The organism is Acinetobacter sp. ANC_7682, assembly GCF_056779795.1.
Map to the genome: position 1 here is coordinate 1 of NZ_JBWYIQ010000025.1, position 46,735 is coordinate 46,735.

Below are 46,735 nucleotides of genomic sequence, written 5' to 3' on the forward strand. Positions count from 1 at the left end.
TAGATTTTTTCTTCCCTTGCAACCCCTTATTTCACTTATTTTCAACGGGTGTTGCTTTTTTCGTCTAAAAAGATGAAAAACATGAATTTTCACTCGTTTTTTAATCATTATTCATATTTATTTTCATCATTCATTTAAATTTTACGAATAATTTTCATTTTTATACACACTGGAGCTCATATATTTTGATGTTTTATTTTCTAAAATGTTTTTTTAGGCTACATTGAATAAAAATTAAGTTGAATTGCTCGCATGATGCGCTCCATTATTCTGATCTTTTCCTTTTTATGCGTTGCATATTTTGCTGTACAACGTTTTATTCATCCTCAATTAAATCACAATTCAACTTTAGATCGGCTTCAACACCCCATTGATCAACGCCTAAGATATCGTATTGGGTTTATTGACCCAAGATTTCAACTTGATACAGAGGCATTACGCCAAATAACTCAAGAGGCAGCGAATATCTGGGAAAATCAAACTCAACAAAAGTATTTCGTTTACGACCCCAATGCTCGTCTTACAATTAATCTCATTTTTGATGAACGTCAAAATGAATCCAATTATAGAAAGCATACGCTAAAGCAATTTGAAAATAGCAAATCATTAGCCGACCAAATGAGATTACAGCTAGAGCAAGAATCACAACAACTTGAATTTTTAAAACAGCAAATTGAACAGCAGCAACACAACTATAGTAATGATCTAGATCAACATAATAATTTCGTCCACCACATTAATGGCTTAAACACATCTATTACAGATTCACAACTTCAGCAGATCAATAACTCTAAGACACGGCTCACACAGCAGAAGCTTGGGATTGAAAGCAATATTGAACGATTTAACATCTTACGAACAGAACTCAACGATAAAGTTGAAAAATTCAACCAATCCCAACACCAACAACGTAAAGCTATTAATGAGTTTAACCAAGTTTTTCAAGCCAAAATGTTCCACAAAGGCGAGTTTAATGGTCGTGAAATCAATATTTATGAATTTCAATCTATAGATGAGCTTCGAATCACATTAGCTCACGAATTTGGCCATGCATTAGGTCTTCAGCATACTAATGACCCCAATGCCTTAATGTATCCAATTCTAGAAAAGCAGAATTTCTCCAATTTTAAATTGACTACTGCCGACCTCGAACTGCTAAAAAGTCGATAAAATCAGCGCCACAGCTCAATCCCATAATTAAATTACGGATTTAATTGAATAGTTTTGAATTCGTGTTAAGGTATTTTAAAATTAATCAGAGGAGAGAGACGTGAGTTATTATCATATTATTCTTGAGGTAAATGATCATATCAGCACGATCGAGGAAACTCGTGATATTGAAATATTTGATATTGTCGAGCTTCAACCTTATCTCTACTCAATTTTACTGCCATATTTCAATAAACAACTCATCGAACTCGATGATGAGAACATTAAATTCGAAGACGTCTTACATATTCAAATTAAGCAAACATTATTACCTATTCAAGATTTAATTGAAGAGGAACAACGCCAGCTTCCAAGCGATACAGATGTCACCATTACAGCTTATGAAATTTTTAACGATCGAGAATTAAGTCAAGATGTAACCTTAGTCATTTTTGACTTACTCGATGCTGTTAAAATCGATCGCTCTATTATTTAGAAACATCATCACAAAAAAAGGTCAACCTATGTTGACCTTTTTTAATCCGAGAACCTATTTATTGCATCATCAGCTGAGCCTGCTCATTTCTAAATGCACTCAATATCTGCTGTCCCGCTCGACCTGTAGGATTTAAGCCCAATCGGGTTTGCTCTTGACGAATTGCCTGTCGAGTTTTATCCCCAATTAAACCATCAATCGCACCAATATCGTAACCGCGCCGGATTAAATAGCGTTGAATTTCTCGGCGTTCTGCTCTTGATGTACCAGGATCATCAGTCGGCCAAGCTTTTGCAATTTTAGCTTTTCCTTGCAATCGATCTGATAAATGTGCGATTGCCAACGCATAACTTTCTGCTGCGTTATAACTATATATAGCATCAAAATTTTTAAATACTAGAAAGACCGGCCCAGCACTGCCAGCAGGCGCAAGCAACCCAGCTTGAGAAGATGCAGAAAGATTACCCTGAATTAAAGGGGAGCCATCCACTCTATTCAATCCTTGATTGACCCAATAAGACAATGCTTTCTTATTACGTCGCCCCTCACCTACAACTAACATTCCTGCAGGAATCTGCACTTCAAATCCCCAAGGTTGACCAGTTTGCCATCCTCTTTTCTTCAAAAAATTTGCTGTTGAAGCCAAAGCGTCTGGAATACTCGAGACTAGATCACGTCGTCCATCACCATCAAAATCTACAGCAAGCTCATCATAGGTTGAAGGCATAAACTGAGTATGACCAAAAGCCCCTGCCCACGATCCTCTCAATTGTTCTTCCCGAACATCACCACGCTGTAAAAGTTTCATGGTGGTAAAAAATTCACCTCTAAAATACGATTGACGGCGCCCCTCACAGCTTAAAGTTCCCAAAGCTTGAAGCAATGGATAGCGTCCAGAAATATCACCATAGTTACTCTCAACTCCCCAAACTGCAACCACCATTTCAGCTGGAATGCCATAAGCCACACTTACACGGTCAAGTGTTTCTCGATGCTGTCGAAGTTTCTGTTGCCCCAATTGAACACGTTCATCATCAACTAAACCTGACAAATAATCCCAAATTGGCGTCGAAAATTCAGGCTGATAATTTAAACGTTCAATCACAGAATAGTCAGGAGTTAAATTCTGCGTGTAACGATCATACGTCGCCGAGCTAACCCCTCTAGTGATCGCTTGTGATTTTAAATTCGAGATGCATTGCTGAAAATTAGGAGCGGATGACACAGTTGGCGTCATGGATGGCGAGGCTGTCACAGACTGACCATTAATAATCAACTCAGCATGAGTTTGAGACATCGCTAAAAAAAATGAACCTATCGTGAGTGCAAGCCGTTGCATAAGACCCTGTAATTCTAAAATGTTGGAATTATGTCTTTACCTTAACAGCTCACTCTAAAAATTAAAGCATCGAATCGTAAATTTAAATTCATACTTTCTACTTTTTTAAATTTATTTTGAAAATTTAAATTTAAAAACTTATCCACAACCTAGTTTTAAATTCATTTGTTATTGAATTTAAATTTAAACCGCCACACAACATTTAAATTCAAAAAACTTATCCACAGTCATCCAACACCACAAATCAACATAAATCATTGAAAATTATAAATATTAAAATAATTTAATTTACTCAATAGATAAGAATTTAGATACAAATCTTTAAATACATTTTTGAATTCAAACCTCAATAGTAACTTTGAATTCAAAATATCCTGCAAGCCTATTATTTTGAATTTAAACCCACTTTGAATTCAAAGTTAAGATGGCTCACATAAGCCATAATCAAACTTATACACAGTTCAAAATATGTATTCTAATCAGAACTAATAGTTTAATTATTATGCAATTTTTTTAAAATTTCATCCGACCAATGGCAAGTGATTTTTAAAGAGGCGCAATCATGCCTTAAACAAGATAAATAAAAAAGCGACCACTCGTGTGATCGCTTTTTTTATCAGCAACTTAAAATCTAGATGGTCATATCTTCACTTAATGCTAATGGGTTTGGTAAAATTTTCGACAATTGGCGACAGAGTGTAGTCAATTCTGAGCTATCGATTGGCATTAAGGTAATATGACCAATTTTACGACCTTCACGTTCTGACTTGTTATAAAGGTGCAAATGTGCACCCTCTAAAGCCAACACATCTTCAGTCTTTGGATGCTGACCAATAATGTTCACCAATACCGTTGGACGAATCATCTCAGTTGAACCCAAAGGTAAGCCTGCAACAGCACGGATATGGTTTTCAAACTGAGAGCACACAGCACCCTCAATCGACCAATGACCTGAGTTGTGTACACGTGGCGCCATCTCATTAGCATATAAGCCTTTGTCCGTCACAAATAGCTCAAGCGTCAGCACACCAACATAGTTCAAATGGTTAAGCAAGCGAGTGATGTAATCTTGTGCTACAGGTTGTAGATCTACACTGTTCGGTGCAGGGACAATCGAGTGCGATAAGATACCATTGTGATGGTGGTTCTCAGCCAATGGCCATGTTTTCACATCACCATTCTGACCACGTACTGCAATGATTGACACTTCACGCGAGAAAGTCACAAAACTTTCAGCAATCAATTCACCCGCAGGACCAAGTTCTGCCCATGCTTGATCAATTTGATCCGCTGTGCGTAAGACAAACTGACCTTTACCATCATAACCACCACGTGAAGTTTTTAGTACGATTGGAAGACCAAGTTCAGCAACTGCGTTTTGTAAACTCTCTAGTGATGTCACCGCTTTGTAAGGTGCTACTGGAATGTCCAACTCATCAAATAACGCTTTTTCAGACAAGCGATGCTGAGCAATCGCTAAAGCCTGACGCGGGGGATGCAGTTGCTTGGTTTCAGTTAATATGTCTACATCTGACAATGGCGTATTTTCAAATTCTAAAGAAAAGACTTCTGCACTATTAATGAAATCCTGTAAGCCATTTTTAGCTTGAGTTGAGATCACTGGACCCAAAGCAGCAGAAGGGCAGTCTGTACTTGCTTCAAAAAAAGTACATTGAATATTTAATGGAAGTGCCGCCTGCGCCATCATTCGACCCAATTGACCGCCACCAAAAATACCGATGGTTTTATCCATAAGATTTCTCTCGAATTAAGCTTGACCAGGAATATTTTTACTCGCAACTTTCTCAGTTTGCGCTAAACGAAAATCGGCTACATTCTTTGCAATATCTGGGCGAGTTAAACCTAAAATTTGTGCCGCCATAATCGCAGCATTGGTCGCACCTGCAGGACCAATTGCCAATGTACCGACAGCAATACCTGCTGGCATTTGTACAATGGAAAGCAATGAATCAACACCATTCAAGATCGAAGATTTAACCGGCACACCTAGAACAGGAAGATCAGTCTTCGCTGCGCACATACCCGGTAAATGCGCTGCACCACCAGCACCCGCAATAATCACTTGGATACCACGATCACGAGCTTGCTCAGCATATTCAAACAAACGATCTGGCGTACGGTGTGCTGACACAACTTCCGCTTCAAAAGGTACACCAAGCTGATTCAACATATTGGCAGTGTGTTCGAGTGTCGCCCAGTCTGACTGAGAGCCCATGATAATTCCAACGAGAGGAGTGTCTTGTGAAGCGGCCGCATTCATTGCAATGTTTCCAGAGATTAAAGTAAGAGAGATAAATCTCGACGAGAGCCAAGCTTTAATAAGAACTCACTATTATAGACTGAAAATGAATAGGTCTAAAGTTAAGCTGATAAAATAAGGATTAAAAATATATACTTGTTAATAGACATAAAAAAAGATTTTTATGATTGGTCATTGTTCTGCCTCATCCACCTTAAACATCTGGCTCATTCAAGATAAATTGAAATTGAATTTGGATTAAACTGAACTAAGCCATTCAAATTAAAAAATAAAAAGGAGAATATAGAATGTGGTTTAAACTGAAATTATGGTGGAATAACCCTGCAGAAAATTTATGGTTTACACCAGCACTTGGAGCTTTATTAGCGATTTTTTTCTCTTTATTTGCAACTGCAAGTCGTTATTTTATTCCATCACACGCGGTTCCAAATATCAGTATTGAAACACTAAGTAGCCTACTGGATATCATTGCTTCGAGTATGCTGGCGGTCACTACATTTTCACTTTCGATTATGGTCGCCGCATTTGCTTCAGCTTCATCGAGTGGTACGCCACGTGCTTATAAGCTGATGATGAATGATGATAATACTCGTCTCGCAATTACCAGTTTTATTTCCGCATTTATCTATGCCGTCATCGCAAAAATCGCTTTGGGTTTACAATATTATGGCGTTTCGGGTCGTTTTGTCTTATTTGTAAGTACCATTTTGGTTCTCATTTATTTGATTGTGACACTGATTCGTTGGGTACAAACATTGTCTCAGCTTGGCACATTAACCAATGCTATTTCTAAAATTGAAACAGCAGCATCTCAAGCTTTAAGTACATTCCGTACACACCCCAACTTTGGCGCTTCTGGACAAAAACCATTGGGCGAAAGCCAACTCAAAATACACCCAAAACAGACAGGTTATTTTACTCATTTTGATATTGAGTCCTTAAATCTTCTTGCTCAAACTCACAATGCACATATTCATCTTGCTTTTCTTCCTGGGAAATTTGTAGACCCATCACTGGTTCTGATTGAAGTCTTTGCAGAAAATCTAATAGATGATGAAGAATTAAAAAATTTAGAACAACAAATTCATGAATACGTAATTATCGAAACGAACCGTAGCTTTTTACAAGACCCAAGATTTGGTTTATTGGTCATGAGCGAGGTTGGACAAAAAGCGATGTCAGCTGCAATTAATGATGTGGGTTCAGCAATTAGTGCGATCAATGCCTTAACGCGGATTATTATTGATAGTCAGCCAGATCCAGAACAGAAAACTTTTAATTTCTCGAATATCAGTGTCGATATGTTTGATATTCGTGAGTTTATTAGCAGTAGCTTTGCACCGATGGCACGGGACTGTGTAAGTAATATCGAATTAAATCAAAGAATAATTAAATGCTTATCCATGATTGAAAAAAATGTATCTGAACCGGAACTACGGGAAGCTGCTCATGAAATGGCACATGAAATCTTGGCACGCTGCTTAAAACATTTTGATTTTGAACCTGATCGTCAAAGATTAGTTCGGGAATATGAAAATAACTTTAGTTAATCTTCATCCTTTTGAATCATGGTGTTCTAAATACAAAATAGACACAACCACATAAGCAAAGTGCAGCCCATACATAATCTAATTTGAAAGGCTGTTTAAACATGAAAATCATGAAAGGAACAAATACCAATAGCGTAACGACTTCCTGAGTGATTTTCATTTGTCCCACAGCCCAGCCATTTTGAGCCAGCATCTTGGTTGCAGGAATCATTAAGCTGTATTCGAATAATGCAATGATCCAACTAAATAGAATGGCTTGCCATAAAGGGGCATCATGCGGCAAAAATTTTAAATGACCATACCACGCCAAAGTCATAAAGCAATTTGCTAAAATCAGAAGCAATAAAGGTAAATAAATCATTTAAATCTCAAGTTAAATCGTCCGCGTTATTCTACGATTAAATCATTTCGTTTCATCATACTAGATTAAAAATATTCATATATTTTAGCTCATAAGTTTAAAAATTTATTTCTGCAAAATTTTACGGAATGCCTTCTAATAATCACTATCTTTTCACCAAGACCCTTGTTATCGTTGACAACAAATCAAATAACACATGACAACAGCACCAAAAAGATGTTTGTGTCGAAAAGAGTAGTGGAGTAAATCATCATGCATCTGCATATTTTGGGAATCTGTGGCACCTTTATGGGATCTTTAGCACTGTTAGCTCGAGACCTAGGGCACACAGTGACAGGCTCGGACCAAAATGTGTATCCACCTATGTCGACACAACTCGAAAATGCGGGTATTACCTTAATGCAAGGTTATGACCGTAGTCATTTGCAACCACACCCAGATTTAGTGATCGTTGGTAATGCCATGAAACGTGGAATTGATGCCGTTGAATACATGCTAAATCAGGGGTTACCCTATATCTCTGGACCACAGTTCCTTGCCGACCATGTGTTACAAGGTAAACATGTATTAGGGGTTGCTGGTACGCACGGAAAAACAACCACTACCACGATGTTAGCTTGGGTATTAGATCAAGCGGGCTTGGAACCGGGCTTTTTAATTGGTGGTGTACCACTTGGATTTAAAGAAAGTGCTCGTCTCGGCGGAGGTCAATATTTCTGTGTAGAAGCAGATGAATACGACTCTGCATTCTTTGATAAACGATCTAAATTTGTTCATTACCATCCAAAGACAGCTATTCTAAATAATCTTGAATTTGATCATGCAGATATCTTTGATGATCTCGCTGCCATTCAAAAACAATTTCATCATTTGGTTCGTACTATTCCAAGTGAAGGCTGTATCATCGCACCAATCACTGAATCAAATATTGATGAAGTTTTGGCACAAGGCTGTTGGACACCGATCGTCCGTACATCGCTTGAATCTAATGATCAAGCAACTATCTCTGCAAACCAACTTTCTGTAGATGGTACTCATTTCCAAGTCTTAAAAGACGGTGAAATAAAAGGTACAGTCCAATGGTCAATGACAGGTCAACACTCCGTTGCAAATGCTTTAGCAACCATTGCAGCTGCAGAGCATGTAGGTGTTTCCATTGAAACCGCATGCGAAGCATTATCCAATTTTGGTGGTGTAAAACGCCGTATGGAGCTCCTCGATACAATTCGAGGCATTGAAGTTTTTGATGATTTTGCTCATCATCCAACAGCAATTGACACAACACTGGATGGTGCTCGTAAGCGACTAGGCGAACGTAAACTGTGGGCGATTATTGAGCCTCGCTCAAATACGATGCGAATGGGAAGCCACAAAGATGGTTTAGCATATTCTGCTCGATTGGCAGATGAAGTGATTTGGTATCAACCGGAGGGTTTAGATTGGGATCTACAACCTGTTGTTGAAGCTGCTCCGAATAAAGCTGTGGTAGCGCGTACTTTAGAAGAGATCATTCGAAATGTCGTGAATGAAGCAGGCGAGGGGGATGCCGTTGTGATCATGTCAAATGGTGGATTTGGTGGTTTGCATCAAAAACTCATTCAAGCACTCAAAGCAAAAGAATAAATAAAAAAGCCCGCTCTGCGGGCTTTTTTATATTTAAGCGATAACGTCATGATATTCATTATGAAAACGCTTAAACATGACAACCACATAAGAGCAAGTTGGAACAATTTTTAATTTTTCTGTACGAGCAAATTCTACAAGTCGATCTAACAATAACTTTGCAGTTCCTTGTCCACGTAAACGATCATCGACCCAAGTATGATCAGCTATAATGATCTGTGGAGTTTGGTAACGATAGCTGATTTCTGCAATTCTTGATTGATCTGCGTCCGTGAGATAAAACTCACCGCCTTTCACACTATCGATATGTTCAAACTGCATATGACCGCTCACTGTATGATTTTATTTAAACAGAACATCATGGATTGCTTCATCTTTGTTGAAAACAGATTTAGCAAATGGACAAAGCGGTAGGATTTTAACATTCTTTTGACGAGCTAATTCCACCGCACGGTCAACAAGTTGACGTCCCACGTTTTGCCCTCTTAATGAATCATCAACCCAAGTATGATCAATAATAAATTTATCTTCACCTGCCCATGAATAAGTCATTTCAGCTAAATGATGGCCATCTTCACCAATAAAAAACTCACCTTTTGATCCATTTTCTTGATGTTTAATTTCTAACATTATCATTATCCTATCATTCGTTATTAAATATAGATTAGAACGACATATTTACATAACACTATGAAAAAATGGGACAAACTTGTCTATCAATTACAAATTCAAAACTTTAATTTATTTTAAAAAAAGAAATATTATAAAAAACAAAAATATATATTGTCAGTCATAATCATTAAATGTTATTTTTTTAATATATAAATGTATTATTATTGTTAAAACATTAATGAGTAAATGAAATGGATATCTATTTAATATCAATTGTAGTATTGATCATCATTGCAATAATCTTATTAATTTCAATTTTTAAAGACAAATTTAATAACCCATTTAAATAATTTGCACACAACTTATAAGTGTGTCATCCTTTGTGCACTCGAAATCAAATGAAACGATTTCAACGTAATTTATTATCAAATTTGAACAAGGGGAGTAGCCTCCTCCAACAGTACTTAAATACTGTGTCAGAATATCGTCATTACACTTTGAAAGAAGTCGGTATCTGAGCATCATTTCGATTATCTAAAATGCATAATCAAAATGGTGTAGGCAAGACCTTGATCATGTTGTTTCAGAATTATTATCTGGCAACTGGTCGAGGTTTTTTTATGCCAAAATCAATTGCCAGTATTGGAGATCACTATGGAAACCATAGGCAATATTTGGCTTTATGTCATTTTTTTTGGCATCGTCACGATTATGCTCTTAATTGACTTTCTAGGTTTTAAACAAAAAGAAGGTCAAGAAGTTAAAGTTAGAACTGCTGCTTATTGGAGTATTGCTTGGGTCACTGTCGCAACACTTTTTGGTGGTGGACTATGGCTATATCTAGAAAATACCGCTGGTGTAAACGTAGCCAATACAAAAGTTATGGAATATTTTGCTGGCTACTTACTGGAAAAGTCGCTTGCAATTGATAACGTCTTTGTGTGGCTAATGATTTTTGCTGCATTCGCTATACCTCCTGCACTTCAACGTCAATTACTCCTTTATGGTGTATTAGGCGCTATTATTCTCAGAACAATTTTTATTTTTATCGGTGCGTGGTTCGTTCAGGAATTTTCGTGGATCCTCTATATCTTCGGTGCTTTCCTTGTATACACTGGATTTAAATTCCTTAAAGGACAAGAGGATGATCCAAATATTGAAGATATGGCCATTCTGAAATGGCTACGTAAACACATGCGAATTACTCCACAGTTGGAAGGAAATAAGTTTTTCGTAAGGCAAAATGGCGCTCTATGGGCAACCCCATTATTTTTAGTGCTGATTTTAGTCGAGGCATCTGATGTTATTTTTGCAGTCGATTCTATTCCAGCGATTTTTGCGGTGACCACTGATCCTTTTATCGTCCTTACAGCTAACTTGATGGCTATCCTTGGTCTACGGGCTATGTTTTTCTTACTGTCTGGAGCTGCTTCAAAAATGCATTATTTGCCTTATGGACTTGGGGCTATTTTAATTTTTATCGGTTTCAAAATGCTTATGCTTGACGTATTCCATATGCCAATTTGGATTTCATTAAGTTTTATCGTTATTGTCCTTTCAATTACAGCATGGCTTTCAATCCGTTATAGTAAAAAACATCATCAAACGACCTTATAAGGTCAAACTTTGTTGGATTCAATAAAGCCTTCATCTGAAGGCTTTATTTATATCATTAGATGAGCAATCTAATTCACAATGCTTAACTCAGGCCATCGTTCCAAAAAACATTTTGACTTAACCCTATGTTCAAAGACTCCACGTGAAACCAAACGATTATTCCACCTTAATTTTAAAGTAAATAAATCTTCAAGCCCCAAAGGGGCGAGGATTTCAATATGATTATTCTCCATTAATTTGATAGCGATTGCGGTTGCCGTTTCTGGCCAAAAACTCATAGCATGATGTACTGAAGTATATGGATCAATTTGAGCACCTTCATCAGTTCTGTACCAATGATGTACCAGAGCTTGATTTGTAATGTCCCAATGAATATTAGGATATCTATGTTGAAGTGCACCCTTTAAATAATTTCGTCTCTCATCCATTTTTTCTGAAGGATCAAAATAAATGACATCAATTTCAGTTTCAAAAATAGAATAATTTTGATTATGTAAATAAGACCAGATCCAATTTCGAATCAAGCCCGCACTAAAATAGGCCGCACTATCAATCTGCCGTAAACAATGTAAAAGTTCATAAATATCTGCATTAGATCGTATTAAATGGCTTAACTTCTCATATAAGTCCATGGGTAAATTCACTTTATATATTTTGATTAGAATTTAATATTTCCACTCAGCTCTCCAATTTTAAATGTTAAGAGACGGTTGGCAAAGATCTTGCATCATCTCCAAAGAAAAAAGCTCAGTAAATTTAGCGCAGCTCTTCGGAGCTCTTTTTTTAGGAAATGACGATGAATATGATTCCCGCATTAAATCCACTCAGTGCACCTTGCCAATGTAGTTTCGACTTACAAGATTGGGAAATTCTCGCGCAATATTGGTATCCAGTGGCTCGTATTCAAGATATTTCAACCACACCACATCAGGTCACTTTACTTGATGTAAAAATGGCGATTTACCAAACTGACAATGGGGAAATTCGATTAGTGCGTGATATCTGCCCTCATCGTGGTGTACCTCTAAGTAAAGGATGGGTAGAGGGTGAAGAAATTATTTGCCGATATCACGGTCTAAGATTCGACCTTGCTGGGAAGTGTACGAAAATTCCTGCTCAACCTGATTTAACTAAGATATCTGACCGTTTTAGCTTAACCCAATTTCCAGTAATTTTGAGATATGGACTGGTCTGGACTAGCTTGCATGGACGTGATTTTCAACACAATAATATTCCTCAACTTGACACTTGGGATCATCCTGATCATCAGTCTATTTTGCCTCCGTACGTTGATATTGCAGGTTCAGCAGGTCGTCAACTTGAAGGATTCATTGATGTAGCTCACTTTGCATGGGTGCATCACGAAGCTTTTGCAGATCGAAACAACCCAGTTGTACCGAAATACCATACTGAGAGAACAAACTATGGTTTAAAAACAATTTATATTAGTGGTGTCAGTAATTACCCGCATGCTTTGAAACACTTAGAGCCAGAAGGTTTTGAGTGGAAAAGGACTTTTGATATTTACCCACCATTTTCAGCGATATTAACTGTAGATTTTCCAGACAATGGGATTTTAAAAATCTTGAATGCGTGTTGTCCTGTATCGGTCAATCAAACCAGATTATTTGTTCCTTTGACGCGTAATTTTGATCAGACTGGAGATTTACAAGCAGTCTATGATTTTAATGCCCAAATTTTTGCCGAAGACCAAGACATCGTAGAATCGCAAAAACCTGAAGAATTACCACTTGATTTAATGATGGAAGCGCATTTTGAGGCTGATCGATCTTCGACTACTTATCGTCGTATTCTCGCAGAGTGGGGGCTCAGCAAACGATATACAGTTTAATTAAGATAGATCAGTTACAATCAACCGAAAAAATTAAAAGTGTAGGTTTTAAATGTCTTCTGTAGTTGCATCGACGGCGATTCGCGGTCGCTTCCTAGATATTCAGAATACGGTTGCCCAAGCGCGTGAAATTCACGACCAAGTGCGTTACGTAGAAGATGGTTTATTGATTACTCAAGCGGGTAAAATTCAATGGTTTGGTCGTTGGGAAGATGGGCAACAACAGCTCCATCAGCTTGAATCCTCTATTCAAGTTGAGCATTACCCAGATCAACTGATTGTTCCTGGTTTTATCGATACGCATATTCACTTTCCTCAAACTGAAATGGTAGGTGCGTATGGCGAACAATTACTCGAATGGCTGAATACTTATACCTTTCCTACAGAAATCCAATTTCAAGACAAAGCTTATGCAGACCAAATTGCACACTTTTTTGTCAATGAGCTGCTGAAAAATGGCACAACGACTGCATTGGTTTTTTGTACAGTTCACAAAGAATCTGTTGATGCACTATTTGAAGCGGCAGAACAATACCAGATGCGCTTGATTGCAGGCAAAGTATTAATGGATCGTCATGCACCTGAAGCACTGACAGACACCGCTGAAACCGCTTATACAGATAGCAAAGAATTGATTGAGAAATGGCATGGTAAAGGTCGAAGCCTTTATGCCATTACGCCTCGCTTTGCGCCTACCTCTACACCAGAACAATTAAAAAGAGCAGGGCAGTTAAAAACTGAATATCCTGATGTATATATTCATACTCATTTGAGTGAAAACACCAATGAAATCGCTTGGGTGAAAGAGCTTTTTCCTGAGCAAAATGGCTATTTAGATGTGTATCACCACTATGGATTAACAGGCAATAAATCTGTTTTCGCTCACTGTGTTCATTTAGAAGAGCATGAATGGGATTGTATGCATCAAACAAACTCTGCAATCGCCTTCTGCCCGACTTCAAACCTCTTTCTAGGAAGTGGATTGTTTCCATTGAAAAAAACCTGGGATAAACAAGTCAAAGTCGGTCTTGGCACAGATATCGGTGCGGGGACTTCATTTAATCAGCTTCAGACGTTGAATGAAGCCTATAAAGTTCAACAACTCCAAGGCGACAAATTATCTGCATTTGAATCGCTTTATCATGCGACCCTAGGTGGAGCAAAAGCATTAGCGCTCGAGGATAAACTTGGTAACTTTAATATTGGAAAAGAAGCGGATTTTGTTGTATTAAATTTGAATGCCACTGCATTACAAACATTAAGACAACAACGCGCTAAAAATATTGAAGATGCACTTTTCGCATTGTTTACCATGGGTGATGATCGAAATATTGAGGCGACTTATATTTATGGACAAAAAGCATATCAACAATCAGCATCCTAATGCTCAGACTCAACCACAACACCCAATTAAAAAATATGTGTTGATTGGTGCTGTATTCTTAGTTTGTGCTGTCGTACTAAAACGCGATGCGCATTAATAAACCATTAGTTTACATTTCGTTTTTTTAAAAAGGGTGCAACATTCTGGGATATGTTTTAAAATCGAAGCATATTTCAGGTGTTGCAGGTCAACACCTTTTTTAATTTTAGAATTGTTGTTTTAGGTATCTACCCATGACCATTGACATGAAAGTGTTGATTTCCGCTGAAGAAATTCAAGCGAAAGTTAATGAACTTGGTAATCAAATTAATGCTCACTATGCAAATAGTGATCGAGAATTGGTTCTTGTAGGCTTACTTCGCGGTTCAGTGATTTTCATGGCAGACCTATGCCGCACAATTGAAAAACCACACGAACTCGACTTTATGACAGTTTCAAGTTACGGCAGTGGAACGACTTCTAGTCGTGATGTTAAAATTCTAAAAGACCTTGATGGTGAAATTCGTGGTAAAGATGTTCTTGTCGTAGAGGACATCATCGATTCAGGCAATACGCTGAGTAAAGTGGTAGAAATCCTTGAAACTCGTGAGCCAAACTCTATCAAACTTTGCACGCTGATCAGTAAGCCTTCTCGAAGAGAAATCGATTTGGAAGTAGAGTTTCTAGGATTTGAAGTTGAAGATAAATTTATCGTAGGTTATGGACTAGATTACGATCAAAAATACCGTCACATTCCATTCATTGGTGAAATCGGTCTGTAATTTTTTTTTAAGAAAGTGGCATATGCCACTTTTTTTATAAACAACAAAATAACAACAACATGTAGCGTGATTCTTCTTTTCAAACATCGATACATAATCAACTATATTTGAGCGACACAATAAAAATTCATGATAAAAAGGAGAACAAATATGTTTTCACTTATTGGAGCTATTCTTATCGGTTTTATAGCAGGTTTAATTGCTCGCGCAATTCATCCTGGTGACGATAAAGCAGGTTTCATTGTCACGACGTTATTAGGTATTGCTGGTTCATTACTTGCTACATATGGTGGACGCCTTCTTAATATTTATCCCGAAGGTTCATCGGCAGGTTTTATTGCTTCAGTCATAGGCGCAATTATCGTTCTGTTTATTTATAACCTCGTTACCAAAAAATCTTAATCAAAAAAAGCACCTTGTTAAGGTGCTTTTTCATTCCTATGACCTAGATTTTACAAGTTCAGCTCTTTCCAAATTTTTTCAATTTCTGAAGCTGGATAAGCGCCTGTTACCTTAAATCCATTTTCAAAAATAATTGCTGGCGTTCCTTGAACACCTAGACGACGTCCAAGTTCCAAATTTCGTTCAATAGGGTTTGAACAATCAGCTTGGGCTGTTGGTTGTTGATTCTTTTGTAAAAGGGCATTCCATGCAAACTCACGGTTTGCGGAGCACCAAACTTGTTTAGAGGGCTGGATCGATTGAGATTTAATTGGATACATAAACGTATAAATTGTCACATCTTTTAACTGGCTTAAATTATTTTCAAGCGTCTTACAATATGGGCAATTTGGGTCAGAAAAGATCGCGAGCTGACGCTTACCATTCCCCCTTACAGTCTTAATGGCATCTTGAAGTGGAAGTTGTTTAAAGTCGACTGAGTTATGTTTCAGCACCAAATCACGTGTTAAATTTTTTTGATCTTCGATACGAATCATTGATCCAAAGAATAAATGCTTAGCTTCTTCATCAATATAAATAATCTGATTGTCTAAAGATCCGCTATAGAGACCTTTCATATCAGTTTTTTGTAAATTTTGAATATTCAATTTTGGGTGCTGTGTTTTAATTTTCTGATGAAGCAATTCAATATTCGCAAAGCTTGTACTTGTAGACAGTGCAAGTAAAACACTGATTAAAATTTTTTTATACATAAGTTGAACATATGTTTGATGGATATTGTTGCTTATTCTAATCTTCTACTTTCTACAAAGATCAGTTTTTATGTAATTTTAAACTTCATAAATTGTTTCACGTGAAACCAAATATGACAGTTGAATTTTAACTGATTGAAGATAATTGACTCGTGCTTAACAGTCGACATAGACTAATGAATCATCGTATCCGCACTGCTGTTCTATAAGACAAATAATGAATGAAAATCAATCGTGGCGAGATTTTATTCTCGTAAGTATCGCACTCTGTATCGGCACTATTGGAACAGCGCTTGCTAGCCCACTTTATCCAATTTACCAAGAATTATGGCGGTTAAACCCAAGCGATATCACCTTTATTTTCGTTTCCTACATGATAGGATGCCTGACCACCTTACTGTTTTTGGGCAGAACCAGTAATACCATTGGTTATGTAAAAACTATGCAACTTGGGCTCATTTTTATCACCATTGGCTTGTTAATGTCTATCTTTGCGAGCGATGTCATGTCTCTCTCATGGGGAAGATTTATCATTGGTATCGCATCTGGATTGATGACAACATCTGCTCTTATTGGGCTTATTCAAACTGTTCCAACTTCCCATAAACAAATTGCACCACAATTAAGCTCAATCATTACTGCTGTTGGATTTGGTTTAGGTCCCTTATTTGGGGGATTTTTTGCTGAATTTTTTGCATATCCTTTGGTAATACCTTATGTACCCATTGTGATAGGTTCAATATTTTGCTTCTTTAGTCTATTTACACTTAAACCTATACCTTTTGATGTGCAAAAATTTAATTTTGCTCCCAAATTATTAACGCCACAATCACATGATCGCACTCAATTTTTTATTCTTAGTTTGACTGCATTTTCTGTTTTTGCAGGATTTAGTTTATACGCCTCATTATCTCCTTCTTTTGTAAAAGACATCTTGCCTTGGCACGGTCCACTGATTAGTGGCTCTGCCATTACTGTCATTTTACTGATTTCAGCTGCGACACAATTTTTTTTAAGATCAATCAAACCGCAATCTAGCCTATTACTCGGTATCATGACTTGCTTCATGAGTGTGATCGCTTTATTCCTCTGTATGGAGTTTAAAATCAGCTGGTTATTCTTCCTAAGCGATGGTCTATTTGGGATTGGGCATGGTTTAGCTTTACTTGGGGCTTTCGGTCTTATTCATCACATGACCACACCTCACAATCGAGCCGCCGTCATGTCTACTTATCTCTTTATCGGCTATCTCGGAACGATTCTACCCATCCTAGCAGTAGGATATTTAGCTGACCATTTTGGGCTTACAAATGCAGTGATTTGGTTCTGTATTGCGATTTCAATCTTACTGATTGTTTTATTCATAAAGCAGATGAGGGTTAAGTCAAGCAAGTTACCTTTAGCCAATTAACAAAAAAGCCCATTACTGGGCTTTTTAAACCACAGATAAAAACTCGTTTACTTCCCGATACAGAAAGAGCCAAAGATTTTTCCGAGTAAATCATCCGCACTAAAATCACCAGTAATTTCACCTAATGCATTCTGTGCGAGACGTAACGATTCTGCGACGAGCTCTCCAGCATGGTAAACAACAAGTTGTTCACGAGCTTCCGCAAGATAAGATTGAGTGCGCTTCATTGCGTCTAGGTGGCGTGTTCTTGCAATAAAGGTATCTTCTTCAGGCTGAAAGCCTGCATGTGCTGTAATCGCATCTACAAGCGATTGAACACCCATTTCTTGCTTGGCTGAGACCGTAATGTGTCTAAAGCCTTGGAGATCAGCAACTTTAGCTTCACGATCTACTAAATCACATTTGTTAGCGATTAAAATTAAGCGTTTAGGATCGATATAATTAGCAAAGTAGGTATCTGCCAAATGCATCGGATCTTCACCTTGACTCAAATCGTAAACCAAGAGTAGGAGATCAGCATTTTCTATTTCTTTAATTGCTCGACGAATGCCTTCTTTCTCAACAATATCTCCCGTTTCACGCAGACCTGCGGTATCCGTCAGGGTAATTGGCAAACCATTTAGGCTTATTTTCTCATGTAGTACATCACGCGTTGTACCTGCTATGTCCGTTACAATCGCGCGTTCAACACCAGCCAATGCATTCAATAAACTCGATTTACCTGCATTGGGTTTCCCTGCAATCACCACTTGTAAACCTTCACGCAGAAGTTGACCTTGGCGTGCTGATTGTTGTACTGCACCCACTGATGCTTGCACATCTTCCAATAACGCTAAAATTTTTCCATCTGCAAGAAAATCAATTTCCTCTTCAGGAAAATCAATCGCCGCCTCAACATGTAATCGTAAGTGAATGAGTTTTTCTAATACTGTATTTACTTTGGCCGAAAATGCGCCTTGCAATGAACGTACTGCAGAACGAGCAGCTGCTTGTGAAGTAGCATCAATTAAATCAGCAATTGCTTCGGCTTGGACTAAATCCATTTTTCCATTTTCAAAAGCGCGCATTGAAAACTCACCCGCTTTTGCTGCAATTGCACCTAGCTCTAACAGTCGGCCCAATAATGTATTTTGAATCACTGGTCCACCATGACCTTGTAACTCAACTACATCTTCACCCGTAAAAGAATTCGGATTTGGAAAACAAATGACCAACCCTTCATCCATGACTTGCCCATTCGCATCAAGGAATTGACGAAATGCAGCATAACGAGCAGGTCCGAGTGCCTTACCAGTTAAAGCCTCTGCTATGGCATATGCCTTAGGACCAGACAGTCGAATTATACCTACACCTCCACGACCTGGCGGTGTTGCAATCGCAGCAATAGTGGTTTGATGTTGTAGGTTCGTCATTGAATTGATCTCAAAGCTAGGCAAAAAAAATCCGCCTAAGGATATCACCTTAAGCGGATCGATTCAGCTACTAACAAAACTTAGTTCGTAGATGCTGTATCTTCTTTTGCTAAGCGAGCTTTCTCAACACTCTTATTAATCAGACCTTGCTGAAGAATCGTGATCAAGTTGTTGACAATCCAGTAAAGCACAAGTCCAGCAGGGAAGAACAATAAGAATACCGTGAAAATAATCGGCATAAACTTAAAGACTTTTGCTTGCATTGGATCTGTCGGCTGTGGGTTCAACATTTGTTGAACATACATCGTCACACCCATCAACAATGGTAGGATAAACCATGGGTCCATTGCAGATAAATCTTGAATCCAACCTAACCAAGGAGCGTGGCGTAACTCAACAGACTCCATGAGCACCCAATACAAAGCCAAGAAAATTGGCATTTGAAGAAGTAAAGGTAAACAACCAGATAATGGATTGACTTGTTCACGCTTATAAAGTGCCATCATTTCTTGTGAGAAACGCATACGGTCTTCGCCGAACTCTTCTTTCATGCGTTGCATTTCTGGTGCAATCACACGCATTTTTGCCATAGAGCGATAGCTCTTAGATGAAAGAGGCCAAAGAATAAGTTTCACAAGAATTGTCAATAGAATAATTGACCAACCCCAGTTTCCAACAATGCCATGGAAGAATTGCAAACCTAAGAATAGCAATTTCGCAATTGGCCATAACCAACCATAATCAACCGTTTGATTTAAACCAGTTGCCAAGTCTTTTAATTCAGATTGAATTTTTGGACCTGAGTAGAATGTTGCATCAACAGTCATTGTTTTGCCAGCTGGTACATTAATGGTAGGCGAAGTAAAGCCAATGATATTCATACCATCAGCAGATTTACGTGACTCCATTTTTGCAGAATACGGCTGGTTACCGAAGTTACCAGGCACCCAAGCACTTACAAAGTAATGCTGAACCATTGCAACCCAACCACCTTGAGCCTCAACACTTAACTTTTCTTCATTAAAATTATCAAATTTTAATTTGTTATAGTGCTCATCAGGTGTACCCCAAGCACCACCTAAATAAGTGCCCAGCGTAAAGATTCCTTGATCAGTTTTACCTGGATCTTCAGAGTTGTCACGTTTGATCTGACCAAACATTTGACCTTGCCAGTTTTGCTGACTACGGTTAATCACTTGATAACTTACGTTAACTGGATATGCACCTTCTTGGAAAGTGAACGTTTTGATGATTTCAACACCATCAGCCGTTTTTAATACCATTGGTACTTTTAACACTTTCTCAGCTTCACCATCTTTATTGGTGGTTGCTTGAGCATCAGCTAAAGTATAAGTCGACTTTTCAAACTCAAATGTTGGACGTCCACTACGGCTACTGTCAGGTCCATTTAAACCAATTAAACCTGATTGAGCGACATAAGTACGTTTCTCATCATTTTCAAGCATAACGAACGGTTGTTCACTATTTTTACTTTTATCATGATTGAGTAGTTCAACACGGACAATGTCCCCACCTTTAGGGTTAATCCAAAGATGATATAAATCAGTTTGAACAGCAACTAATTGTTGATTTGCTGTTGCAGGTGTAGTTGTGTCTTGTTGTTCAGCTGCAATATTTGCTTGCGGTATATCAGTTAAACCCGCTGTCGTTTGGCTCGTTGGCAGATCAGCAGAAACATCTTGGGCAACGACGGCAGCAGGTGCTGTCGCAGCAGTTGTTTCAGTTTGACCATAGTCTTTTTGCCAAGCAAGAATAAGCAAATATGCGGTGACAAACATGGCCCCGAGAATTGCAAACCTGGCCCATTGTTGCATATCGATTACCCCAATTGGTTAGAGTGATTTTTGGTTCAATAAACGCTCACGCAAGGGTACAGTAACGTGAGTCATTTGAGAATCTATTTGCTGAAATGAAATAAAACGAATTGCTTTTTTGGGAACAGGATCATATCCACTTCCACCCCACGGATGGCAACGACAAATCCGTCGCGTTGCATACCAGACACCTTTAATCGGGCCATGTATATGAATAGCTTCTAACGAGTATTGAGAACAAGTTGGGAAATAACGGCAACGAGGTCCAAGGAGCGGACTAATCGCAATTTGATAGAAACGAATCAACCAATGCAATATACGGACCATTGGCCACCTCTAACTTTGAGGAGAGGGAACTGATATTTTATGATGTTTTTTTACAAGACGCTGTAGCTTCTGCCATGCAAATTGTAATTGCTTATGCAATTCAGCATTCGGAATTGACTCAATACCTACCTTAGGCATGACCACAATATCCAATAAATCTATATCTTGCTGATTTAAGCGAAAACTTTCGCGAGCAATACGTTTTATTCGATTTCTTTCATGTGCACGGCGCACTTTCTTTTTAGCAACAACAATACCTAAACGGCTTTTAGGCTGTTTAGTCGGTGTAGCTAAAAATAAGAAATGGGGTTGATGCACTTTAAAAAGCGCACCATCAAATACACCTTTGTAATCTGCAGCACAGCGGATTCTCACCTCTGGACTGAAACTATAAAGTGTCATAACACCCAAATCGTCGATAAACTAAACTGGTATTAAACAGTTAAGCTGTGACGACCTTTTGCACGACGACGAGCTAATACTTGACGGCCAGCTTTAGTCGCCATACGAGCACGGAAACCATGAACGCGTTTACGCTTTAATTCAGATGGTTGGAAAGTACGTTTCATATCGAAACTCCAAAGTTGGTGTTCTATAAAGGTTCGCGATTGTATTGTGCATTGTTTGTTCTGTCAATATTAAACAGTATTGTGTAACACTTTTGATGAAAGTTGCTTGACTCTGAGAAAGATACAAATTTGTTAAACAATCTATTTATACACAAAATAAATATATGTTTTTATTATAGTATTTAAGTTAACCACAGAAATATCCATAAACTTATACACAAGATGAAATTCAATTATGGCTGATTTTTAAATTTGAATTTAAATTTAAACACAAGGAATGATTATCCACAGAAAACAGAATCTTATTAAATAAATTCAAATTTATAAATTTAAATTTATTACTATTAGGGTTGTAATTTTCTATGGATAAGGCATTATTTTTTTTAAAATATATATACTTAGGTTGTTGATAACTATGTTTCCATATTTTTTATAGATTGTGGATAAGTTATTGTTTTTATTTATCCACAGTTTGTGGAAAACCTTATCCACACCCTGTTTTAAATTTAAATTTAGACTTTTAAATTTGATTATTTGTGGTTAAAGTTCAAAATTACTCATGACATATGTGGATAACTTGGGTATGATTGCCTCCCCAATCTCATGGGGTTGTTTTTAAATTTAAATGGAATGAGGGGTTTCACATGCTGTGGACAGACTGCTTAAATCGCTTGCGACAAGAGCTCTCAGATAATGTCTTTGCAATGTGGATACGTCCATTGGTTGCCGAAGAGGTAGATGGTGTTTTAAAGCTTTATGCACCTAATCCTTACTGGACACGCTATATTCAAGAACATCATTTAGAATTAATTAGCATTCTTGCAGAACAAATGTCTGAAGGACGTGTTTGTAAAGTTGAAATTTTAGTCGACTCACGACCAGGCGCGATTTTATCTGCTTCAGAGCAACCAGCGACAACAACTGCAGCGCTTGAGTCTTCAGCAGCAGCACCTGTAGTCAGAGCAAAAAAAGAAAGCAATGAGCAGCAAAATGCAAAAACATCAAAAAAACGATTATTAAATCCTCTGTTTAATTTTGCATTGTTCGTCGAAGGGCGTTCAAATCAGATGGCGGCAGAAACCTGCCGTAAAGTGTTAACTCAGTTAGGCGAACCTCAACATAACCCGTTATTTTTATACGGTCCGACCGGTTTAGGTAAAACACATTTGATGCAAGCAGTGGGTAATGCTTTATTACAAGCTAAACCAAATGCTCGTGTGATGTACATGACTGCTGAAAGTTTTGTTCAGGATTTTGTGAGCTCACTTAAACAAGGTAAAGTCGAAGAATTTAAAAAGAATTGCCGTTCACTAGATCTACTTTTAGTTGATGATATCCATTTACTTGCAGGTAAAGAAGCCAGCTTGGTTGAGTTTTTTTACACGTTTAATGCCTTATTAGATGAATCTAAACAAATTATTTTAACCTCAGATCGCTATCCTAAAGAGTTGACCGAGTTAGATCCTCGTTTGGTATCTCGCTTTTCATGGGGATTATCGGTAGGGGTAGAACCGCCTGATATTGAAACTCGAATTGAGATTTTACTTAAAAAAGCAGAAAGTAATGGTATCGATTTGCCTCGTAACTGTGCGCTCTTTATTGCGCAGCAGGTTGTGGCAAACGTACGTGAACTTGAAGGTGCATTAAATAAAGTCGTCGCGATTTCTCGTTTTAAAGGGACACCAATCGACTTAGATGTGGTGCGTGAATCACTGAAAGATGTTCTTGCGATTCGTGCTCGTACCATTAGCACCGAAAATATTCAGCGTGTAGTCAGTGAATATTTTCGTATTCCATTGAAAGAGCTGGTTGGACCTAAACGAACTCGTATTTATGCTCGACCACGTCAGTTAGCAATGGGGCTTGCGCGTGAATTAACGGGCGACAGTTTTCCTGAAATTGGCATGGCATTTGGTGGTCGTGATCACAGTACAGTCATGCATGCCTGTGAAAAAGTGCAGAGTTTGTGTGCTGAAGATCCTATCTTTAATGAAGATTACAAAAATTTAATGCGCTTATTACAAAGCTAAATCTGTTTAAATTCTATTCTTGCAATGCGGCATATTCTGCCGCATAGTACATGATTAAAGTGTTTTAGTCTGTCGTCGATATACTGTTTTAGAGGAAATCCATCGTGCGTTTGAAGATCGCGAAAGAAAGCTTACTCAATGTTTTGTCTCATGTTGTAGGTGCTGTAGAACGTCGCCATACGTTAAATATTCTTTCAAACGTCAAAGTTCAGGTTACTCAAGATGCACTGACGATTACAGGTTCCGATCTTGAAGTTGAACTTGTTGCGAGTACAACGCTTGTAGAGGGAGCATGTTTACAAGCAGGTCAAACCACAGTACCCGCACGTAAATTGATGGATATCTGTAAATCTTTGCCGACAGCAGCACTTATTGATTTACAAATCACAGAAGACCAGCGTTGTATTTTGAAATCTGGTAATAGCCGCTTTGTATTAGGAACATTATCTGCTGAGGATTACCCTTTATTAACGACTGAAAATAGCCAAGGGACTCAAGTTCAGGTGACTGAACGTGAACTAAAACGATTATTTGAAAAAACCTCTTTTGCGATGGCTGTTCAGGATGTCCGTTTTTATCTTACAGGCACTTTACTGGAAATTGATGAAAATCAGCTTCGTGCAGTGACGACAGATGGACATCGTCTTGCTCTTTGTGAAACATTGGCCAGTTCGAATGCTTCGCAGTTAGTGCAAGCAATTGTGCCTCGTAAAGCGGTCGGTGAATTACAGCGTCTATTGAGTATCGAAGATAATCAACTCTCGTTGTTAATTGGTCGTGAACTGCTGAATGTTACTTTGACAATTCCAAGCCGTGATAAAGAGCAGGGTGATATTACTGTTCGTATTACTACAAAATTAATTGATGGTAAATTCCCTGATTATCGACGTGTTATTCCTCGTGGCGGTGATAAAACAGTTACGATTGCACATGATATTTTCAAACAATCATTACAGCGAGTTGCTATTCTGAGTAATGAAAAATTACGTGGTGTATTTTTAAACTTTAATCCAGATTCACTGCAACTTCGTGCCAATAACCCTGAGCAAGATGAGGCAGTTGAAGATCTTGCGATTCAATACAATAATGCACCTATGGAAATGTCATTCAACGCACAATACATTTTGGATGTATTGAATGTGTTGGATGGTGATGATGTATTAATGACAATGACTGAGGCAAACCAATCTGTATTGGTTCAAGATCCTGCTCATCAAGATCAAACTTATGTCGTCATGCCGATGCGTGTTTAATGTTGTTTTTGATTTAGTTTAATCTGGTCATGTTTATTACGCGTTTAAATATCCAGCGTGTGAGAAATTTAAAAGCGGTTGCACTCCAAGAGTTGCAACCGTTTAATGTTTTTTATGGACAAAATGGTTCAGGAAAAACGTCTATATTAGAAGCAATTCACTTATTGGCCACTGGTCGATCTTTTCGTACACATATTCCTAAACATTACATTCAAAATCAAATGCAAGATGCGATTGTATTTGCACAGTCTGCTACTGAAAAGATAGGTATGCAAAAGCTCATTACGGGTGAGCAAAACATCAAAGTGAATGGGGATAGTATTGCTACACAGGGACAGCTAGCCAAAATTTTACCATTACAGCTTATTGACCCTCTGAGTACAGATATTATTGATCACGGAGCTAAACCAAGACGACAATTGCTTGATTGGTTAATGTTTCACGTGGAACCAGATTTTTATTATGCATGGCAATTTTATTCTAGAGCTTTAAAACAACGAAACAGCTTATTAAAATCAAAACGTAATCTGACGCTGCAAGATTTAGAAGCATGGAACAAAATGCTTAGTGAGTACGGTGAAATATTACATTTACAACGTCAGGCTATTGTTGAACAGTGGCAGATATTTTTTCAGCAAGATCTTAAAACGCTATTACCAGATATCGAGATCCATATGGAGTATGCAGCAGGCTTTCATGTGGAACATGGCTTGGCTGAAGACTTGATTTTGTATCATCAAAAAGACTGCGAAAGACGCTATACAGAATATGGTCCACACCGTGCAGATTTAAAGTTAAAAACCCCAACAGGAGATGCAGATGCCGTACTGTCACGGGGGCAAAAAAAATTATTAATCATGGCTTTAAAATTGTCACAGATCGCAATGTTGCATGCGTCTAATAAGGAAACTGTGGTATTATTAGATGATGTGACAGCAGAATTAGATATAACCGCACAACAACGTTTAATTGAGCGATTGAGCCAACTTGGTAGTCAAGTTTTCATTACCACTTTAGACCATGAATCTGTACAAAAGCATTTGCATGATTTGTCTATTTCTTATCAATTATTCAATGTTGAAAACGGTACTGTTCAAGTTGTTGTGCAATAATTTTTTGAAGTTTTCTCCATCTTTGGATAGACCTTTTTTTCACTAGGGAGTAACCATGAGTTCAGAAGATCAAGCTGCTTCTCAAACAGAACAAACCATTGAAAAGGCTTATGATTCCTCTAGCATCAAGGTATTACGTGGTTTAGACGCAGTACGTAAGCGTCCAGGCATGTATATTGGTGATACGGATGATGGTACTGGTTTACACCATATGGTGTTTGAAGTGGTGGACAACTCGATTGATGAAGCCCTTGCTGGTCACTGTGATGAAATTCTGGTTACCATTCACGAAGACGAATCTGTTTCTGTCGCAGATAACGGTCGTGGTATTCCCACAGATATTCACCCTGAAGAAGGTGTATCTGCTGCTGAAGTCATCTTAACGATTCTTCATGCGGGTGGTAAGTTTGATGACAACAGCTATAAGGTTTCTGGTGGCTTACACGGTGTAGGTGTTTCAGTTGTAAACGCTTTGTCTAGTAAACTGGAACTCACTATTCATCGTGCTGGTAAAATTCATGAACAAGAATACCGCCATGGTGACCCTCAATACCCTTTAAAGGTGGTGGGCGATACAGATCGTTCGGGTACACGTGTACGTTTTTATCCAAGTGCTGAAACATTCAGTCAGACCATTTTCAATGTCGATATTTTAGCTCGTCGTTTACGTGAACTGTCATTTTTAAATGCGGGCGTTCGAATTGTTCTACGTGACGAACGTGTTGGTTTAGAACATGTATTTGATTATGAGGGTGGTTTATCAGAATTCGTTAAATACATTAACGAAGGAAAAACGCATCTTAACGATATTTTTCACTTTACCACGCAAGCTGATAATGGCATTGGTGTTGAAGTTGCATTGCAATGGAATGATACGTACCAAGAAAACGTACGTTGCTTTACCAATAACATTCCTCAAAAAGATGGTGGTACTCACTTAGCTGGTTTCCGAGCTGCTTTAACTCGTGGCCTAAATAACTACATGGAAAACGAAAACTTACTCAAAAAAGAGAAGGTTGCGGTTTCTGGTGATGATGCACGTGAAGGTTTAACAGCAATTGTTTCAGTGAAAGTTCCTGATCCAAAATTCTCTTCTCAAACCAAAGAAAAATTGGTATCGAGCGAGGTTAAACCTGCTGTTGAACAAGCAATGAATAAAGCTTTTTCAGAATATCTTCTTGAAAATCCAGCTGCAGCTAAATCAATTGCGGGTAAAATTATTGATGCAGCACGTGCACGCGATGCGGCGCGTAAAGCACGTGAAATGACTCGTCGTAAGAGTGCGCTTGATATAGCAGGTCTTCCTGGTAAATTGGCGGACTGCCAAGAAAAAGATCCAGCTTTATCTGAACTATATCTTGTCGAGGGTGATTCAGCAGGTGGTTCAGCGAAACAAGGTCGTAACCGTAAAATGCAAGCGATTTTACCGCTCAAAGGTAAAATCTTAAACGTGGAACGTGCTCGTTTTGACAAGATGATTTCTTCTGCTGAAGTCGGAACACTGATTACAGCATTAGGTTGTGGTATCGGTCGTGAAGAATATAATCCAGACAAATTACGTTACCACAAAATTATTATTATGACCGATGCGGACGTGGATGGTTCACATATTCGTACGTTGTTATTAACGTTCTTCTTCCGTCAAATGCCGGAATTAGTGGAACGTGGTCATATTTATATTGCTCAGCCACCACTTTATAAATTAAAGAAAGGTAAGCAAGAGCAGTATATTAAAGATAATGATGCGCTTGAAACATATTTAATTTCGAATGCAATTGATGAGTTGGCATTACATATCAGTGCTGACGCACCTGCGATTCGTGGTGAAGCGCTTGCAAAAGTCATTGCTGATTATCAGACATCACAAAAAAGCTTACAGCGATTAACGATTCGTTATCCTGCAACTTTGTTAGATGCTTTACTTGGTTTAGATGCTTTTAAATTAGATCAAAATCAAGATGAAGCTTATGTGACGTCTTGGGCAGAGCAATTGCGTCAAGCAATTGAAACACAACAGCCAAGCTTAAGACCTGAATTCACGCTCGAAGCATTCGAAAAAGAACTCGCAGATGGTTCACGTGAAACACATTACTGGCCACGTTTAACAGTGTATGTACACAACCTTCCTCATCACTATTTATTAGATGCTGGTTTATTAGGTTCAGGTGAATATAAACGTTTACTTCAAAACTCAAAGAGTTGGTTTACGTTACTTGAAGACGGGGCTTATTTGCAAAAAGGTGAGCGTAAAGTCAATGTTGCTAACTTCCATCAAGTATGGCAACAAGTATTGGCAGATTCACGCCGTGGCATGATGATCCAACGCTATAAAGGCTTGGGCGAGATGAATGCAGAGCAGCTTTGGGAGACCACGATGGATCCTGAAAATCGTAATATGCTTCAAGTGACGATTGATGATGCAATTGAAGCAGATCGCATGTTCTCTTGTCTCATGGGTGATGATGTTGAACCACGTCGTGCATTTATTGAAGAGAATGCATTGAATGCAGATATTGATGCTTAATGCTATAAGTTAAAAAAAGCACTCTTAGGAGTGCTTTTTTTGTATTAATCTAAAATCTTAAGTCATTTTTTTGGAATTAATTTCAATAAAATGATGTGCTTTAAGTCACATATTCTATTTATTATATGAAATATAAAGATAATTAAATAAGCGTTTACGAAATTAATAAATAATTAAAATTATAAAATTCAATAGTTTATAATTGAATAATAAATAATAGAGCAATAGCTCTATTTTTTTAAATAGAGAGTGATTAAAATTTTTGTCATGGAAAAGAATCCATTTAAATGCTTAAAAGGAACTAAGAATGAAAAAAACAACTCTGGCTTTATTGGCGGCTTCAACCATGGGTATGGTTTCAACTGCTCAAGCAAAGGTTGATGTGTGTGTATTTGATTTACTCGGTAAGTCTGGTGAATCGTTCCAAATGGCTCAAGAATGGGCATTGGCAGCAAAGGGCTGGGGTGCAGATATCAATCTGATTCCACGTCAAGATGAGGCTGTAGCCGATAATGATTTTAAAGCAGGTAAGTGTGATGCTGTTTTCTTAACAGCGATGCGTTCTCGTCAATATAACAAGTTTGTGGGTTCGATTGACTCTTTAGGTGGCGCACCATCAAATGCAATTGCACAACGGGCGATTACTTTTGCTTTAGACAAACGTAATGCTGCAAAGATGGTCACAAATCTCGGCGGGAAAAAATATGAAGTTGCTGGTATTGCACCACTAGGCGCGGCATATATTTTCGTGCGTGATAAAAAAATTGATTCTATTGAAAAAGCCGCTGGTAAGAAATTCGCAGTATTAAGCTATGATCCAGCACAAAAAATTATGGTGCAACGTGTCGGTGCTCAAGCAGTAGGATCTGATGTTTCGAACTTTGTTGCGAAGTTCAATAATGGTCAGGTGGATATGGTGGGTGCACCAGCATATGCCTATAAGCCTCTTGAAATTTATAAAGGTTTAGGCAATACAGGGGCAATGTTTGATTTCCCTGTAGTACACATTACAGCAAACTTTGTGATGAAGCCTGAAAAATTCCCTGAAGGGTTTGGTCAAAAATCACGTGATTGGTTTGTTAAAAACTTGCCGAAAAGCTACGCAATGATCAAGCGTTTAGAGGGTGAAATTCCTGCTAAGTACAAAATGCAATTCTCAGCTGAAGAAAAGCTGAAATATCAAAAACTACTTCGTGATGGTCGTATGGATCTCACTAAACAAGGTATTTATGACAAAGAGATGATGTCTGTTCTTAAGAAAGCACGTTGCTCTGTCGATAAATCCAACTTCGAATGTTCACTTGGTGGTGAATAATTCTGATTTCTAAAGAAAAAATCCTAGACCTGGTCTAGGATTTTTTTTTATTCATTTTATGTCATTTTCGCCAATGCACATTTATAAGAAAAAAGTATGCTTTAATCACAATAAGTACTATTTAAATGATCTGTATCTAAAAACCATATACATACAGCATCTCAGGATCAGTATCTACACAATTGGATCGTGTAATCTCATTTTAGTTCAACACACTGACACTGAAGTTTAAGGTGTTTGATATGGGATATTCGAGACTATAAGAAAGAAGGAATAGGAAACAATAAAATGAATTTAACCAAAACATTATTGCTATCAGCAGGTTTAATGACTGCTGCAACGGCTTCACAAGCAAAGCAAGTCGTCTGCGTGTTTGATCTCGTCGGGAAAAACGGTGATGTCTATGCGTTAATGAAAGATTATCAACTTGCTGCTAAGCAGTGGGGAGCTGATATTGAGCTTAAAGTCGGACAAAATGAAGGCGTAATTGCTGAAGATTTCAAAGCAGGTAAATGTGACGGTGTCAGTATCACAGGGATGCGCGGTCGTCAGTTTAATAATTTCACTGGCTCTTTAGATGCTATTGGTGCGATTACTAATCTCAATTTAGCTGTCAAAGTTATGCAAGGTTTAGCAAGTCCAACCTTTGCAAAGCATATGAAAAATGGCAACTATGAAGTTGCAGGTGTGATTCCTGTCGGCGATGCTTATTTAATGGTGCGTGATCGTAGTATTAATACGGTTGCTAAAGCTGCGGGTAAAAAGATCGCCGTACTTGATTATGATCAGGCACAAAAAATTATGGTACAGCAAATTGGTGCGCAAGCAGAGAGTTCTGATGTCACTAATTTTGGTAGTAAATTCAATAATGGCCAAGTTGATATTATTGGTGCACCAGCAGCGGTATTCCGTCCTTTAGAACTTCATAAAGGGCTAGGAACGAAAGGTGCAATTGTGAATTATCCAATTCTTCAAGTGACCGGTAATATCATCATTCGTCATGATAAATTCCCTGAAGGTTTCGGACAGAAATCGCGTGATTGGGTGAAAACACAATTACCACGTGCGAATCAAATTTTAGGCAAAATGAAAGCGGATATTCCGGCTAAATATTGGATGAATGTTCCAGCTGGAGATAAACCTGGTTATCAAAAATTGATGCGTGAATCTCGTATTGCACTTACTAAACAAGGTGTTTACAACAAACAAATGATGAAACTACTTTGGCAGTTCCGTTGTAAGAATGAACCGACAAACTTCGAATGTAGCTTGCAGGATGAGAACTACAAATAAGTTCATAGGACGTTACATTTAAATCCGATAAATTTACTCTGAATAAACTTTAAAGTTCGAGTTATGACCATATATTGAGTATGTTATACTTGATATATGGTCTTTTAATTTCAAAGCCTATTTAATTTTTTGAGGAATCCATCATGACTGCCCAAGCACTTGAGCTGACTGACAATGCTGCGAATAAAGTTCGTCAACTTCGTGAGAGCGAAGGAAATCAAGATTTGATGTTACGTGTATATGTGACAGGTGGTGGTTGCTCTGGTTTTTCTTATGGATTCAATTTTGCTGAATCTCAAAATGAAGACGATGCTGAATTTGTGAATGGTGATGTGAAGATGCTTGTTGACTCACTGAGTTATCAATATCTCGTTGGTTCAGTTGTTGATTATGTCGAAGGTTTGGAAGGATCACGCTTTATCGTGCAAAATCCTAATGCGACAACGACATGTGGTTGTGGATCTTCATTCTCAATTTAATATGCAGCAAAAAAAAGCCCGCTAAGCGGGCTTTTTTTATGATAATTTTTGCTGTTCTTTCAGAATTAAATCAGTCAGCTCATGATAATTTTGAACTGGAATCCAATGATTCGCATCTAAATGAATTTCCGTATATGGACCTTCAACATAATTTTGATTGAACTGAACACCTTTAGCATCAATTGCAACGTCATCTTTGCCCCAAATAAATAAAGTGGGAACTTTGACTTTATTGAATAGCGTTTTATTAGAGCTAAAAGGTAAACCTCGATACCAATTGAGTGATGGGCTGAGCCGTTTTTCTATGATCATTTTTTGTTTAAAGTCATTTAATTGTTCAACTGTCATCCCAGAATTTTTTAATAAAGCCTCGCCAATTTGAGGTGTTTTATTAAAGAGCAACTCAGGTATCCATGGAAGCTGAAATAGTCCCATATAATAGGATTTAAAAAGTTGTGTACTGCTGTAAAAAGCCCGCATAAATGCTGCTTTGTGAGGGACGGAGATCGCGGTCAAATGTTTAATTTTATTAGGATAACGTAGAGCAACTTCCCAAGCAACGACTGCGCCCCAGTCGTGTCCTACGATATATGAAGGCTCTCCAATTAAGTCGAGTAAAACATTTACATCATCTGCTAAATGTTGAATGGCATAATCTGCGCGTTTTTTCGGTTGAGCCCTTAAGCTATATCCACGTTGGTTTAACGCATAGGTGCGAAAACCATGTTGGTTTAGTATTTCGGCACTATGCTTCCAAATTTTTGATGTTTCAGGAAAACCATGTAATAGCACAATTGGAGTGCCATCGATTGGACCGCTGTCTATTACATCAAAAATAAGATTACCTTTTTGAAACTCAGTGATTCGTTGTTGTTTTTCCATAATCAATACCCTCTTTCCTTTACATATCTTTATCAAATTTGGATGATAGGACTAGGGCTGAACGGGTCAGTTCTAGGTGAAAGAAGGTCGTTCATTGTCTGACAATATTATGGGTTGATTAAACGGTGTATTTGTATTGGGATTTGTTTTTTTAAGAACGTTAAGCAAAGTCTCAAAGCTAAGGTACGATAGCTTAAGCTCGGAGTAACCAAGTGGACATCTTCAGGGATTAGAGACCATTCAGGTAAAATATGAATCAACGTTGAGTTGACTAATTGATGGGCCACTTGGATTTCTGCAACGGCGGCAATACCTAAATGTGCTTCTACAGCAGCAAGTGCATGTTCGGATGGTGTCACCATCAAATGGGTATAAATTTTAAATTTTTTTATCGTACCGTTTTTGAAAAGTTTGATTTTGGACAGCTCGCGGTTATGTGAGATAAAATGATGATCACACAGTTGCTCTGGGTGTTCAGGAATGCCACAACGCATTTGATAGGTTGGACTGGCGCATAAAATTCTTCGAACTTGTCCAACCTTTTGAGCATGGAGTGTAGAGTCTGCTAAATCACCAAGTCTGATGGCTAAGTCATATCCTCCAGAAATCAAATCAACTTTAGTGTCATTCAAATCAATTTCAATATCAATGTGTGGATATTCAATTAAAAATTGAGAGATTAAAGGCAATACCACCAATTTTCCAAAAGTTCCCGAAGCAGCTATTCGAATTCGACCTTTGGGTTGTATTTCTAATTGTGTGAGATCATTCGTCAGAGATTCAATCTGATGAAATAGGGGGGAGATTTCTTTTAAGAAAATCTTCCCAGCATCAGTCAGTGAGCTTGAATTAGTATTTCGATTTAATAATCTAATATTTAAGGATTCTTCAAGTCTTGAAAGTCGATTGGATAACGTGGATTTAGCAATATCATAACGTCTTGCTGCCGCAGATAAACTTCCAGCATCTGCAATCAGTACGAACCAATATAGGTCATCGATTGAGTAGGGTAAGCTGTTCATAAAATCGAACACCACCTTTCATTTTTATTGTCTATTCACATCATTATAGAACCGCTAAGTTAAGTCAATCGATCAGATGTAGCAAATTGAGAACATAGCAATGACAATGAATTGTGATTTAGAAACCGGTACTTGTTCAGTAGCCGAATTGGAAAAAGGCCAAAATGCAGTGGTCAATGTAGCATCTGACCTCAGCCTGATTTATGTGGGTGACCCAATGTGCTCATGGTGTTGGGGAAGTTCAAATATCATTAAACAAGCGCGTGAATATGCAATTCAGCATGGTGTTGGCTTTCAAGTGATTAGCGGTGGTTTAAGACCTGGCGGAGGTGATGTTTGGACCGATACTTTCAAGAATTTTTTACGCACCGAATGGAAAAATATTCAGAGACTGACTCAACAACCTTTCACTGAAAAATTGTTAGAAAGAGTACATTTTAATTATGATACCGAGCCTTCAGCACGTGCTGTTTACGTTGCTCGACAACTTTGGCAAGACCATGATCATCACGATGAAAAACTTTTGGCATTTTTTTCAGCAATCCAATATAAATTTTATGTGGATGGTGAAGATCCGAACGAGCTTGAATATTATCGAAGTATATGTGAAACGTTTGAGCTGGATTTCGACGTATTCTCAACTTTGTTTGAATTACCTGAGACCCAAACAGCGACCTATGAAGAGTTCAAGCTTAACCGAAGTTGGGGCATAAAAGGGTTCCCAAGTTTTGTGATACGTCATGGAGACAATGTCAAAATCATAGGCTCTGGTCATGTGGCATTGGAAAAATTAACACAAGCTATTGATGACTTAATCAAAGATGCGCGTATATAAGGAAAAGTTGAGTGGCAATTATTCTACAAATTGATTTTCCCTATGATGGACCTTGGGGTCATGAAATGTTTGAAAGTTTCAAAACACTCGCGGATTCAATAGCAAATGAGAAAGGCTTGATTTGGAAAATTTGGACTGAAAATGAAGTATCCAAAGAAGCAGGTGGAATTTACTTATTTAAAAGCCAAGCAGATGCAGAGGACTATCTAAATATGCATCTTCAGCGTTTAAGGGAAAATGGCTTTACTGAATGTAGACATCGGATCTTTGCTGTTAACTCGGCACTTTCAAAATTGAATTTTGCACCTATTTAAGTTAATCGATGTATCAACTCAGGATAGTGGATACATCGATTCTTCATTTAAACCGCAGTGATCGTTCCTAAAACTCGATCTCCTTGAGCTCCTGTCACTTCAGGTAAATTACCAGCAAGTTGGTTTACAAATCGCATAGCCAACCACGCAAAAGCGGTCGCCTCCACCCAAGTCGGTGCTAATCCCAAATCTGCTGTGGTTTGAACACTCCACTCATGTTTACGTAAACGCCAACGTAATTGTTCTAATAATTGTGAGTTGTATGCACCACCTCCACAGACATAAACTTCACCTGTGTCCATAGGGGAACGATAAATGGCTTTTTTAATGGCACGTGTCGTGAGTTTCATCAGCGTTGCTTGAACATTTTCAGGCGTATCTTCAAGTTCATCGTATTCAACATCGCTACGCCAATCGGCAATTTGTTCATCTAACCATTCCAAGTTAAAGTCTTCACGACCGGTACTTTTTGGCGGCTCTTTCGAGAAAAAGTCATGTGATTGCAAACGATCAAGCAAAGCACGAATAGGCGTACCATAAGCAGCCCAATTGCCATTTTCATCATAAGGCTGCCCTGTGTAACGTTCACACCAAGTATCCATCAAAATATTGGCTGGTCCAGTATCAAAACCATATACGCCTTTAGGATCACCCGCAGGTAACATACTGACATTGGCAATTCCACCGAGATTTAAGATCACACGGTGTATCGTCGGATGCTGAAATAAGGCTTGATGGAATGCTGGCACTAGAGGTGCACCTTGACCACCAGCAGCCATATCACGGCGTCTAAAATCTGATACCACAGGAATTTGAGTGATTTCAGTAATAATGTTGGGATCACCAATTTGAAGGGTAAATCCATGTTCGGGACGATGACGAATCGTTTGACCATGAGATCCAATAGCTTTTATTTGAGTTCTATCGAGATTATTTTCTTGTATAAGTTGATTGATTCCATGACCGATCATCTGTGCTAAAGCGACATCAGCTTTACCTATGCGGTCAATTTCATTATCGTCTGGCAAAGTAAGTGCCATCAGTTCATCACGTAAATCTGGATCAAAGGCTAATGTCAGCGTTGCATGGATCTGTAATGGATCAAAAGAAGCGGCTACAAAATCGACGCCGTCCATACTCGTGCCAGTCATTACACCAATGTAGATTGTGGTCATGATTATTCTTAAGCCTGCATTGTGCTGAAAAAGTGTTAGTATATCGCACAAATTGAACAACAGATGTATTTGGGTTTAGTGATGTCAAATTTCCTGCCTGCTGAAGAACAACTTGCCCTCATTCAACGAGGCACACATGAAATTATTTCAGAAGAAGATCTTCTGAAGAAATTAAAATTGAATCGTCCTTTGAAAATTAAGGCGGGTTTTGATCCTACAGCACCAGACTTACACTTAGGTCATACGGTATTAATTAACAAGCTTAAAGTGTTCCAAGACTTAGGTCATGAAGTATTCTTCTTGATTGGTGATTACACTGCGATGATTGGTGACCCAACAGGTAAAAGTGCAACTCGTCCACCATTGTCACGTGAGCAAGTCTTAGAAAACGCGAAAACCTATCAGGAACAAGTGTTCAAAATTCTTGATCCAAATAAAACTAAGGTAGTGTTTAACTCAGAATGGTTTGCTCAAAAAACTGCTGCTGATCTGATCCAATTGGCTTCACAGCAAACGGTTGCACGTATGCTTGAACGTGATGACTTTACTAAACGCTATAACAACCAACAGCCGATTGCGATTCACGAGTTTTTGTATCCATTGGTGCAAGGCTATGACTCTATCGCGCTTGAGGCAGATGTTGAGTTAGGTGGTACAGATCAAACCTTTAACTTGCTGATGGGGCGTACTTTACAAGGTCGTTATAATCAAGAGCCACAAGTGTGTATCACTGTACCAATTCTTGAAGGTTTAGATGGCGTCAACAAAATGTCTAAATCTTTAGGTAACTACATTGGTGTATTTGATGCACCTGGTGCGATGTACCAAAAAGTACTTTCAATGCCAGACAGCTTAATTGAGCGATATTTCGAACTGCTGAGCTTCAAGTCAATGGAAGAGATCGAAGGCTTATTGAAAGAAATGGCTGAAGGTCGTAACCCTCAAGAAATTAAACGTATCTTAGCGCTCGAGTTAGTGGAGCGTTTCCATGGAAGCGAAGCTGCTGCGAATGCACATAAAGGTGCAGGGAATATCATCACAGAGGGTGAGCTTCCTGAAGGAACGCCAGAAGTGACGATTTCACGTGGTGAATTCGGTGGTGAAATGTTTATTGCTTCTATTGTTCGTGCAGCAGGTTTAACCAAAAATGCAGCGCAAGCAAAAGATGCTGTTTCACGTGGAGCCGTAAAAGTTGATTGGGAAGTGGTGGATGCATCATTCTCAATTAACGAAAACAAAACAGTGATTGTTCAAGCAGGTAAAAAGGCCATTGCTAAAGTAACTTTTACTGACTAAATCGTTAAGTTTTGAATGATTCAAAAGCCATCCTGAGTGATGGCTTTTTTATGTCAAGAATGAAATGAAGATGAAAGATGGATTAATTTTTGGTTGTTCTGGTTGAAATCCATTAAAATGCGCTATCCAATACTTATTTTTTTGAATATCTATGATTCAGTTAGACCAACTTACCATTCGCCGCGGCGGTCGCATTTTATTTGAAAAAGCGTCTATGCAACTTCACCCTGGTTGGAAGATTGGTTTAACAGGTGTCAATGGTGCAGGAAAATCGACGTTGTTTTCAGCATTACTTGGGGGCATGGAATCAGATGGTGGCTCATTGACACGACCATCGGTTTGGACAGTGGCGCATATGGCGCAAGAGATTAAAGCGCTGGATATGAAAGCGATTGATTTCGTTCTATCCGGTGATGAAGAGTATTGGGATATCCAACACAAACTTGAGCATCCTGACGGATTGTCTGATCAAGATTTGGCAAATTTATATGGTCGTTTTGATGAAATTAGTGGCTATTCAGCGCCGTCTAAAGCATCACAACTGATGGCTGGCCTAGGCTTCTTTGAACATCAGTCAGAACTTAGTGTAAAAAGTTTCTCTGGTGGATGGCGTATGCGTTTAAATCTTGCGCGTACTTTGATGAGTCGTTCAGATTTACTCTTACTTGATGAACCGACGAACCATTTAGATTTAGATGCTATTTTATGGTTAGAAGACTGGTTGAAAGCATATGAAGGCACATTGGTACTGATTTCGCATGACCGTGATTTCTTGGATGCCATTACCGACCATATTTTACATATCGAAAACCAAGAACTAACGCTTTATACCGGTAACTATTCAACCTTTGAACGTACCCGAAGTGAACGTTTAGCTCAGCAACAACAAGCCTATGAGAAACAGCTTGAGCTACGTGCACATCTGCAAAAATATATTGATCGTTTTAAAGCTAAGGCAACCAAAGCAAAACAGGCACAAAGCCGTATTAAACAGCTCGAACGAATGCAAGAGCTTTCTGCTGCGCATGTCGATACGCCTTTTACCTTTAGCTTCCGTGAACCCACCAAAATGAGTTCTCCGTTGTTGCAACTGGATAGTGCTGATATTGGTTATGGTGACAAACTGATTGTGACCAATGTGAAACTACAAATCACGCCAACCAGCCGTATTGGTTTATTGGGGATGAATGGAGCGGGTAAGTCCACATTAATTAAATCATTGGTGGGTGATTTACCTTTAATCCAAGGTCAACGTAAAGCATCTGAACTACTTAATATTGGTTATTTTGCCCAACATCAAATGGATGCATTAGATGGTAATGCGAGTCCAATGTTGCAGTTATCTCGTATTGCAGATAAAAAGATTAGTGAAGCCACTTTACGGGCATTCTTAGGGAGTTTTGGCTTCTCTGGTGAGCGTATGGATACGCCGTGTGAAAGCTTCTCAGGGGGTGAGCGTGCACGTTTAGCATTGGCTTTGATTGTCTGGCAGCGTCCAAATGTTTTAATTCTAGATGAACCGACCAACCATTTAGACTTGGATATGCGTCATGCATTAACTATGGCACTACAAGACTTTGAAGGGGCAGTGGTGCTGGTGTCACATGAACGTCAATTGATTGCAAGTGTCTGTGATGAATTACTCCTAGTGCATAACGGTAAATGTCGTGAGTTTGAAGGTGATCTGGTCGCTTATGCAGACTGGTTACGTCAAGCACGTGCAGAGTTGATGAAGCAAGGGCAGCAAGCACCTGAGCCAGTAAAATCTCAAGTGATCGATAAGCCTGTAGTTTCTAAAGTAGATAAAGAAGCACAGCGTAAAGAAGCTGCGCGTCGCCGTGAAATGAGCCGACCAATTCGTAAAAATATTGAAAAACTGGAAGCTGAGATTGCGAAAATCCAACCACGTCTAGGTCAGATTGAGGATGCTTTAGGAGATGCATCACTTTATGATGCGTCTCGGAAAGATGATCTTTTAAAATTGATGAATGAACAAACTGAGCTTAAAGGAAAATTAGCACAAGCAGAAGAAAAAATGCTTGAACTGATGATGGAACTTGAAGAGTTAGAAAGTTCGTTTGATGAGTAATTCGTGATAAAGAGCCCAATGTAGATTGGGCTTTTTTATTAAAATAGGCAGGTTATTTTGGTCATCGTCATAAAAACTGTCATTTTAATTTTTCTATTTTATTTGTGTTTTTAATTCAACTTGACCTCAAGCTAACTTGAGATTTGATCATAAGAAATCTAATAACAAAATTGGAAAAACGACAGTGCCATCATCAATCAATAAAACTTTTTTAATTCATGGCATCAGTTATGGTCTAGGAAAAGCGTTAGCTACTTTAGTTCCAAATGATGATGATTTAATCTATGGAATATCACGCTCACCCCCACAACTACCACGCCAGATTGAGCGGATTCAAACTGATTTAGCTTACCCTGTCCAAGCATGCAAGAAAATTAAAGACGTAATTGGAGATAAAGCATTAGATGTATTTATTTATAATGTAGGTGTTTGGGAGCAAGATGCTTTTACGCATGACTATGATTTTCCATCAATCTCAGCATTAGAAATTCAAACGATCATCAATACAAATATCACCAGTTGTATTTTATCTATACAGTCCATTTTGGAAAATTTAAAGAAATCAGATTATGCCAAAGTGATCCTCATTGGTTCAACATGGGGTTTAGACAATCACAATGGAAAAGAAATAGTGTTTTCAGCTACCAAATTTGCATTACGTGGAATTTCCCATGCCTTAAGAGAGTTGATACGAAAGGATCGAATAGGCGTTACGGTGTTAAATCTTGGATATTTAGCACCTGATTTTGATCTAGATACAACAATAGAATCTGTCCTAGAAGAAACAGATGAATCTTTAATTCCTGTGTCTGATGTAGTTGCTGCCGTTCATTTTGTGCTTAATACGTCTAGAGCATCTTGTGTGAAAGAAATTATGATGCCTGCAATGCAAGATACAAATATCTGATAATCATTTAAAAATTCAAAGATGTAAATAAAAAAACCGCGCTTTCGCGCGGTTTTCGTTTAAGAGGACAAATTATTTTTTGTCATCTTTCACTTCAGTGAACTCAGCATCTACAACGCCGTCGTCCGCTTTTTGTTGTTGACCAGCAGCATCACCTTGGAATGCATTTGGATCAAAACCTTGCGCACCACCTTGAGCACCCTGCGCAGCTTCATAAACACGTTGAGTGATCGGCATGATGATGTTTTGAAGTGCTTCAGTTTTCGCTTTGATCGCGTCAACGTCATTTTCTTTTGTTGCAGCTTCAAGTTCTGAAACAGCAGTTTCAACCGCAGTTTTTTCATCAGCAGTTACTTGTTCGCCAAGGTCTTTTACTGCTTTTTGAGCAGAAGAAACTAATGCATCAGCTTCGTTACGCGCTTTCGCTAATTCTTCAAACTTACGGTCTTCTTCCGCATTCGCTTCAGCATCTTTGATCATCGCTTCAATTTCAGCATCGCTCAAACCTGAGTTTGCTTTAATTTGAATTGATTGCTCTTTACCAGTGCTCTTGTCTTTCGCAGATACTTTCAAGATACCATCAGCGTTAATGTCGAACGATACTTCAATTTGCGGCACACCACGTGGAGCAGGTGGGATATCGCCCAATTGGAAGTTACCCAACAATTTGTTTTGTTGAGCCATTTTACGTTCACCTTGGTAAACCGAAATGTCTACTGCAGGCTGGTTATCAGCAGCTGTAGAGAACACTTGTGATTTTTTCGCAGGGATTGTTGTGTTTTTATCGATGATTGGAGTTAACACGCCACCCATTGTTTCAATACCAAGTGTCAACGGTGTTACGTCAAGTAATAGAACGTCGTTCTTATCACCTGAAAGTACAGCACCTTGGATCGCAGCACCCATTGCCACAGCTTCGTCAGGGTTCACGTCTTTACGTGGCTCTTTACCGAAGAACTCTTGTACTTTTTGTTGTACAAGTGGCATACGAGACTGACCACCAACCAAGATCACGTCAGAGATATCAGAAGTTGATAGACCTGCATCTTTAAGTGCAATCTTACATGGCTCGATTGTACGAGCAACTAAGTCAGCAACAAGACCTTCTAATTTCGCACGTGTTACGTTGATCACTAAGTGTTTAGGACCAGTCGCATCAGCCGTGATATATGGAAGGTTAATTTCAGTTGCATTAGAAGAAGATAATTCAATCTTCGCTTTCTCAGCAGCTTCTTTTAAACGTTGAAGTGCAAGAGGATCGTTCTTCAAGTTTACGTTTTGTTCTTTCTTGAACTCTTCAACCAAGAAGTCGATTAACGCGTTATCAAAGTCTTCACCACCAAGGAATGTGTCACCATTAGTAGACAACACTTCGATTTGTTGGTCGCCATCAAGGTCAGCGATTTCAATGATTGATACGTCGAAAGTACCACCACCTAAGTCGTAAACCGCTATTTTACGATCGCCTTCTTTCTTATCCATACCGAACGCAAGCGCTGCAGCTGTTGGTTCGTTGATGATACGTTTAACATCTAAACCAGCAATTTTACCAGCATCTTTCGTTGCTTGACGTTGAGCATCGTTGAAGTATGCAGGAACAGTAACTACCGCTTCAGTAACTGTTTCACCTAAGTAATCTTCCGCAGTTTTCTTCATTTTCTTAAGAACTTCTGCAGAGATTTGTTGTGGTGCTAGTTTCTTGTCGTTTACATCAACCCAAGCATCGCCATTGTCAGCTTTGATGATTTTGTAAGGTACAAGACCAATATCTTTTTGAACTGCTTGATCTTCGTAACGACGACCGATCAAACGTTTAATCGCGAATAATGTATTTTTCGGGTTTGTTACTGCTTGACGTTTAGCTGATTGACCAACAAGGATCTCACCATCTTTATACGCAATAATAGACGGAGTTGTACGAGCGCCTTCAGCGTTGTCGATTACTTTAACTTTATCGCCTTCAAGTACTGCAACACATGAGTTTGTAGTACCTAAGTCAATACCAATAATTTTAGCCATTGATGTGTTCCTCGAAAATTTTGTTGTGATCTTTCACTTGTTATCCGATATGAGAGCCATTCATTATTTTTCAAGTTAAAAACTTAAAAAATTTTTACAAACTCCCGTATTTCTTGACTTATTGGCCTACCATGACCATTGCAGGACGAAGTAAACGGCCAGAAAGGGTGTAACCTTTTTGAAGTACCGTACCAATCTCACCCGCTTTTGCATCTGGAGCAATACCTACTGCTTGATGCAAATCAGCATTAAAACCATTTTCAGTGTCAACTGCCACAACACCAAATTTTTCTAATGTTGCTAATAATGACTTCAGTGTGAGTTCTACACCTTCTGATAAAGGAGTTTTTTCATCACCTGCAGCAGCAATTGCACGTTCAAGGTTGTCAACTGAATCCAATAATTCTTTTGCAAATTTCTCTAAAGCAAATTTTTTCGCAGTATCCGCTTCACGCTCTAAACGTTCTTTGGTTTTTTCTGCTTCATACTTCGCATTTGCAGCAACTGCTTTTTCATATTTTAAGTTTTCAGTCAGCGTTGCGATTTGCGCTTGAAGGTCTTCTACAGAAACTTCAACTTCAGCTTGTTGATTTTCAACTTGCTGTTCAGTTTGTTCCGTTTGAACGTCCTGAGTTTGTTCGTTTTGCTCATTTGCCATGGAAGATCTCCGCTTAAATGGGTTTTTAAACATGTACAGTCCTTTGGCATCAGTGTTAACTGCGTTAATCTGAACTGCCATGCGTGTGTAATTCATCAATACAAAGGTAATGTGGGCGACTATAAATAATTCAAGCTTAAACGATGTTTATTTCTACTAAATTCATCTTTACAACAAGGAATGAAAATTTTTCGATCCATTTAGAGAAATCTAAAGTCTAGAATAAGAAGAGGAGATGAGCTGAAGAAAGATTATAAAAATATGATTTAGTGTATATTTTATATATAAAAAATATAGATTCAGATAAAACAAGTCTTTCCTTTTAAATAATCAAAACTGTATTATCTTTAACCAGATACTAACGCTGTAGTTTCTATTTATTTTGTTTTTGCTTTTTAATAGCTCATCCAACCTCCTTGGATGAGTTTTTTTTGCTTGTCGAGATCTGAGTAACAATGTTAAGCAACAGATATACCGTGTAGCCACACTGTGATTCAGTCACCTTCAAAAAGGGCTTATATCGCACCACATATTCACTAAAAAATAAATTAAATAAATGGCTTAGGAGATATATTCAACTATAAAAGTTGAATTGCATTTTCTTTACACTTTTTTCATAAGTTCAACCTGAAGTCATCGAAACTTGAACCAAGAACTGACGCATGAAATAAAAAAGTCAGGAATGATAAGCCTTCAAAGTTAACTCTGACTTTGAATGTTTCAAGTAAGGAATTAAACAATGAAAAAATTAGGTCTCATTTCCCTGGCATTTGCAGCTATTGGTTTTGCTACTGTAGGTTGTACTTCAAACCAATCTGCTGAAACTGCTCAAGCGACCACACAAACAGATGCTTCAATAGCGCAAGCGGCAACTACTGAAATGGATACCCAAAATGGTGTGGCTGTACAAGCTGACCCAAATGTAGAGTCTGCTGAACCGATTCAAGCTGTCCCAGCTGAAGGTGCAGAAGCCCCTCAAGTTGTTGAGTAAAATGCAATGAATTTTAATTCATTTAAACTGCTTATAATGGATTAAATTTTATGAAAAAGCAGAGAATAGAGAGTAAATAGGATGCCTTTACTGTCTATTTTTAGAATCACAGCACTTAAAAAAACCTAACATTCAAATGTGAATGTTAGGTTTGTGAGGTAACTTTAAATCAATTGTCTTGAGTCCAAGAAAGCTTAACGATCTCGGCGATCGTGTTGACGTTCCTGTTCTCGCTTCTTGCGATCCTGTTCTAAGCGCTTACGTTGTTCTTCAATCGCTTTTTTACGATTATCTTGATTCCAACGATTACGTTCAGCTTGACGTTGTTTTAAAATTTCCTTTTGACGTTGTTCAATCTTTTTACGACGATCATGCTCAGCACGTTCTTTATTACGTCGATCTGCTAATTCACGTTGTTGGCGTTGACGTTCATATTCACGTTTGCGCTTTTCTTGTTCAAGGCGCTGTTGATGTAAACGTTGTGCGCGTTCTCTCTCCCAACGTTGACGGTCATAGTTGCGATCATAATCACGATCATAACGATGGTCATAATTACCATTATAATAAGGGCCATCATCAGGGAAGGCCACACAACCGACTGCAAGAACTGCTGTGGCCAATGACATTATCATTACTTTTATTGCCATAGCTTTCACCTTTATATGTTGAATCAGGACAACCAAAAAATTCCTGATGTTGGATTAAATAGTCAATGACAAGACTGCTATAGTCAGATTAGCGTAAATGGGATTGAAGTTTGTATATTGATCAGTAGACTTAGTTAACAAAATAGTCATGAAATGGCTGATCGTGTAGAAAATATGAAGAATACGGATTTTTAAAAGGATCGGAATCGTGAATCAAAAAATACAACAATTACTTGAAAATGGTCAGGGTTCTGCAGGACGTGCATTAGATCGACTCCCAAAGATCGTTCAAGAATCTCTAGTGAAGTTACTTGGCTATCCCTATGACTATCCTCAACTCGATAGTTTTACAAAATGCTTGATGGCTGCACAGTTGAAACAAGGAAAATCAGGCTTTATTGGCGCTGATATTGATAAATCAAGAAAAGAATTTGAAAATCAAATCCAATCCATCACACATAAATCATCTCATGTTCAATATGTAGAAGATATTCGTCTTCCTTTACAAAGTGGTACTGTATTTGCCAGACATTATCATCCTGCTCCGAATAAAAAATTACCAATGATTGTGTTTTATCATGGTGGTGGGTTTGTTGTCGGAAGTGTGAATACACATGATGAAGCGTGCCGAATCATTGCGAATTATGCAAAAGCACAAGTGATCAGTATTGATTATCCGTTAGCGCCAGAAGTTTCTCCACAATCATTGATTCAATCATGTGAAGACGCATTGGCATGGGTATATCAAAATCGCCGTCACTTTAAAATCTTAAAAAATCGTATTGCTGTAGCAGGAGATAGTGCTGGCGGTAATATTAGTGCTGTCGTTGCTCAACGTGCATTGAATGCTAGTTATGCGCCTCAAGCTCAATTTTTAATATATCCTGCGGTTGATTTCAAAAGTCGTCATCCATCATTCTTTGCGTATAAAGATGGTTTAGTATTAACCAACAGTGATATTGACTATGTGACAGAATACTACGCGACAAGACATAAAGTTGCTTTGGATAATCCACTAATCTCCCCAACATACGGCAATCTAAAAAAATTGGCACCAGCTTATGTTGTTACAGCGGGACATGATGTATTGCATGATGAAGGCAAAATTTACGCCCACAAATTACGTCAAAATGGCACTAAAGTGTTGTATCAAGATTTTGAAGATCAAACACACGGATTTATTAATCTAACACTAGTCTCAGGGCGTTCTAAAAAATTGTTGATTGAAATGAGTAAAGAGTTTAGAAGATTTTGGGATAAAAATAGTTAATAGATGCTTACTTTCAAATCCTGAGTTTCAAACGAAACTCAGGATTTTTTCTTTATATACAGCAATCGAATAAAAATACTTTGATGCTTAACAAAAAATTGAATCTTTTCTGGCGATTGATTCGTGAATAATAGATAAGATAAAACATCAATAAGAGGATAGCGTATGTTTAAAAAAATGATGTTAGGTGCTTCTGTTGCGGCGATGAGTACTTTGTCTTTGGCAGCAAATACGCATATGCAAATCAAAACATCAGCAGGAGATATCGAAATCGAGTTGTTTAATGATAAAGCTCCGATTTCAGTAAAGAACTTTGAAACTTATGCGAAAGCTAATTTTTATAACGGCACAATCTTCCATCGGGTTATTCCAGGGTTCATGATCCAAGGTGGAGGATTAGATGTATCGATGAAAGAAAAAGCGAATCGACCTCCAATCAAGAACGAGTCTTATAATGGCTTAAAGAATAACCGTGGCACTTTAGCCATGGCACGTACAAACCAGCCTGATTCAGCAACAAGCCAATTTTTTATCAATATTGCGGATAATGATTTTCTAAATAAAGCGCCAATGAATCCTGGTTATGCTGTGTTTGGTCAGGTAACTAAAGGCATGGATGTTGTCGATAAAATTGCAAAAGTGCCTACTGGTAGATTTGGTATGCATCAAGATGTGCCAAAAAATCCTATTAAAATTTTAAGTGTGAATATAAAACCTTCAAAAGCGAAATAGTGATTAAAAAAAGAAGCAGAAATATTAAATTAATATTTTTGCTTCAATATTATAGGGTTAAGTGTAAATGTGATTATTAATGAATCATAATGGTGCATAAAAATAGAACACTCATTAAAACATGGGGTTAAAAGCACTTGCAATGATTTCGAAATGCTC

General features: G+C 38.2%; 44 protein-coding genes and 1 pseudogene. 26 read left to right on the top strand and 19 right to left on the bottom strand.

Annotated elements, in window-relative coordinates:
- Positions 1-252: 252 nt before the first annotated feature.
- Together AC1M9D_RS10255 and AC1M9D_RS10260 are read left to right on the top strand one after the other, a co-directional pair.
- Entirely contained in the window at positions 253-1,170 is a 918-nt protein-coding gene (locus tag AC1M9D_RS10255; protein WP_481596648.1) for a matrixin family metalloprotease, read from the top strand.
- 100 nt (positions 1,171-1,270) lie between these two features.
- On the top strand, positions 1,271-1,645 hold the full coding sequence (locus AC1M9D_RS10260; protein WP_035270344.1) for a hypothetical protein: 375 nt from the start codon (positions 1,271-1,273) through the stop codon (positions 1,643-1,645).
- A gap of 58 nt (positions 1,646-1,703) precedes the next feature.
- Here the strand turns inward: AC1M9D_RS10260 and AC1M9D_RS10265 are convergent, their stop codons facing one another.
- From AC1M9D_RS10265 to purE, 3 genes are all read right to left on the bottom strand, one after another.
- Complete coding sequence (locus AC1M9D_RS10265) at positions 1,704-2,984, bottom strand: lytic murein transglycosylase (RefSeq protein ID WP_481612110.1); 1,281 nt, start codon at positions 2,982-2,984, stop codon at positions 1,704-1,706.
- 631 nt (positions 2,985-3,615) lie between these two features.
- The gene (locus AC1M9D_RS10270) at positions 3,616-4,737 is read right to left on the bottom strand and encodes a 5-(carboxyamino)imidazole ribonucleotide synthase (protein WP_481598072.1); all 1,122 of its coding nucleotides are present in this window, start codon (positions 4,735-4,737) and stop codon (positions 3,616-3,618) included.
- 15 nt (positions 4,738-4,752) lie between these two features.
- Positions 4,753-5,265 (bottom strand): 5-(carboxyamino)imidazole ribonucleotide mutase, encoded by a 513-nt coding sequence (gene purE, locus AC1M9D_RS10275; RefSeq protein ID WP_035270333.1) that lies wholly within the window; start codon positions 5,263-5,265, stop codon positions 4,753-4,755.
- Between the two features lie 287 nt (positions 5,266-5,552).
- Between purE and AC1M9D_RS10280 the strand changes: the two genes are divergently transcribed.
- Positions 5,553-6,815, top strand: a complete 1,263-nt coding sequence (locus tag AC1M9D_RS10280; RefSeq protein ID WP_481612111.1) for a DUF2254 domain-containing protein — start codon at positions 5,553-5,555, stop codon at positions 6,813-6,815.
- 16 nt (positions 6,816-6,831) lie between these two features.
- Here the strand turns inward: AC1M9D_RS10280 and AC1M9D_RS10285 are convergent, their stop codons facing one another.
- Positions 6,832-7,176: a DMT family protein gene (locus AC1M9D_RS10285; protein WP_035270328.1), complete on the bottom strand. Its 345-nt coding sequence runs from the start codon at positions 7,174-7,176 to the stop codon at positions 6,832-6,834.
- A gap of 252 nt (positions 7,177-7,428) precedes the next feature.
- On the opposite strand from AC1M9D_RS10285, the gene mpl reads away from it, so the two are divergent.
- Positions 7,429-8,799 carry a UDP-N-acetylmuramate:L-alanyl-gamma-D-glutamyl-meso-diaminopimelate ligase gene (mpl, locus tag AC1M9D_RS10290; RefSeq protein WP_481612112.1) on the top strand — a complete coding sequence of 457 codons (1,371 nt, stop codon included), beginning with the start codon at positions 7,429-7,431 and terminating at the stop codon, positions 8,797-8,799.
- Positions 8,800-8,832: 33 nt separating this feature from the next.
- Here the strand turns inward: mpl and AC1M9D_RS10295 are convergent, their stop codons facing one another.
- Together AC1M9D_RS10295 and AC1M9D_RS10300 are read right to left on the bottom strand one after the other, a co-directional pair.
- Positions 8,833-9,120: a GNAT family N-acetyltransferase gene (locus tag AC1M9D_RS10295; protein WP_035268576.1), complete on the bottom strand. Its 288-nt coding sequence runs from the start codon at positions 9,118-9,120 to the stop codon at positions 8,833-8,835.
- Between the two features lie 21 nt (positions 9,121-9,141).
- Complete coding sequence (locus AC1M9D_RS10300; protein ID WP_035268578.1) at positions 9,142-9,429, bottom strand: GNAT family N-acetyltransferase; 288 nt, start codon at positions 9,427-9,429, stop codon at positions 9,142-9,144.
- A gap of 636 nt (positions 9,430-10,065) precedes the next feature.
- On the opposite strand from AC1M9D_RS10300, the gene AC1M9D_RS10305 reads away from it, so the two are divergent.
- Complete coding sequence (locus AC1M9D_RS10305; RefSeq protein WP_481612113.1) at positions 10,066-11,028, top strand: TerC family protein; 963 nt, start codon at positions 10,066-10,068, stop codon at positions 11,026-11,028.
- A gap of 68 nt (positions 11,029-11,096) precedes the next feature.
- Here the strand turns inward: AC1M9D_RS10305 and AC1M9D_RS10310 are convergent, their stop codons facing one another.
- Complete coding sequence (locus AC1M9D_RS10310) at positions 11,097-11,660, bottom strand: nucleotidyltransferase family protein (RefSeq protein ID WP_481593977.1); 564 nt, start codon at positions 11,658-11,660, stop codon at positions 11,097-11,099.
- 164 nt (positions 11,661-11,824) lie between these two features.
- Between AC1M9D_RS10310 and AC1M9D_RS10315 the strand changes: the two genes are divergently transcribed.
- The 5 genes from AC1M9D_RS10315 to AC1M9D_RS10335 all read left to right on the top strand — a co-directional run bounded on the left by AC1M9D_RS10315 (position 11,825) and on the right by AC1M9D_RS10335 (position 15,427).
- Positions 11,825-12,880 (top strand): Rieske 2Fe-2S domain-containing protein, encoded by a 1,056-nt coding sequence (locus tag AC1M9D_RS10315; RefSeq protein ID WP_481612114.1) that lies wholly within the window; start codon positions 11,825-11,827, stop codon positions 12,878-12,880.
- Positions 12,881-12,932: 52 nt separating this feature from the next.
- Positions 12,933-14,264 (top strand): guanine deaminase, encoded by a 1,332-nt coding sequence (gene guaD, locus AC1M9D_RS10320; RefSeq protein ID WP_481612115.1) that lies wholly within the window; start codon positions 12,933-12,935, stop codon positions 14,262-14,264.
- Complete coding sequence (locus tag AC1M9D_RS10325; RefSeq protein ID WP_257219949.1) at positions 14,230-14,361, top strand: hypothetical protein; 132 nt, start codon at positions 14,230-14,232, stop codon at positions 14,359-14,361. Before guaD ends, AC1M9D_RS10325 begins: the two co-directional genes overlap by 35 nt.
- 136 nt (positions 14,362-14,497) lie before the next feature.
- Complete coding sequence (gene hpt / locus AC1M9D_RS10330) at positions 14,498-15,025, top strand: hypoxanthine phosphoribosyltransferase (RefSeq protein ID WP_035268589.1); 528 nt, start codon at positions 14,498-14,500, stop codon at positions 15,023-15,025.
- Between the two features lie 150 nt (positions 15,026-15,175).
- Positions 15,176-15,427: a GlsB/YeaQ/YmgE family stress response membrane protein gene (locus AC1M9D_RS10335; protein ID WP_035268591.1), complete on the top strand. Its 252-nt coding sequence runs from the start codon at positions 15,176-15,178 to the stop codon at positions 15,425-15,427.
- A gap of 50 nt (positions 15,428-15,477) precedes the next feature.
- Here AC1M9D_RS10335 and AC1M9D_RS10340 read toward each other — a convergent pair whose 3' ends face one another.
- A complete protein-coding gene (locus AC1M9D_RS10340) occupies positions 15,478-16,179 on the bottom strand; it encodes a DsbC family protein (RefSeq protein ID WP_481612116.1) in 702 nt (233 codons plus the stop codon).
- A 217-nt stretch (positions 16,180-16,396) separates the two neighbouring features.
- Between AC1M9D_RS10340 and AC1M9D_RS10345 the strand changes: the two genes are divergently transcribed.
- Positions 16,397-17,590 (top strand): MFS transporter, encoded by a 1,194-nt coding sequence (locus tag AC1M9D_RS10345; RefSeq protein ID WP_481612117.1) that lies wholly within the window; start codon positions 16,397-16,399, stop codon positions 17,588-17,590.
- Between the two features lie 47 nt (positions 17,591-17,637).
- On the opposite strand, the gene mnmE is transcribed toward AC1M9D_RS10345, so the two are convergent.
- From mnmE to rpmH, 5 genes and pseudogenes are all read right to left on the bottom strand, one after another.
- On the bottom strand, positions 17,638-19,002 hold the full coding sequence (gene mnmE, locus AC1M9D_RS10350; RefSeq protein WP_481612118.1) for a tRNA uridine-5-carboxymethylaminomethyl(34) synthesis GTPase MnmE: 1,365 nt from the start codon (positions 19,000-19,002) through the stop codon (positions 17,638-17,640).
- An 80-nt stretch (positions 19,003-19,082) separates the two neighbouring features.
- Positions 19,083-20,837, bottom strand: coding sequence for a membrane protein insertase YidC (gene yidC / locus AC1M9D_RS10355; protein WP_035268599.1), 1,755 nt, complete (start codon positions 20,835-20,837; stop codon positions 19,083-19,085).
- 5 nt (positions 20,838-20,842) lie between these two features.
- Positions 20,843-21,164: pseudogene (gene yidD, locus AC1M9D_RS10360) on the bottom strand (membrane protein insertion efficiency factor YidD).
- Between the two features lie 9 nt (positions 21,165-21,173).
- Entirely contained in the window at positions 21,174-21,566 is a 393-nt protein-coding gene (gene rnpA / locus AC1M9D_RS10365; protein WP_035268604.1) for a ribonuclease P protein component, read from the bottom strand.
- A 32-nt stretch (positions 21,567-21,598) separates the two neighbouring features.
- A complete protein-coding gene (gene rpmH / locus AC1M9D_RS10370) occupies positions 21,599-21,733 on the bottom strand; it encodes a 50S ribosomal protein L34 (RefSeq protein ID WP_000831329.1) in 135 nt (44 codons plus the stop codon).
- A 644-nt stretch (positions 21,734-22,377) separates the two neighbouring features.
- On the opposite strand from rpmH, the gene dnaA reads away from it, so the two are divergent.
- The 7 genes from dnaA to erpA all read left to right on the top strand — a co-directional run bounded on the left by dnaA (position 22,378) and on the right by erpA (position 31,739).
- A complete protein-coding gene (gene dnaA, locus AC1M9D_RS10375; protein ID WP_481612119.1) occupies positions 22,378-23,763 on the top strand; it encodes a chromosomal replication initiator protein DnaA in 1,386 nt (461 codons plus the stop codon).
- 104 nt (positions 23,764-23,867) lie between these two features.
- Positions 23,868-25,016 (top strand): DNA polymerase III subunit beta, encoded by a 1,149-nt coding sequence (dnaN, locus tag AC1M9D_RS10380; RefSeq protein ID WP_092768709.1) that lies wholly within the window; start codon positions 23,868-23,870, stop codon positions 25,014-25,016.
- Positions 25,017-25,045: 29 nt separating this feature from the next.
- Positions 25,046-26,128 carry a DNA replication/repair protein RecF gene (gene recF / locus AC1M9D_RS10385; RefSeq protein ID WP_481612120.1) on the top strand — a complete coding sequence of 361 codons (1,083 nt, stop codon included), beginning with the start codon at positions 25,046-25,048 and terminating at the stop codon, positions 26,126-26,128.
- 55 nt (positions 26,129-26,183) lie between these two features.
- Entirely contained in the window at positions 26,184-28,652 is a 2,469-nt protein-coding gene (gyrB, locus tag AC1M9D_RS10390) for a DNA topoisomerase (ATP-hydrolyzing) subunit B (RefSeq protein WP_035268615.1), read from the top strand.
- A 307-nt stretch (positions 28,653-28,959) separates the two neighbouring features.
- Positions 28,960-29,967: a putative solute-binding protein gene (locus AC1M9D_RS10395; protein WP_180029024.1), complete on the top strand. Its 1,008-nt coding sequence runs from the start codon at positions 28,960-28,962 to the stop codon at positions 29,965-29,967.
- A 288-nt stretch (positions 29,968-30,255) separates the two neighbouring features.
- Positions 30,256-31,260 (top strand): putative solute-binding protein, encoded by a 1,005-nt coding sequence (locus tag AC1M9D_RS10400; protein WP_481612121.1) that lies wholly within the window; start codon positions 30,256-30,258, stop codon positions 31,258-31,260.
- Between the two features lie 143 nt (positions 31,261-31,403).
- Positions 31,404-31,739: an iron-sulfur cluster insertion protein ErpA gene (gene erpA / locus AC1M9D_RS10405; RefSeq protein WP_035268624.1), complete on the top strand. Its 336-nt coding sequence runs from the start codon at positions 31,404-31,406 to the stop codon at positions 31,737-31,739.
- Between the two features lie 36 nt (positions 31,740-31,775).
- Here erpA and AC1M9D_RS10410 read toward each other — a convergent pair whose 3' ends face one another.
- Positions 31,776-32,621, bottom strand: a complete 846-nt coding sequence (locus tag AC1M9D_RS10410) for an alpha/beta fold hydrolase (protein ID WP_481612122.1) — start codon at positions 32,619-32,621, stop codon at positions 31,776-31,778.
- Positions 32,622-32,728: 107 nt separating this feature from the next.
- The gene (locus AC1M9D_RS10415) at positions 32,729-33,643 is read right to left on the bottom strand and encodes a LysR family transcriptional regulator (RefSeq protein ID WP_481612123.1); all 915 of its coding nucleotides are present in this window, start codon (positions 33,641-33,643) and stop codon (positions 32,729-32,731) included.
- 100 nt (positions 33,644-33,743) lie between these two features.
- Between AC1M9D_RS10415 and AC1M9D_RS10420 the strand changes: the two genes are divergently transcribed.
- Together AC1M9D_RS10420 and AC1M9D_RS10425 are read left to right on the top strand one after the other, a co-directional pair.
- Entirely contained in the window at positions 33,744-34,478 is a 735-nt protein-coding gene (locus AC1M9D_RS10420) for a DsbA family protein (RefSeq protein ID WP_481612124.1), read from the top strand.
- A gap of 11 nt (positions 34,479-34,489) precedes the next feature.
- On the top strand, positions 34,490-34,792 hold the full coding sequence (locus AC1M9D_RS10425; protein WP_481612125.1) for a monooxygenase: 303 nt from the start codon (positions 34,490-34,492) through the stop codon (positions 34,790-34,792).
- 47 nt (positions 34,793-34,839) lie between these two features.
- Here AC1M9D_RS10425 and AC1M9D_RS10430 read toward each other — a convergent pair whose 3' ends face one another.
- Positions 34,840-35,967 carry an anhydro-N-acetylmuramic acid kinase gene (locus AC1M9D_RS10430; protein ID WP_481612126.1) on the bottom strand — a complete coding sequence of 376 codons (1,128 nt, stop codon included), beginning with the start codon at positions 35,965-35,967 and terminating at the stop codon, positions 34,840-34,842.
- A gap of 63 nt (positions 35,968-36,030) precedes the next feature.
- Here AC1M9D_RS10430 and tyrS point away from each other — a divergent pair, with 63 nt between their 5' ends.
- The 3 genes from tyrS to AC1M9D_RS10445 all read left to right on the top strand — a co-directional run bounded on the left by tyrS (position 36,031) and on the right by AC1M9D_RS10445 (position 40,259).
- Positions 36,031-37,263 (top strand): tyrosine--tRNA ligase, encoded by a 1,233-nt coding sequence (gene tyrS, locus AC1M9D_RS10435; RefSeq protein WP_481612127.1) that lies wholly within the window; start codon positions 36,031-36,033, stop codon positions 37,261-37,263.
- A gap of 151 nt (positions 37,264-37,414) precedes the next feature.
- Positions 37,415-39,352 (top strand): ATP-binding cassette domain-containing protein, encoded by a 1,938-nt coding sequence (locus AC1M9D_RS10440; protein WP_481612128.1) that lies wholly within the window; start codon positions 37,415-37,417, stop codon positions 39,350-39,352.
- A gap of 184 nt (positions 39,353-39,536) precedes the next feature.
- The gene (locus AC1M9D_RS10445) at positions 39,537-40,259 is read left to right on the top strand and encodes an SDR family oxidoreductase (RefSeq protein WP_481612129.1); all 723 of its coding nucleotides are present in this window, start codon (positions 39,537-39,539) and stop codon (positions 40,257-40,259) included.
- A 72-nt stretch (positions 40,260-40,331) separates the two neighbouring features.
- On the opposite strand, the gene dnaK is transcribed toward AC1M9D_RS10445, so the two are convergent.
- Positions 40,332-42,278, bottom strand: a complete 1,947-nt coding sequence (gene dnaK / locus AC1M9D_RS10450; protein ID WP_481612130.1) for a molecular chaperone DnaK — start codon at positions 42,276-42,278, stop codon at positions 40,332-40,334.
- Positions 42,279-42,396: 118 nt separating this feature from the next.
- Positions 42,397-42,969 carry a nucleotide exchange factor GrpE gene (gene grpE / locus AC1M9D_RS10455; RefSeq protein ID WP_257219952.1) on the bottom strand — a complete coding sequence of 191 codons (573 nt, stop codon included), beginning with the start codon at positions 42,967-42,969 and terminating at the stop codon, positions 42,397-42,399.
- A gap of 706 nt (positions 42,970-43,675) precedes the next feature.
- On the opposite strand from grpE, the gene AC1M9D_RS10460 reads away from it, so the two are divergent.
- Positions 43,676-43,927 (top strand): molybdenum ABC transporter substrate-binding protein, encoded by a 252-nt coding sequence (locus AC1M9D_RS10460; protein WP_481593997.1) that lies wholly within the window; start codon positions 43,676-43,678, stop codon positions 43,925-43,927.
- Positions 43,928-44,121: 194 nt separating this feature from the next.
- Here AC1M9D_RS10460 and AC1M9D_RS10465 read toward each other — a convergent pair whose 3' ends face one another.
- Positions 44,122-44,574, bottom strand: a complete 453-nt coding sequence (locus AC1M9D_RS10465; protein ID WP_481612131.1) for a hypothetical protein — start codon at positions 44,572-44,574, stop codon at positions 44,122-44,124.
- A gap of 199 nt (positions 44,575-44,773) precedes the next feature.
- On the opposite strand from AC1M9D_RS10465, the gene AC1M9D_RS10470 reads away from it, so the two are divergent.
- Positions 44,774-45,844, top strand: a complete 1,071-nt coding sequence (locus AC1M9D_RS10470) for an alpha/beta hydrolase (RefSeq protein WP_035269477.1) — start codon at positions 44,774-44,776, stop codon at positions 45,842-45,844.
- Between the two features lie 165 nt (positions 45,845-46,009).
- Complete coding sequence (locus AC1M9D_RS10475; protein ID WP_481612132.1) at positions 46,010-46,576, top strand: peptidylprolyl isomerase; 567 nt, start codon at positions 46,010-46,012, stop codon at positions 46,574-46,576.
- Positions 46,577-46,735: the final 159 nt, after the last annotated feature.

Excerpts from the sequence above, each read along its gene's own strand:
- rpmH (WP_000831329.1), bottom strand. The coding sequence starts at position 21,733 with ATGAAACGTACTTTCCAACCATCTGAATTAAAGCGTAAACGCGTTCAT.
- AC1M9D_RS10335 (WP_035268591.1), top strand. The coding sequence starts at position 15,176 with ATGTTTTCACTTATTGGAGCTATTCTTATCGGTTTTATAGCAGGTTTA.
- mnmE (WP_481612118.1), bottom strand. The coding sequence starts at position 19,002 with ATGACGAACCTACAACATCAAACCACTATTGCTGCGATTGCAACACCG.
- AC1M9D_RS10395 (WP_180029024.1), top strand. The coding sequence starts at position 28,960 with ATGAAAAAAACAACTCTGGCTTTATTGGCGGCTTCAACCATGGGTATG.
- AC1M9D_RS10340 (WP_481612116.1), bottom strand. The coding sequence starts at position 16,179 with ATGTATAAAAAAATTTTAATCAGTGTTTTACTTGCACTGTCTACAAGT.
- AC1M9D_RS10345 (WP_481612117.1), top strand. The coding sequence starts at position 16,397 with ATGAATGAAAATCAATCGTGGCGAGATTTTATTCTCGTAAGTATCGCA.
- tyrS (WP_481612127.1), top strand. The coding sequence starts at position 36,031 with ATGTATTTGGGTTTAGTGATGTCAAATTTCCTGCCTGCTGAAGAACAA.
- AC1M9D_RS10465 (WP_481612131.1), bottom strand. The coding sequence starts at position 44,574 with ATGGCAATAAAAGTAATGATAATGTCATTGGCCACAGCAGTTCTTGCA.
- AC1M9D_RS10280 (WP_481612111.1), top strand. The coding sequence starts at position 5,553 with ATGTGGTTTAAACTGAAATTATGGTGGAATAACCCTGCAGAAAATTTA.
- erpA (WP_035268624.1), top strand. The coding sequence starts at position 31,404 with ATGACTGCCCAAGCACTTGAGCTGACTGACAATGCTGCGAATAAAGTT.
- guaD (WP_481612115.1), top strand. The coding sequence starts at position 12,933 with ATGTCTTCTGTAGTTGCATCGACGGCGATTCGCGGTCGCTTCCTAGAT.
- hpt (WP_035268589.1), top strand. The coding sequence starts at position 14,498 with ATGACCATTGACATGAAAGTGTTGATTTCCGCTGAAGAAATTCAAGCG.
- AC1M9D_RS10410 (WP_481612122.1), bottom strand. The coding sequence starts at position 32,621 with ATGGAAAAACAACAACGAATCACTGAGTTTCAAAAAGGTAATCTTATT.
- grpE (WP_257219952.1), bottom strand. The coding sequence starts at position 42,969 with ATGTTTAAAAACCCATTTAAGCGGAGATCTTCCATGGCAAATGAGCAA.
- AC1M9D_RS10265 (WP_481612110.1), bottom strand. The coding sequence starts at position 2,984 with ATGCAACGGCTTGCACTCACGATAGGTTCATTTTTTTTAGCGATGTCT.
- rnpA (WP_035268604.1), bottom strand. The coding sequence starts at position 21,566 with ATGACACTTTATAGTTTCAGTCCAGAGGTGAGAATCCGCTGTGCTGCA.
- AC1M9D_RS10415 (WP_481612123.1), bottom strand. The coding sequence starts at position 33,643 with ATGAACAGCTTACCCTACTCAATCGATGACCTATATTGGTTCGTACTG.
- dnaK (WP_481612130.1), bottom strand. The coding sequence starts at position 42,278 with ATGGCTAAAATTATTGGTATTGACTTAGGTACTACAAACTCATGTGTT.
- AC1M9D_RS10400 (WP_481612121.1), top strand. The coding sequence starts at position 30,256 with ATGAATTTAACCAAAACATTATTGCTATCAGCAGGTTTAATGACTGCT.
- purE (WP_035270333.1), bottom strand. The coding sequence starts at position 5,265 with ATGAATGCGGCCGCTTCACAAGACACTCCTCTCGTTGGAATTATCATG.
- AC1M9D_RS10440 (WP_481612128.1), top strand. The coding sequence starts at position 37,415 with ATGATTCAGTTAGACCAACTTACCATTCGCCGCGGCGGTCGCATTTTA.
- AC1M9D_RS10255 (WP_481596648.1), top strand. The coding sequence starts at position 253 with ATGATGCGCTCCATTATTCTGATCTTTTCCTTTTTATGCGTTGCATAT.
- AC1M9D_RS10315 (WP_481612114.1), top strand. The coding sequence starts at position 11,825 with ATGAATATGATTCCCGCATTAAATCCACTCAGTGCACCTTGCCAATGT.
- AC1M9D_RS10300 (WP_035268578.1), bottom strand. The coding sequence starts at position 9,429 with ATGTTAGAAATTAAACATCAAGAAAATGGATCAAAAGGTGAGTTTTTT.
- AC1M9D_RS10475 (WP_481612132.1), top strand. The coding sequence starts at position 46,010 with ATGTTTAAAAAAATGATGTTAGGTGCTTCTGTTGCGGCGATGAGTACT.
- gyrB (WP_035268615.1), top strand. The coding sequence starts at position 26,184 with ATGAGTTCAGAAGATCAAGCTGCTTCTCAAACAGAACAAACCATTGAA.
- AC1M9D_RS10430 (WP_481612126.1), bottom strand. The coding sequence starts at position 35,967 with ATGACCACAATCTACATTGGTGTAATGACTGGCACGAGTATGGACGGC.
- yidC (WP_035268599.1), bottom strand. The coding sequence starts at position 20,837 with ATGCAACAATGGGCCAGGTTTGCAATTCTCGGGGCCATGTTTGTCACC.
- AC1M9D_RS10305 (WP_481612113.1), top strand. The coding sequence starts at position 10,066 with ATGGAAACCATAGGCAATATTTGGCTTTATGTCATTTTTTTTGGCATC.
- AC1M9D_RS10460 (WP_481593997.1), top strand. The coding sequence starts at position 43,676 with ATGAAAAAATTAGGTCTCATTTCCCTGGCATTTGCAGCTATTGGTTTT.
- mpl (WP_481612112.1), top strand. The coding sequence starts at position 7,429 with ATGCATCTGCATATTTTGGGAATCTGTGGCACCTTTATGGGATCTTTA.
- AC1M9D_RS10325 (WP_257219949.1), top strand. The coding sequence starts at position 14,230 with ATGGACAAAAAGCATATCAACAATCAGCATCCTAATGCTCAGACTCAA.
- recF (WP_481612120.1), top strand. The coding sequence starts at position 25,046 with ATGTTTATTACGCGTTTAAATATCCAGCGTGTGAGAAATTTAAAAGCG.
- AC1M9D_RS10270 (WP_481598072.1), bottom strand. The coding sequence starts at position 4,737 with ATGGATAAAACCATCGGTATTTTTGGTGGCGGTCAATTGGGTCGAATG.
- AC1M9D_RS10310 (WP_481593977.1), bottom strand. The coding sequence starts at position 11,660 with ATGGACTTATATGAGAAGTTAAGCCATTTAATACGATCTAATGCAGAT.
- AC1M9D_RS10420 (WP_481612124.1), top strand. The coding sequence starts at position 33,744 with ATGACAATGAATTGTGATTTAGAAACCGGTACTTGTTCAGTAGCCGAA.
- AC1M9D_RS10295 (WP_035268576.1), bottom strand. The coding sequence starts at position 9,120 with ATGCAGTTTGAACATATCGATAGTGTGAAAGGCGGTGAGTTTTATCTC.
- dnaA (WP_481612119.1), top strand. The coding sequence starts at position 22,378 with ATGCTGTGGACAGACTGCTTAAATCGCTTGCGACAAGAGCTCTCAGAT.
- AC1M9D_RS10285 (WP_035270328.1), bottom strand. The coding sequence starts at position 7,176 with ATGATTTATTTACCTTTATTGCTTCTGATTTTAGCAAATTGCTTTATG.